The organism is Halorubrum sp. GN12_10-3_MGM, from assembly GCF_005435235.1.
Classification (GTDB): domain Archaea; phylum Halobacteriota; class Halobacteria; order Halobacteriales; family Haloferacaceae; genus Halorubrum; species Halorubrum ezzemoulense.
Genome location: NZ_SGUB01000011.1, coordinates 1 through 54,058, shown reverse-complemented (window position 1 = coordinate 54,058; position 54,058 = coordinate 1). Strand labels below are relative to the sequence as shown.

At 70.8% G+C, this 54,058-nt stretch carries 56 protein-coding genes and 1 tRNA gene; 30 read left to right on the top strand and 27 right to left on the bottom strand.

Annotated elements, in window-relative coordinates; all coding sequences use genetic code 11:
- The first annotated feature begins 42 nt into the window (after positions 1-42).
- The gene (locus tag EXE47_RS09950; protein ID WP_049930813.1) at positions 43-525 is read left to right on the top strand and encodes an Lrp/AsnC family transcriptional regulator; all 483 of its coding nucleotides are present in this window, start codon (positions 43-45) and stop codon (positions 523-525) included.
- Here EXE47_RS09950 and EXE47_RS09945 read toward each other — a convergent pair.
- The gene (locus EXE47_RS09945) at positions 522-1,538 is read right to left on the bottom strand and encodes an amidohydrolase family protein (RefSeq protein ID WP_089308603.1); all 1,017 of its coding nucleotides are present in this window, start codon (positions 1,536-1,538) and stop codon (positions 522-524) included. The genes EXE47_RS09950 and EXE47_RS09945 overlap by 4 nt on opposite strands.
- A 252-nt stretch (positions 1,539-1,790) precedes the next feature.
- Between EXE47_RS09945 and EXE47_RS09940 the strand changes: the two genes are divergently transcribed.
- Both EXE47_RS09940 and EXE47_RS09935 read left to right on the top strand, forming a co-directional pair.
- A complete protein-coding gene (locus EXE47_RS09940) occupies positions 1,791-3,278 on the top strand; it encodes a proton-conducting transporter membrane subunit (RefSeq protein ID WP_089308602.1) in 1,488 nt (495 codons plus the stop codon).
- Entirely contained in the window at positions 3,268-5,760 is a 2,493-nt protein-coding gene (locus EXE47_RS09935) for a DUF2309 domain-containing protein (RefSeq protein ID WP_089308601.1), read from the top strand. The genes EXE47_RS09940 and EXE47_RS09935 overlap by 11 nt, the downstream gene beginning before the upstream one ends.
- Before the next feature lie 186 nt (positions 5,761-5,946).
- On the opposite strand, the gene phoU is transcribed toward EXE47_RS09935, so the two are convergent.
- Positions 5,947-6,621: a phosphate signaling complex protein PhoU gene (phoU, locus tag EXE47_RS09930; protein ID WP_049930819.1), complete on the bottom strand. Its 675-nt coding sequence runs from the start codon at positions 6,619-6,621 to the stop codon at positions 5,947-5,949.
- A 253-nt stretch (positions 6,622-6,874) separates the two neighbouring features.
- On the opposite strand from phoU, the gene EXE47_RS19195 reads away from it, so the two are divergent.
- The 3 genes from EXE47_RS19195 to EXE47_RS09920 all read left to right on the top strand — a co-directional run bounded on the left by EXE47_RS19195 (position 6,875) and on the right by EXE47_RS09920 (position 9,191).
- Positions 6,875-7,009 (top strand): hypothetical protein, encoded by a 135-nt coding sequence (locus EXE47_RS19195; protein ID WP_254921774.1) that lies wholly within the window; start codon positions 6,875-6,877, stop codon positions 7,007-7,009.
- Between the two features lie 87 nt (positions 7,010-7,096).
- The gene (locus tag EXE47_RS09925; RefSeq protein ID WP_089308600.1) at positions 7,097-7,834 is read left to right on the top strand and encodes a carbonic anhydrase; all 738 of its coding nucleotides are present in this window, start codon (positions 7,097-7,099) and stop codon (positions 7,832-7,834) included.
- Between the two features lie 103 nt (positions 7,835-7,937).
- The gene (locus EXE47_RS09920; RefSeq protein ID WP_089308599.1) at positions 7,938-9,191 is read left to right on the top strand and encodes a PQQ-binding-like beta-propeller repeat protein; all 1,254 of its coding nucleotides are present in this window, start codon (positions 7,938-7,940) and stop codon (positions 9,189-9,191) included.
- A 170-nt stretch (positions 9,192-9,361) separates the two neighbouring features.
- Here the strand turns inward: EXE47_RS09920 and ndk are convergent, their stop codons facing one another.
- Genes ndk through rpl7ae form a run of 4 tightly spaced genes read right to left on the bottom strand, consistent with a single transcriptional unit; the run spans position 9,362 to position 10,629 of the window.
- Positions 9,362-9,841 (bottom strand): nucleoside-diphosphate kinase, encoded by a 480-nt coding sequence (gene ndk, locus EXE47_RS09915; protein WP_049930823.1) that lies wholly within the window; start codon positions 9,839-9,841, stop codon positions 9,362-9,364.
- Positions 9,838-10,032: a 50S ribosomal protein L24e gene (locus EXE47_RS09910; RefSeq protein WP_049930824.1), complete on the bottom strand. Its 195-nt coding sequence runs from the start codon at positions 10,030-10,032 to the stop codon at positions 9,838-9,840. Before EXE47_RS09910 ends, ndk begins: the two co-directional genes overlap by 4 nt.
- A gap of 3 nt (positions 10,033-10,035) precedes the next feature.
- A complete protein-coding gene (locus tag EXE47_RS09905) occupies positions 10,036-10,260 on the bottom strand; it encodes a 30S ribosomal protein S28e (RefSeq protein WP_004595321.1) in 225 nt (74 codons plus the stop codon).
- Positions 10,261-10,266: 6 nt separating this feature from the next.
- Complete coding sequence (rpl7ae, locus tag EXE47_RS09900) at positions 10,267-10,629, bottom strand: 50S ribosomal protein L7Ae (RefSeq protein ID WP_006112392.1); 363 nt, start codon at positions 10,627-10,629, stop codon at positions 10,267-10,269.
- Positions 10,630-10,905: 276 nt separating this feature from the next.
- On the opposite strand from rpl7ae, the gene EXE47_RS09895 reads away from it, so the two are divergent.
- Together EXE47_RS09895 and EXE47_RS09890 are read left to right on the top strand one after the other, a co-directional pair.
- Positions 10,906-12,327: a bifunctional UDP-sugar hydrolase/5'-nucleotidase gene (locus EXE47_RS09895; protein WP_089308598.1), complete on the top strand. Its 1,422-nt coding sequence runs from the start codon at positions 10,906-10,908 to the stop codon at positions 12,325-12,327.
- Between the two features lie 143 nt (positions 12,328-12,470).
- Positions 12,471-13,028, top strand: a complete 558-nt coding sequence (locus EXE47_RS09890; RefSeq protein ID WP_049930827.1) for a diadenylate cyclase — start codon at positions 12,471-12,473, stop codon at positions 13,026-13,028.
- Between the two features lie 67 nt (positions 13,029-13,095).
- Here the strand turns inward: EXE47_RS09890 and EXE47_RS09885 are convergent, their stop codons facing one another.
- Together EXE47_RS09885 and EXE47_RS09880 are read right to left on the bottom strand one after the other, a co-directional pair.
- Complete coding sequence (locus tag EXE47_RS09885) at positions 13,096-13,989, bottom strand: tetrahydrofolate dehydrogenase/cyclohydrolase catalytic domain-containing protein (RefSeq protein WP_089308597.1); 894 nt, start codon at positions 13,987-13,989, stop codon at positions 13,096-13,098.
- 93 nt (positions 13,990-14,082) lie between these two features.
- Positions 14,083-14,859, bottom strand: a complete 777-nt coding sequence (locus EXE47_RS09880) for an aldo/keto reductase (RefSeq protein ID WP_089308596.1) — start codon at positions 14,857-14,859, stop codon at positions 14,083-14,085.
- A gap of 402 nt (positions 14,860-15,261) precedes the next feature.
- Between EXE47_RS09880 and EXE47_RS18950 the strand changes: the two genes are divergently transcribed.
- Positions 15,262-15,549: a hypothetical protein gene (locus EXE47_RS18950; RefSeq protein ID WP_241988243.1), complete on the top strand. Its 288-nt coding sequence runs from the start codon at positions 15,262-15,264 to the stop codon at positions 15,547-15,549.
- 34 nt (positions 15,550-15,583) lie between these two features.
- Here EXE47_RS18950 and EXE47_RS09870 read toward each other — a convergent pair whose 3' ends face one another.
- From EXE47_RS09870 to EXE47_RS18705, 3 genes are all read right to left on the bottom strand, one after another.
- Positions 15,584-16,339 carry a hypothetical protein gene (locus tag EXE47_RS09870; protein ID WP_049930833.1) on the bottom strand — a complete coding sequence of 252 codons (756 nt, stop codon included), beginning with the start codon at positions 16,337-16,339 and terminating at the stop codon, positions 15,584-15,586.
- A 68-nt stretch (positions 16,340-16,407) separates the two neighbouring features.
- Positions 16,408-17,091: an HAD family hydrolase gene (locus EXE47_RS09865; RefSeq protein ID WP_049930835.1), complete on the bottom strand. Its 684-nt coding sequence runs from the start codon at positions 17,089-17,091 to the stop codon at positions 16,408-16,410.
- A gap of 57 nt (positions 17,092-17,148) precedes the next feature.
- Positions 17,149-17,289: a hypothetical protein gene (locus tag EXE47_RS18705; RefSeq protein ID WP_167373089.1), complete on the bottom strand. Its 141-nt coding sequence runs from the start codon at positions 17,287-17,289 to the stop codon at positions 17,149-17,151.
- 126 nt (positions 17,290-17,415) lie between these two features.
- Between EXE47_RS18705 and EXE47_RS09860 the strand changes: the two genes are divergently transcribed.
- A complete protein-coding gene (locus tag EXE47_RS09860; RefSeq protein WP_049930836.1) occupies positions 17,416-18,555 on the top strand; it encodes a CBS domain-containing protein in 1,140 nt (379 codons plus the stop codon).
- Positions 18,556-18,681: 126 nt separating this feature from the next.
- On the opposite strand, the gene radB is transcribed toward EXE47_RS09860, so the two are convergent.
- Positions 18,682-19,389 carry a DNA repair and recombination protein RadB gene (gene radB, locus EXE47_RS09855; protein ID WP_086219108.1) on the bottom strand — a complete coding sequence of 236 codons (708 nt, stop codon included), beginning with the start codon at positions 19,387-19,389 and terminating at the stop codon, positions 18,682-18,684.
- Positions 19,390-19,604: 215 nt separating this feature from the next.
- A complete protein-coding gene (locus EXE47_RS09850; protein WP_004595330.1) occupies positions 19,605-19,811 on the bottom strand; it encodes a cold-shock protein in 207 nt (68 codons plus the stop codon).
- Between the two features lie 207 nt (positions 19,812-20,018).
- Here EXE47_RS09850 and EXE47_RS09845 point away from each other — a divergent pair, with 207 nt between their 5' ends.
- The 4 genes from EXE47_RS09845 to EXE47_RS09830 all read left to right on the top strand — a co-directional run bounded on the left by EXE47_RS09845 (position 20,019) and on the right by EXE47_RS09830 (position 22,715).
- Entirely contained in the window at positions 20,019-20,714 is a 696-nt protein-coding gene (locus EXE47_RS09845; RefSeq protein WP_089308595.1) for an SCO family protein, read from the top strand.
- On the top strand, positions 20,711-21,256 hold the full coding sequence (locus EXE47_RS09840; RefSeq protein WP_007345106.1) for a TlpA disulfide reductase family protein: 546 nt from the start codon (positions 20,711-20,713) through the stop codon (positions 21,254-21,256). Before EXE47_RS09845 ends, EXE47_RS09840 begins: the two co-directional genes overlap by 4 nt.
- A gap of 16 nt (positions 21,257-21,272) precedes the next feature.
- A complete protein-coding gene (locus EXE47_RS09835; protein ID WP_089308594.1) occupies positions 21,273-21,938 on the top strand; it encodes a cytochrome c biogenesis protein CcdA in 666 nt (221 codons plus the stop codon).
- A 123-nt stretch (positions 21,939-22,061) separates the two neighbouring features.
- A complete protein-coding gene (locus EXE47_RS09830; RefSeq protein WP_049930842.1) occupies positions 22,062-22,715 on the top strand; it encodes an AIM24 family protein in 654 nt (217 codons plus the stop codon).
- A gap of 34 nt (positions 22,716-22,749) precedes the next feature.
- Here the strand turns inward: EXE47_RS09830 and EXE47_RS09825 are convergent, their stop codons facing one another.
- Positions 22,750-24,105, bottom strand: a complete 1,356-nt coding sequence (locus EXE47_RS09825) for a sodium-dependent transporter (protein WP_049930843.1) — start codon at positions 24,103-24,105, stop codon at positions 22,750-22,752.
- A 195-nt stretch (positions 24,106-24,300) separates the two neighbouring features.
- Between EXE47_RS09825 and EXE47_RS09820 the strand changes: the two genes are divergently transcribed.
- Positions 24,301-25,689: an NAD(P)/FAD-dependent oxidoreductase gene (locus tag EXE47_RS09820; protein ID WP_089308593.1), complete on the top strand. Its 1,389-nt coding sequence runs from the start codon at positions 24,301-24,303 to the stop codon at positions 25,687-25,689.
- A gap of 59 nt (positions 25,690-25,748) precedes the next feature.
- Here EXE47_RS09820 and EXE47_RS09815 read toward each other — a convergent pair whose 3' ends face one another.
- Positions 25,749-26,891: a Xaa-Pro peptidase family protein gene (locus EXE47_RS09815; RefSeq protein WP_089308592.1), complete on the bottom strand. Its 1,143-nt coding sequence runs from the start codon at positions 26,889-26,891 to the stop codon at positions 25,749-25,751.
- A gap of 233 nt (positions 26,892-27,124) precedes the next feature.
- On the opposite strand from EXE47_RS09815, the gene EXE47_RS09810 reads away from it, so the two are divergent.
- The 9 genes from EXE47_RS09810 to EXE47_RS09770 all read left to right on the top strand — a co-directional run bounded on the left by EXE47_RS09810 (position 27,125) and on the right by EXE47_RS09770 (position 34,798).
- Positions 27,125-27,199 (top strand) — tRNA-Val (locus tag EXE47_RS09810).
- Positions 27,200-27,732: 533 nt separating this feature from the next.
- Positions 27,733-28,479 (top strand): AAA family ATPase, encoded by a 747-nt coding sequence (locus tag EXE47_RS09805; RefSeq protein ID WP_049930848.1) that lies wholly within the window; start codon positions 27,733-27,735, stop codon positions 28,477-28,479.
- A gap of 105 nt (positions 28,480-28,584) precedes the next feature.
- Entirely contained in the window at positions 28,585-28,869 is a 285-nt protein-coding gene (locus tag EXE47_RS09800; protein WP_049930850.1) for a translation initiation factor eIF-1A, read from the top strand.
- A gap of 295 nt (positions 28,870-29,164) precedes the next feature.
- On the top strand, positions 29,165-29,506 hold the full coding sequence (gene trxA, locus EXE47_RS09795; protein WP_049930851.1) for a thioredoxin: 342 nt from the start codon (positions 29,165-29,167) through the stop codon (positions 29,504-29,506).
- An 85-nt stretch (positions 29,507-29,591) separates the two neighbouring features.
- Positions 29,592-30,734: an aminotransferase class V-fold PLP-dependent enzyme gene (locus tag EXE47_RS09790; RefSeq protein ID WP_137708254.1), complete on the top strand. Its 1,143-nt coding sequence runs from the start codon at positions 29,592-29,594 to the stop codon at positions 30,732-30,734.
- Between the two features lie 105 nt (positions 30,735-30,839).
- Entirely contained in the window at positions 30,840-31,397 is a 558-nt protein-coding gene (locus tag EXE47_RS09785) for a class I SAM-dependent methyltransferase (protein WP_089308591.1), read from the top strand.
- Positions 31,398-31,494: 97 nt separating this feature from the next.
- The gene (locus tag EXE47_RS09780) at positions 31,495-32,595 is read left to right on the top strand and encodes a DoxX family protein (RefSeq protein ID WP_089308590.1); all 1,101 of its coding nucleotides are present in this window, start codon (positions 31,495-31,497) and stop codon (positions 32,593-32,595) included.
- Between the two features lie 101 nt (positions 32,596-32,696).
- Entirely contained in the window at positions 32,697-33,983 is a 1,287-nt protein-coding gene (locus EXE47_RS09775; RefSeq protein WP_089308589.1) for a glucose-6-phosphate isomerase, read from the top strand.
- An 80-nt stretch (positions 33,984-34,063) separates the two neighbouring features.
- A complete protein-coding gene (locus EXE47_RS09770) occupies positions 34,064-34,798 on the top strand; it encodes a CPBP family intramembrane glutamic endopeptidase (protein WP_089308588.1) in 735 nt (244 codons plus the stop codon).
- 11 nt (positions 34,799-34,809) lie between these two features.
- Here the strand turns inward: EXE47_RS09770 and EXE47_RS09765 are convergent, their stop codons facing one another.
- Positions 34,810-36,105: a DNA double-strand break repair nuclease NurA gene (locus EXE47_RS09765; RefSeq protein WP_089308587.1), complete on the bottom strand. Its 1,296-nt coding sequence runs from the start codon at positions 36,103-36,105 to the stop codon at positions 34,810-34,812.
- Positions 36,106-36,443: 338 nt separating this feature from the next.
- On the opposite strand from EXE47_RS09765, the gene EXE47_RS09760 reads away from it, so the two are divergent.
- Positions 36,444-38,351, top strand: a complete 1,908-nt coding sequence (locus EXE47_RS09760; protein WP_049930862.1) for a methyl-accepting chemotaxis protein — start codon at positions 36,444-36,446, stop codon at positions 38,349-38,351.
- A 44-nt stretch (positions 38,352-38,395) separates the two neighbouring features.
- Here EXE47_RS09760 and EXE47_RS09755 read toward each other — a convergent pair whose 3' ends face one another.
- From EXE47_RS09755 to EXE47_RS09745, 3 genes are all read right to left on the bottom strand, one after another.
- A complete protein-coding gene (locus EXE47_RS09755; RefSeq protein WP_086219681.1) occupies positions 38,396-38,824 on the bottom strand; it encodes a hypothetical protein in 429 nt (142 codons plus the stop codon).
- A gap of 1 nt (position 38,825) precedes the next feature.
- On the bottom strand, positions 38,826-39,326 hold the full coding sequence (locus EXE47_RS09750) for a DUF2240 family protein (RefSeq protein WP_199237886.1): 501 nt from the start codon (positions 39,324-39,326) through the stop codon (positions 38,826-38,828).
- 67 nt (positions 39,327-39,393) lie between these two features.
- Positions 39,394-40,851, bottom strand: a complete 1,458-nt coding sequence (locus tag EXE47_RS09745; RefSeq protein ID WP_089308586.1) for a Na+/H+ antiporter NhaC family protein — start codon at positions 40,849-40,851, stop codon at positions 39,394-39,396.
- Positions 40,852-41,044: 193 nt separating this feature from the next.
- Here EXE47_RS09745 and EXE47_RS09740 point away from each other — a divergent pair, with 193 nt between their 5' ends.
- Entirely contained in the window at positions 41,045-42,028 is a 984-nt protein-coding gene (locus tag EXE47_RS09740) for a GTPase (protein ID WP_049930867.1), read from the top strand.
- A gap of 52 nt (positions 42,029-42,080) precedes the next feature.
- Here EXE47_RS09740 and EXE47_RS09735 read toward each other — a convergent pair whose 3' ends face one another.
- The 3 genes from EXE47_RS09735 to EXE47_RS09725 all read right to left on the bottom strand — a co-directional run bounded on the left by EXE47_RS09735 (position 42,081) and on the right by EXE47_RS09725 (position 46,398).
- Entirely contained in the window at positions 42,081-42,824 is a 744-nt protein-coding gene (locus EXE47_RS09735) for an SIMPL domain-containing protein (RefSeq protein ID WP_086215369.1), read from the bottom strand.
- A gap of 60 nt (positions 42,825-42,884) precedes the next feature.
- Complete coding sequence (locus EXE47_RS09730; RefSeq protein WP_049930869.1) at positions 42,885-44,969, bottom strand: formate/nitrite transporter family protein; 2,085 nt, start codon at positions 44,967-44,969, stop codon at positions 42,885-42,887.
- A gap of 154 nt (positions 44,970-45,123) precedes the next feature.
- Positions 45,124-46,398, bottom strand: coding sequence for a TIGR00341 family protein (locus EXE47_RS09725; RefSeq protein WP_049931052.1), 1,275 nt, complete (start codon positions 46,396-46,398; stop codon positions 45,124-45,126).
- A 125-nt stretch (positions 46,399-46,523) separates the two neighbouring features.
- On the opposite strand from EXE47_RS09725, the gene EXE47_RS09720 reads away from it, so the two are divergent.
- The 3 genes from EXE47_RS09720 (at position 46,524) to EXE47_RS09710 (ending at position 50,233) form a co-directional block, all read left to right on the top strand.
- Positions 46,524-46,772, top strand: a complete 249-nt coding sequence (locus tag EXE47_RS09720) for a hypothetical protein (protein WP_049930871.1) — start codon at positions 46,524-46,526, stop codon at positions 46,770-46,772.
- A 153-nt stretch (positions 46,773-46,925) separates the two neighbouring features.
- Entirely contained in the window at positions 46,926-47,807 is an 882-nt protein-coding gene (locus EXE47_RS09715; RefSeq protein WP_049930873.1) for a homoserine kinase, read from the top strand.
- Between the two features lie 188 nt (positions 47,808-47,995).
- The gene (locus tag EXE47_RS09710; protein ID WP_089308585.1) at positions 47,996-50,233 is read left to right on the top strand and encodes an AAA family ATPase; all 2,238 of its coding nucleotides are present in this window, start codon (positions 47,996-47,998) and stop codon (positions 50,231-50,233) included.
- A 36-nt stretch (positions 50,234-50,269) separates the two neighbouring features.
- On the opposite strand, the gene EXE47_RS09705 is transcribed toward EXE47_RS09710, so the two are convergent.
- From EXE47_RS09705 to lwrS, 4 genes are all read right to left on the bottom strand, one after another.
- Positions 50,270-50,815 (bottom strand): CopG family ribbon-helix-helix protein, encoded by a 546-nt coding sequence (locus EXE47_RS09705; protein ID WP_049930877.1) that lies wholly within the window; start codon positions 50,813-50,815, stop codon positions 50,270-50,272.
- A 25-nt stretch (positions 50,816-50,840) separates the two neighbouring features.
- Positions 50,841-51,197 (bottom strand): helix-turn-helix transcriptional regulator, encoded by a 357-nt coding sequence (locus EXE47_RS09700; RefSeq protein WP_049930878.1) that lies wholly within the window; start codon positions 51,195-51,197, stop codon positions 50,841-50,843.
- 34 nt (positions 51,198-51,231) lie between these two features.
- Complete coding sequence (locus EXE47_RS09695; protein WP_089308584.1) at positions 51,232-51,885, bottom strand: HAD family hydrolase; 654 nt, start codon at positions 51,883-51,885, stop codon at positions 51,232-51,234.
- Positions 51,886-51,992: 107 nt separating this feature from the next.
- On the bottom strand, positions 51,993-52,376 hold the full coding sequence (lwrS, locus tag EXE47_RS09690) for an LWR-salt protein (protein WP_089308583.1): 384 nt from the start codon (positions 52,374-52,376) through the stop codon (positions 51,993-51,995).
- A gap of 62 nt (positions 52,377-52,438) precedes the next feature.
- Here lwrS and uppS point away from each other — a divergent pair, with 62 nt between their 5' ends.
- Entirely contained in the window at positions 52,439-53,434 is a 996-nt protein-coding gene (uppS, locus tag EXE47_RS09685; RefSeq protein ID WP_049931053.1) for a polyprenyl diphosphate synthase, read from the top strand.
- Here uppS and EXE47_RS09680 read toward each other — a convergent pair.
- On the bottom strand, positions 53,431-54,058 hold a 628-nt coding region (locus EXE47_RS09680; RefSeq protein ID WP_137703721.1), incomplete at its 5' end, for a DUF2891 family protein. The two genes, uppS and EXE47_RS09680, sit on opposite strands and share 4 nt — an antisense overlap.

Sequence of the window (54,058 nt, the reverse complement as noted above, 5' to 3'; positions counted from 1 at the left end):
CCCCACCAACGTATAAAACCGACACGCGCGTACCGGCGAGACATGGACAACGGCGCGATAGACGACGTCGACAGGGCGATCCTGTACGCGCTCCAGGCGGACGCGCGGAACACGTCGTCCGGGGACATCGCGGAGCGGGCCGGTACCTCGGACAGCACCGTCCGCAAGCGCATCCAGCGGTTGGAGTCCGAGGGCGTAATCAAGGGGTACAGCGCCAGCGTCGACTACCAGCGGTCGGGGTATCCGCTCCGGATGCTGCTCTACTGTACCGCGTCGATACCGGAGCGCGGCGAACTCATCCCCGACATCCTCGCGATCGACGGAGTCGTGTCGGTCCAGGAGCTCGTCACCGGCGAGCAGAACCTCCTCGTCACCGTCGTCGGCGAGTCGGACAGCGACATCACGCCCGTGGCGCAGGCGCTCCTCGACATGGGCGTCACCGTCGCCGACGAGGTCCTCGTGCGGACCCACGAGACGACCCCGTTCGGGCGGTTCGACGCCGGGCGGGACGGGGCGGAGGACTAACCGACGACGCGCTCGACGTCGAGCCCGGTCGCCCGCCGGACGACCGCACGGACCGGGTCCTCCGAGCCGGACAGGTTGTCGGAGTCGCCGTCGAGGACGAGGAGGGCCGCCCGCCGCCCGGGCTCGATCGCCCCGCAGTCGAGGTCGGCGATTTCGGCGCCCGCGGCGGTCGCCATTCGCAACACCTCCCGGTCGGTCACGTCGAACCGCTTCGCCGCCGTCGCCATCTCGCGGAACATTGACGGCTGGTTCAGCATGGCGTTGTCGGTGCCGAGCGCGACGGTGGTGTGGTCGAGCAGCTCCCGTATCGGCGGCGTCCCGACATCGAGGACCGCGTTCGCGCGCGGACAGACGGCGATCGGGACCGACTGGTCCGCGACGCGCTCCAAGTGGTCCGGCTCGGCGTGGACCATGTGAACGAGCAGGTCCGGGTCGTAGTCGAGCGCCGGGTGGATGTCGGTCGCGTCCGGCTCGCCCGCGTGGATCGCGAACGGGCGACCGCGATCCTCGCAGGCGGCGCGCTCCGCGGCGAACTCGTCGTCGTTCGCGCCGGAGGCCCCGTAGCCGTCGGCGACGTCGAGGACCGACGGGTCGCCGCTCCCGAAGATGAACGGGTCGACGCCCGTCTCCGCCGCCGCCTCGCGGAGCGCGCGCGCGCCGGCGGGCCCCGACTCGCGGAAGTCGAGCGCGGAGACCGTGCCGGTCCGACGCATGAACCGGAGCGTCCGCCGCATCGCCGACACCAGTTCGTCGCGGTCGGCGGCCGCCAGCCGCCGGTGCTTCAGGCTGTCCGGCGGCGCGACCGCCTCGTCGAGCGACAGGCCGACCGCGGCCTCCTTCGCGACGGAGTCTCCGAGGTGGGTGTGCGCGTTGACGAACGCCGGCAGCACGATGTCCGTCGAGTCGGTGTCCGTCTCCTCGACGGCGTCGATCCGCCCGTCTTCGACGACGACGCGTCCGCGGACGGGCTCGAACGACTCCCCGACCAGGACGGTCCCTGCGAGTTCTCGCATACCGGTCCTCCGGACTCCGAGCCGATATGGTTTCCTGAGTCGCGACGCCGAACGGGCTCACTTGCGACCGCGGACTCGCCAGGCCCTCCCCCATGAGAGGATAATCATAATGTTCTATAATGCTGTTATTGCGAACGAATTGTGAATACAAACAGCTTTAATAGACGTTATGTTCTCAAAGTGGGTAGACAACGACCGGGTTGCGACTCGACCCGACGGCGGGTCGAGACCGGTCGCGTGGTCGCTCGAACGATGTCAGGACCCACCTCGAAGACGACGGTCGGAGCGCTCCGGAAGACGACGGACTCGTCGTTCGTCTCCGCTGTACTGACGTGGCTCGCGTGGTCGCTGTTCGCCGCGAGCGTCGCCGTCCTCGTCGCCCGACTCCGACTCGGCGCCTCGTGGGAGGTGCCCGGCGCGGTCGCCGTCGACGGACTGACCGTCCTGCTGTGGACCGTCGTCACGTTCTTCAGCGGGATCGTCCACAGCTACTCCCGGCGCTACATGGCCGGGAGCGCCCACGAGACCGACTTCTTCCTCGGGATCTTCTCGTTCACGCTCGCCGTGATGGCGCTCGTCGCGGCCGACCACCTCACGCTGTTCTGGCTGTGCTGGCTGGCGATGGGGCTCTTGATGGCCCGGCTCATCGGGACCGTCGACGGCTGGCCGCAGGCCCGCGCGGCCGCGAGCGTCGCCCGGCGGCACTTCCTCGCGAGCAGCGCGCTCCTCGGCGTCGCCCTATTGACGCTGTGGCGGGCGACCGAGGCGACGACGATCTCGGGTATCGCCGCGAGCGCGGACGGGCTCGGCGGCCCCACGCTGCTCGTCGCCGGGGGCGCGCTCGTCCTCGCGGCGATGATCCAGTCCGCCCTCGTCCCGTTCCACGGGTGGCTGCTCTCCTCGATGACCGCTCCCACGCCCGCGTCGGCGCTGATGCACGCCGGCTTCGTCAACGCCGGCGGCATCCTCCTGACCCGCTTCGCGCCCGTCGTGACGGCCGAAACCGGGCTCATGCTCGCCCTCGTGGTCGCGGGCGCCGCGAGCGCCCTCGGCGGGAAGCTGCTCAAGACCGTCCGGTCGGACGTCAAGGGCGAACTAGGCTGCTCGACCGTCGGGCAGATGGGCTTTATGATCGTCCAGACCGGGCTCGGCTTCTTCGCCGCCGCCGTGACGCACCTCGTGTTACACGGGTTCTACAAGGCGTACCACTTCCTGAGCGCGGGCGACGAGGTCGAGCGCACGGCCCCGACGGAGACCGAGTCGGAACTCGGGGGAACGGGCGTCGCGGGTGCGGCCGTCGTGTTGCTGACCGGGCTCGCCGGCGGCGCGACGTTCGCGGTCCTGACGGGGAAGGGAACGAGCCTCGACAGCGGGCTGCTGCTCGCCGGGTTCGTCACGCTCACGACGCTCCACGCGGCCCGGAGCGCCGTCCGGCAGACCGGTCTGTCGACGGCGGCCCGCTACGGCGCCGTCCCGCTGGTGGCGCTCCCGGCCATCGCCGTGTACGCGCTCGCGTACGAGGCCGTCTCGGGGCTGCTCGCCGGGCTCCCCGTCGTCTCGGCGCCGACCGAACTGACAGCGCTCCACGCGCTCGTCGGCGTCGCCTTCCTCGCGGCGTACGTCGCGATCGAGACCGGCGTCTACGAACGGAGCGAGCGCCTCTACGTCGCCCTGCTGAACGCGGGGCAGCCCGCCCCGGAAACCGTCCTGACCGCCACGGAGGAATACGATGAACGCTGAATCCACCACCGAAGACGACGCAGACGCCATCGGAGACGCTATCGAGACGGCCGCGACCGCCGTCGGGTCGGTCTGGCCGGTCCACTCGTTCGTGACCGCGAACCCCCTCGCCGGCTTCGAGGACCGGCCGTTCGACGAGGCCGTGAGCCGGGCGGCGGACCTTCTCGGCGGCCGCGGCTACCCGCGGGCGGCGACGTTCCGGACGGCCCTCGACGAGGGGCGGATCGACGCCGACCTGCTCGACGAGACCCTGACCGACCGCGGCTACGAGGCCGGTCCCGAAGCCCTGCTGGACCGGCTGGAATCCGCCGAGGGGACGGACGAACCGAGCGACGCCGGCGCCGCGACGCGCCCGGATTCCGACGCCGAGCGCGTCGACCGCGTGTTGACGAAGTGGCTGTCGGCCTTCCTCGACGAGGGGCGGGCCGAGTGGTCGATGCCGAACCGCGAGGCGGGGTTCTACGACGCGTTCCGGTCGGTCGCCCAGCACGACGACGAGATCCCCGATCGGGGGCTCGCAGCCGACCTCCCGGCGTCGCCGACGGCGGCCGTCGAGTCCGCGCTGGAGCCGTATCCCGACGACCGGTGGCAATCGATCTTCGAGGCGCAGTTCGCCGCGCTCCCCGGGTGGACCGGGCTGCTCAAGCGCCGCGCCGACGACGACGGCGCGTGGCAGTCCGCGTACCCGATCACGCTGACCGGGTACCTCGCGGCCCGGCTCGCGCTGGCGGACGCCTTCGGTATCGACCTCGCCCCGCCGGCCGAGTCCGACGGTCCGGTCGTCGACGCGGAGGACGAGATCGCGGCAGCGTTCCTGAGCGCGTGGGAGGCGACGTACCGCGACGCGCTCGTCGAGCGGGTCGCGGCCGAGAGCGAGGCCCGCTACGGCGAGCGCGGGGCCCGCGCGGACGGCGGCGCGTCCGGACGCCCGGACGCCCAGCTGGTCTTCTGTATCGACACGCGCTCGGAGGTGATCCGTCGGCACGTCGAGGCGACAGGGGACTACGAGACGCACGGCTACGCCGGCTTCTTCGGCGTCCCGATGGAGTACCAGGGGTACGACGACGACGTGTCGATCGACGCCTGTCCCCCGATCCTCGACCCGCAGCACCGCGTCGCCGAGGTCCCGACGGACGACGGCGCGCGGGCGAGCCGCGACCGCTGGGCGCGCGCTCGCGAGGCCGCGGGCGAGGCGATCGAGACGCTCCGCTCGAACCCCGCGACCGCCTTCAGCTTCGTTGAGGGCGCCGGCAGCGGCTACGGGCTCGCGCTCGCGGCGCGCACGCTCCTTCCCGCCCGGGTGTACGACCTGCTCTCGACGACCGACGACGCGGTTCCGGGCGATCACGAGTTCTGCGAACCGGGCGTCCACCGGCGGGACGGCGCTCCCGGAGCGCTTCCGACCGGTCTGACTCGCGACGAGAAGGTCGAGTACGCCGCGACCGCGTTCGAGCTGATGGGGTGGGAGGAGTTCGGTCGCCTCGTCGTCTTCACGGGCCACGCGGCCGAGACGGCGAACAACCCCCACGACTCCAGCCTGGACTGCGGTGCCTGCGCCGGCAACCCCGGCGGCCCGAGCGCCCGCGTCCTCGCGGCGATCTGCAACGACCCCGAAGTGAAGACGGGACTGCGCGAGCGCGGCCACGACGTGCCCGACGACACCGTTTTCCTCGCCGCCGAACACAACACGACGACCGACGAGGTCGAGCTGTACGACGGGGACGTACCGGACTCGCACGCGGCGGACCTCGAACGGCTGCGCGCGGACCTCGACGCCGCCCGCGAGGCGGCAGCCGCCGAGCGGGTCGGACCGGCGGGCGAGGCCGACTCGGCCGGACCCGGGGGCGCGGCGGGCGTGCGCGAGGCGGAACGGCGGGCCGCAGACTGGGCCGAGACGCGCCCCGAGTGGGGGTTGGCCGGAAACGCCGGCTTCGTCGTCGGGCCCCGGCCGCTGACGAGCGACCTCGACCTCGACGGGCGCGCCTTCCTCCACTCGTACGACTGGGCGACCGACCCCGACGGAACGGCGTTGGAGGCGATACTGACGGGCCCGATGGTCGTCACCCAGTGGATCAACGCGCAGTACTACTTCTCGACGGTCGACAACGCCGCGTACGGCAGCGGGTCGAAGGTGACCCACAACCCGGTCGGCAACGTCGGCGTCTATCAGGGCAACGGCGGGGACCTGATGACCGGCCTTCCGCTCCAGTCGCTCATGGCCGACGCCGACACGGCGTACCACCAGCCGCTGCGGCTCTCGACGGTCCTCCACGCGCCCGTCGACCGCGTCACCGATATCCTCGCCGACAACGAGGCGGTGGCCGGACTGCTGGACAACGACTGGCTCTCGCTGACGGTCGTCGACCCGACGCGGGACCACCGCGCGTTCCGCTACGAAGAGGACTTAGAATGGACGCCGGCGCCCGCGGCGGCCGAAGCGCGCCCCGGAACGGCGACGACGCCGGCCGTCGCCGACGACTGAGATCGGTTCGCCACGGAACCCGGCGAGCGGAGCAAGCGCGGCCGCTCACGCGACGGCGCCGAGAGCCACGCCTGTTTCGTCTCGATCCGGAAGGACACAGCACGGGGAGAGCGTCCCGCTCGGCGACGCGTTCTCAGCGGGCGGGCGACGGTACGTGGTGGGCGTCCCCGGACCGAGTGATCTCGGTCAGTACAGCAGTTCGTCGTCGTTCTCGATCATGTACAGCGACCGGGCGGCGATGTTGACCGCGTGGTCGCCGACCCGTTCGAGGTCGCGGATCGTGAGGAGCAGCCGCGAGACGTTCTGCATGGTACCCTCCACGTCCTCGTCTTCGCGGAGCTCGTCGCGCTCGATGAGGTCGCGGACGACGAGGTCGCTCGCGGCCTCGCAGGCGGCGTCGACTTCGTCGTCCGACTCGGCGACGGCGTAGCAGCGCTCTGCGTCCGACTCCGCGTACGCGTCCATCGCCTCGTCCAGCATCGCCAGCGTGTCGTCGCCGATGCGCTGGACGTCGACGTCGGGGAACACCTCGCGGTCGGCCCGCTTGGCGTACTCGCCGAGGTTCGTCGCCAGGTCTGCGATCCGTTCGAGGTCGGTGATGATCTTGAACGAGGCCGCGATGAACCGCAGGTCCCCGGCCACCGGCTGCTGGAGCGCGATGAGGTCCGTACACTGTCCCTCCAGTTCGAGGTAGAGGTCGTTGATCTCGGCGTCGCCGGCGATCACCTCTTCGCCCAACTCCTCGTCCTGCTGTTCGAGCGCGTCGAGCCCCATCCGCAGGCGCTCGGCGACGACCTCGCTCATGTAGAGGACGTCGTCGCGGAGGTCTTCGAGCTTCGTCTGGTACTGTTCGCGTGGCATCTTGGCAGATCCGCCACGCCCGACGCACAAAAACACGTCGGCGGCCGGTTCCCGAACGCGGCAGCCGGGCGGTCGACGAATGACCGAGCGGAGCGACGAGGGAGCGGCCGCGACGACACCGACGCGTCGGCAGCGGTCACGACCCCGCGTGACTCGGACGGTACCGGACGGGTTCGGCCGGTGACGGACTGGTTCGACCGGTAGCGGAGCCTCGGTCGAAGCGTTCAAACCCCGCGGCGACGACGGCTCGGATATGCAGAGCTTGGAAGACTTCGTCGTCGACGAGAACGAGGAGGCGCTCGCGCCCGCGGTGGTGCTCGCGACGATCGCGCTCCTCGCGGTGTTCGTCGTCGGAATCCTGGTCTCCGCGGTCGGGCTCGTCGCCTGACCCGTCCCGGCCGTTCGGGCAGGAGGACTCCGTCAGAAGCACCCCCGCGCCACGGCGTTTTTTGTGCCCGCGGCCGGGCGGGACGGTATGGACCGCCGGATACTCGCCGACCTCCTCGGCCGCAACGACGACCACGTCGCCGCTCTCACTCCCGACGTTTTCGACAGCCACCGCGACGGCCAGCGCCCCGGCGTGGTCTCCGTCTGCTGTTCCGACTCGCGCGTGTCACAGGAGGGGATGTTCGCCGTCGACGAGCCGGGGTTCCTCTTCACCTCCGGCGCCATCGGCAACAGCGTGAGCGCGCTCGTTGACGGCGAGCGCGTCCTCGACGGGAGCGTGGCGTACCCGCTCCGGCACACCCACACCGAGGTCCTCGCCGTGGTCGGCCACACCGGGTGCGGCGCGGTCGGCGCCGCGCTCGCGGCGGCGCGCACCGGCGAGTTCCCGGCCGAACCGGGCGTCCGCGCCGCCGTCGAGGCGCTGCTGCCGATCGTCGAGGCCGGGCTCGACGACCCGGCCGTCGTCGGCGAGGGTGACGGCGAGGCGGTCGATGGCACGACCGACGAGGACGCCGAGAGCGATGCCGGTGTCTCGGTCCGCGACCGGCTCGTCGAGTACAACGTTCACGAGCAGGTCGCGTTCGCCCGCGGCAGCGACGAGGCGGCCGACGCGACCGTGTACGGCTTCGTGTACGATCTCCACGGCGTCTACGGCGACCGTGACGGCGTCGCCTACCTCGTCAACGCCGACGGCGAGCGCGACCCGGCGGCGCTGCGCGACCTCGTCGGCGCGTCGCACGACGACCACGTGGTGACACTCCTGTAGCGCGAGGGGCTCCAAGCCGCCGAGATCGGGAGGCACCGGGACGCCAAGGGCGAGGGGATCGCATCCGACAACCGTTTTACGGCGACGCCCGAATGGGGTTCAAATGGACCGACGCGTCCTGTTCGCGACGCTGATCCTGCTGGCCGGCGGCGCGACCGGGGTGGGCGTGGCGCTGTTCGCGTTCGTCGGCGTCGACGACGCCACCACCGAGACGACGATCGTCTGGGAGTCCGGGCCGGCGCCCGGCGACGACGGCAGCGGCGCGGCGGTCGCGACCGTCGACGGCGAGCCGCTCCTCTTCCGCCCCGCGGCCGAGGACGGGTCGCGGGTCGTCCGCGCGACGGCCGTCGGGACCGACGAGACGCCTTGGTCGGTCCCGGTCTCCGGCCCGGACGCGGAGCGCGGCGGCGGGGACGCCGGCGACACGAACGGCTCCGACGGCGACGGCCCGGTCGGCGTCAGCGGGCTCACCGCGGGCACCCTCGCCGGCGACCCGGTCGTCGCGCTCACGACGGCGCCGGGGGAGCTCGTCGTCCTCGACGCCGCCGACGGGACGGAGCGGTTCGCGGTCGACCTCGGCGGTCCGAGCGGGGTCCGCCCCGCGATCGGCGACCTCACCGGCGACGGAAGTCGGGAGGTGGCCGCGGTCACGACCGACGGGGGCGTTCGGGTCGTCGACGCCGCGGGCGACTCGGTCGCCGAGGCCTCGCTGGCGGGCGAGATCAGCCGCCGACCGCTCATCGTCGAACCGGACGCTGAGGCCGACGAGCGGGGCGGACTCGCGGTGCTGACGACCGCGGGCGCCCCCGCGACGGTCCACATGCTCGACGCGAGCGGCGGGACGCGATGGACGACCGAGCCGACCGTGAATCCGCTGAGCTGGAACGCGGCGGACAGCCGGGACGGGCCAGTACTCGCGCTCGGCGGCGCCAACGGGAACATCGAGACGCTGGAGACGAGCGACGGCTCGGACCGGTACGAGGTCGGCCTTCAGGATCTCCCGGTCGCGATCGGCGATGCGGACCCCGGACGGGTGTACGTCGGCGGCTCCGGGAGCGTCTGGGCCGTCGACCTCCTCGACGGCGAGGTCGTCTGGAAACAGCAGTACGGTGCCTCGACCCGGATCAACGAGCCGCGCATGGGCGACGTCGACGGCGACGGCGAACTCGCGCCCGTGGTGGTCAACCGCGACGGCGAGGCCCTCGCGATGACCCAACAGGGCGAGGTGACCGCCCGGGGCGGTCCCGCCGAGGTCGTCGCGTACGGCGGTCCCCTGTTCGCCGACGTCACCGGCGACGGCGGTGACGAGGTGATCGTCGTCGCGGACGACGGGACCGCGATCGCGGTCGACACGTGATTCCGGGAGCGGCGCTCGGCGGCAGTTTATGCCGGCAAGGCAGAGCAAAACCAACCGACTGCGCCGCACTCAGCGCGAATATTCACCGGAAACGCGGTGTGTCGCGTGAGCGGTAGCTCTGTGCGGGATCGGACAGCGGAGAAACGGTAGACGCTCCGCGAGCAGTCGCGTCAGTGAGATTCGTCCTCGTACACCCACGCGGCGGTGTCGAGGTCGTAGTCGACGAGCTCCTCGTCGTCGAAGAACAGGTCGATCTCGCGCTCGTTCGCGCCCTCGTCCTCGTGGTCCGACGCGTGGATCACGTTGTGGCCGAGGTCTAAGCCGAAGTCGCCGCGGATCGTGCCCGGGGCGGACTCGGCGGGGTCGGTCTCGCCGACCATCGCGCGGACCTGCCGGGTCGCGTCCGCGCCCTCCCACACCATCGCGAAGACGGGGCCGGAGGTAATGAACTCGACGAGGCCGTCGAAGAACGGCTTGTCCTCGTGTTCACCGTAATGGTTCTTCGCGAGATCCTCGTCGAGCTGGACGAACTTCCCGGCGACGAGCTTGAGCCCGCGCTCCTCGAAGCGGGAGACGATCTCGCCGATGAGACCGCGCTGGACGCCGTCGGGCTTCACCATCACGAAGGTGCGCTCGTCGTGGTGGCTCACTGCTCGTCGCCTCCGGCCCGGTGACCCTCCTCGGTCCACTCGACGTCGCGCGCCTCGCGGCCGAGGAAGTAGTTCTTCTCCGCCTTCGAGTCGACGAAGTGGAGGATCTGTCCGTCCTTCTTCACGTACATCGTGCCCGTGCCGGGCTCGATCTCCTCACCGCTGTAATCGCAGGTGCGTGTCTCGACCATTGGTTATCGGCCTCCGATGGAGTCGGCGTCGCGCTGGGTCTCCCGCAGCTGGAGCACGTCGCCCAGACGGACGGGACCCAGGACGTTCCGGGTGATGATCCGGCCCTGGTTCGATCCCTCCTGGATGCGGCACTTGACCTGCATGGCCTCGCCGTGCATCCCGGTCTTGCCGACGACCTCGATGACCTCCGCGGTCGTCGAGTCGCCGGTGCCCTCTTCTGCGCTCATGGGAGGTTATCGGAGCTCCGCGACCTTCTCGCCGATGTCCTCGACATCGTCGTCGGCGTCGCCGGCGTCGACGACGGCGGCGGCGGCCGAGCCGACCTCGAGGCCGGCGGCTTGGCCGACCTCGTCCTGCGTGTCGACGAAGGCGACGGGGATCCCCTTCTCCTCGGCGAGCTCGGGGAGGTGCATCACGATCTCCTCGGGGGAGACGTCCTCGGCGACGATGACGAGGTCCGCGTTGCCGCGCTCGACGGCCTTGGTGGTCTCGTTGGTTCCTTTCTTCACGGTACCGGTGTCTCGGGCGACCTCGAGCGCTTCGAGGGATCGCTCCGCGAGGTCCGCCGGGGTGTCGTAGTCTACGTAAACGGGCATATGTTGTTCACCTATCCTCCGTGCGGGCTCGCGTGCCCGTCCCGTGGTCGGTCCCTAACGGAACGGCACATCATCAACCCCACAGAGGCTGTGCCCCGTGGTAGTCAGGACATCCATAAAAGCGCTTTCAATGTCTCGCGCGTGTGCGAGCGGGAGTCACGGGGCGAGATCGCGGGCAGGACCGGCCGTACCGCGGTCGCCGTCGCACCGCCCGCGGCGGACCCGGCGACACTCCGCGCTTTTTATGCGTCGCTCGCCCCTCAGTCGACTCGACGAATGGTCCGCCTCGTTCACTACTCCGACATCGAGAACGTCTTCGACGCCCCCGAGCGAGCGGCGCGCCTCGCCGGCCGGATCCGAGCGCTCTCGGGCCCCGACGCCGCGGTCGTCGGCACCGGCGACACGACCGCGCCGGGCGTCCTCTCGCTGGTCGCGACGGGCAGGCAGGTCCTCGACTTCTACGAGGTGACTGACACCGCCCTCGACACGTTCGGCAACCACGAGTTCGACTACGGTCCCGACCCGCTCCGCGGCCTCGTCGCCGACTCGCCCGCGACGTTCGTCTCCGCGAACGTCCGCGGCGAGGCCGGCGAGCCGTTCGGCCGCGACGAGGGCGTCGTCCCGTGGGCAACCCGCGAGGTCGACGGCGAGACGGTCGGGTTCGTCGGCGTCACCGACCCCGCGACGGACTCGCTTAACCCCATGGCCGCCGACCTCTCGTTCGACGACCCCGTCTCGGCCGCGCGCGACGCGCTGGCCGAGATGCGCGCCGCGGTCGCCGAGCGCGAGAGAGGCGGAGGCGGCGACGAGGGCCTCAATCACGTCGTCGTCCTCTCGCACCTCGGCGCGGGCGACGACGACCTCGCCCGCGAGCTCGACGTCGACGCGGTCGCCGGCGGCCACGTCCACAGCCGTCGGAACGAGGTCGTCGACGATACCCTGCTCGTCCGACCCGGCGTCAACGGCGAGGCGGTGGCCGAGATCGACCTCGATTCCGAGCCGCCGGCCGCGACGCTCCACGAGCCCGACGGGGCCGACCCCGCGCCGGGGCTCGCCGACGCGCTCGCCGAGCGGATGGCCGCGGCCGACCTCGACGAGACCGTCGACACCGTCGACCGACCGATCGAGCGGTCCGGCGACGTGGTCCACGGCGGGGAGTGCCGCGTCGGCAACTTCGTCGCGGACGCGTTCCGGTGGGTCCACGACGCCGACGTGGGGCTGTCGAACGCGGGCGGGCTCCGCCAGGGCGACCCGTGGACGGGCGACGTGACGAAGGCCGACCTGATCAGCCTGATCCCGTTCGAGGAGCCGGTGGCGCTCGCGTCGGTCACCGGCGCGGAGCTCAGCGACGTGTTCCGCGAGATGGCCGCCCCCGACGTGGACTTCGGCGAGGACGACTGGTGGCACGGCCACGTCTCGAACGCCCGGGTCGTCTGGGACGACGACGCCGAACTGGTCTTAGAAGCCACCGTCGGGGGCGAGCCCATCGACCCGGACGCGCGCTACACGGTCGCCGTCTCGGAGTACCTGCTCCACTCCGAACACGAGTACCCGACGCTCGGCCAGCGTCATCGGGTCGACGAGGCGGACATCCAGTACGAGGTGTTGGCCGCTTACGCCCGCGAACACGGGATCGCCCCCGAAATTGAGGGACGGATCGAGATCCGGAACCGGGCCCCCGCGGCGGACGACGACTGAACGAGCGGCGACGGGCGGGCGGTCGGGATGCGAGTGTCGGATCGCGTCTCGAAGCGGCGAGTCCGGCGTCACGGCCCCGGTAGGTTCGGTCGGGTCACCGAGAGAGAGTTTAACACTGTTTGTTTCGTGTGTACATATAGCACATGGACGCGCTTGACGAGGTGCTCGGGAAGTACGCGACGAGCCAGAAGCTGATGGATCACATCAGGTACACCGCCGAATCGCTGAGCATGGAATTCGACGGCTGGGGCGAACAGTACGTGAGCGGTCCCAGTCTCTACGTCCTCATCGTCGCCGAGGTGAACTTCGCCGACTACACCGACCCCCTCGGCGACAACGAGTGGCCGGTCGACCGGTGCCGCGTTGTCACGGAGTCGCGTGATACGTTCACGAAGGTCGCCCGGGACGTGGCGTTCAGTCGAGACGGGGCCGTCATCGTGACCGGCGACGGTACCGTTCAGCGACAGATGGTGCGGGTCCGGAACCCCTCTCGCGGCGAGATCGAAGACGTCGACGGCCTCGAGTTCCCCGGCTGGATGGGGACCAAACACATGAGCGCCTTGGAGACGTCGCTCCGCGACGACGTCCTCTGGGGAATCACGCTCAGCGAGGAGGACGGACGCGTTACGACGTTCCTGAACGGTACGTACCAGGACTACCCTCGCGACGAGATCGGGGGGCGGTGGCGACCCGAGACGTAGGCAGACGCCCCACCGAGCGACGACCGCGAGGTTTCGGCGGGACCGCGCGCGTCCGTCGCCGCCCCGGCTACTCGAGGTCGACCTCGACGTCGCGCTGGAGTCCGGCCGCCTTCACCGTGTTGTACAGCAACATCGCGCGCGTCATCGGCCCGACGCCGCCGGGGACCGGCGTGATAGCGCCCGCGACTTCTTCCGCCGACTCGTAGTCCACGTCGCCCACCAGCTCGTACCCCTTCTCGGTGTCGGCGTCGACGCGGTTGATCCCCACGTCGATCACGGTCACGCCCTCTTTGAGGCTTGAGCCGTCGACGAACTCGGGGATGCCGGCGGCCGCGACGACGATGTCCGCGTCGGCCAGTTCCCCCTCTAGGTCTTCGGTTCGGGAGTGGCAGACGGTCGTCGTCGCGTTGCCGGTCGGGGACTTCTGTATCAGCAGGTTCGCCATCGGCTTGCCGACGATGTCGGAGCGGCCGACGACGACCGCGTCCGCGCCCTCCGTCTCCACGTCGTAGGCGGCGAGCAGCTTCTGGACGCCGTGGGGGGTACAGGGCTTGAACCGGGCGTCGCCCGCGACGAGGCGGCCGACGTTCTCCGGGTGGAAGCCGTCAACGTCCTTCTCGGGGGCGATCCGCCGGAGGACGGTCCGCTTGTCCACGTGGTCCGGGAGCGGGAGCTGGACCAATATCCCGTGAACGTCGTCGCGGTCGTTGAGGTCGTCGATCGTCTCGTACAGCCGCTCGGCGGGCGCGTCCGCGTCGATCTCGACATGGAAGCTCTCGATGCCCACCTCCTCGCAGTCGCGCTGTTTCATCGAGACGTACGTCTCGCTGGCGGGGTCGTCGCTCATCAGCACCGTGGCGAGGCCCGGCTCGACCCCGGAGTCGGACAGCCGCGACACCTCGTCGGCGACCGCGTCTCGCACGTCCGCCGCGACCGCCTCCCCGTCGATGATCTCCGTCATGAGCGATTCTCGTCGTCCCCGCGGTAAAAGTGAACCGGGATCATGCGTATCGAGTCTCCCATAACTCTCAGGTTATACGCATATGTGGATCAACTACTCCGGGAACAGCTCTTCCTCGCGCTCGACGGCGTCGATCGCGGCGACCTCCGCGTCGGTCAGTTCGAGGTCGGCCGCCGCGAGGTTGGCGCGGAGGTGGGCCTCGCTCGACGCCTTCGGGATCGTCACCACCGGCTCCTTCGCGGCCGCCCACGCGATCGCGACCGCCTCGGGCGTCGCGTCGTGCGCCTCGGCGACCGCGGCGACGGCGTCGATCTCGCGCACCCGACCGCCAGCGAGCGGCGAGTAGGCGACGACCGGATACCCGTGTTCGCGGGCGTGACCGAGTAGCTCGGGTCGGAGGAACAGCGGGTGGAGTTCGGTCTGGTGGGCCGCGGGCGGCCGTCCGAGAACCTCGATCGCGCGGTCGAGGTCCGCGACCTCGAAGTTCGAGACGCCGACGTTCCGCACGAGTCCGTCGTCGCCCACGCGGTCGATGGCGGGCAGCGTCGTCTCGGGGTCGTAGTCGCCGCGAGGGCGGTGAACGTACAGCAGGTCTATCGCGTCGACGCCGAGCCGGTCCGCGCTCTCGCGGGCCGCGGGCGCGACCGCGCCGGCCGCGAGGTCGTCTGTCCAGAGCTTCGTCGCGACGGTCACGTCGCCGCGGTCGAGGTCGCCGTCGGCCAGCCCGGCGGCGAGCCCGTCGCCCACGACCGCCTCGTTGTCGTAGATCCGAGCGGTGTCGAGGTGGCGGTAGCCGACGGAGAGCGCCGTCGCGACCGCACCCGGATCGTCGATCCCCATCGTTCCGAGACCGACCGGCGGGAGGTCCATGTCGCGACGTGCGCGGGACGGGAACTAAAGGCTCTCGCCGTGTGAGCTGGACGGCGGGGCCGCGCTCGCGGCCGTGAGTTGACGCCAGCAGTTACGAGCCCGGCCCTCGTACGGACGCCCATGTTTCCCTTCCCCTTACACAGTCGTCGACCCGCCCTCCAGCGCTCGCGCGGCGCGTCGGTGGTCGGCGCCGACGCCGCATGAGCCGGACCGGCGCGTGGTCGCTCCCGACGGCCGCGGGACGCGTCGCGGTCGCCCCGGGCCCTCGCGAACGGCCGAGCGCCTTCCGTCGGTCGCGACGTTTCGGGGTCGGCGGTCGCCGCCGCTATCGCCGCGCTCGGGACGCTACTGGAGTGGGTCGGCAGCGGCGGGACTGGTGGCGGGATCGCCGCGTTCGGGCTCGTGACCGGGTTCGCCGGGGTTTGCGTCTCGGCTGTCCGGAACGCGCGGACGGAGATACCGCTGCGAGATGTCCGGCGCGCCGAGTTCAGGGACGGCGACGTGGTCGTCGTTCACGAGGACGAAGACGGCGACGCGGTCGAGACGGCCTTCCGACCGCGGTCGCCCGCGGCCCGGAACGACGCGGCGCTCGCGCTCCGCCTTCGCGGCGTCGACCTGCGCGGTGCCGACGACGCCGACAGCGTCTCTCGGACCGTCGTCGACGCGCCCGAGACGGAACTCGTCGCGTGAACCGTGACGGCTCGTCCCGTTGTCCTATCGGGGTTCACCGCGTCATCGACACCGACCGCTCGACGACCTCGTACCCCTGCGCGGCGAGCGCCTCGGCGTAGTACCGCTCGGCGACCCGCCCCTGCGGGAGCCGCCGGAGGCCGAACCGGCGCGTCGGTCGCAGTTCGAGGTCGACGACGGTCCCGCCGTCGGTCGTCTCGCGGACCGTCGCCGCGTACGAGGCCCACGGCCGACCGTCCGCCGTCCCCTCTATCTCGACCGTCGCGACCGGCGGGTGGTCGGAATCGCTCTCGCCGACCGCGGCGTCGTCGACCGCGTCCCTCCCGCTCACGTCGACGGAGAGGTCGAGCTCGACCGACTTGAGGCCGAGGAGGTACGAGAACTCGTAGGTCGCGTCCGTCCCGGGCGCGCTTCTGTCGGTAGCGGCGTCGGTCGACGCTGCCGTGTCGGCGGCGCTCCGGACCTCGTCGGCGACGCCCCACTGGAACGCGAGGTTCGGCGGTCTCGCCGACCCGAACCGCCGGACGACCGCTCCGGGCGACGCGTCCGTCCGGAGGCGAGTCGAGCCGCGCCGTCGAAACACGGGCACGCGGAGCGCGACGACGATGACGGCGCCGACCGCCACGCCGGGCCAGAACGAGATGGCGACGACCGCCGCGAGAAACGCGACGACGACGAGCAGCGCGAGGGTCCAGCCGACGGCGCGCTCCGCCCGGCGGTAGCGAGCGACGACGGACCGCACGTCCGATGCGTCTGTGTCGAGGGGCTGACTCGCGGAGGGCGAGGGCATCGCTCGCGCTTCGGGGACCGATCACATGTCCGTTTTGATCGCGCGGCCGTCGCGAGTCACACGCCGAATCAGATCCCGCCGTCGGCGTCGGGCGGCGCTCGCCCGCAGATGCTCACGAGGTCGTGGAGGTCGTCGATCTCGTAGGTCGGGTGGCAGTCCAGTTCGGTCGACCGGCGGTGAGGGCGGCGGAGGAACGCGGAGTCAATTCCCGCGTTGTCGGCCGCGCGCACGTCCGACTCGTTGTCGCCGACGAACAGCGCCGTCTCGGCGCCGAGGTCCTCGAGGGCGCGCTCGATGTAGTACGGCGAGGGCTTCTTCCGCGAGAGGCTGGCCACCGAGGGGTCGCGGCCGTACGCGACCTCGAAGTGGTCCGCGAGCCCGAAGTGGTCCAAGAGCGCGTCGACGGTCGCCTGCTGGTTCGAGGAGACGACGCCGAGGGAGGCGTCCAGCGCGCGGACGACGTCCACGTCGTCGTACGGCGTCTTCTGTCCCTCCCGGGCGGCGTCGATCTGCGCCGCCGACGCGACCTCGTCTCTGACCCGCCAGAACTCCGCCGGGTCGACGCCGTAGCGCTCGCAGATGTCGGCCAGGGTGGCGGGGTCGACCCCGACGGCGACGTCGTCGACGTGGGCGAGGTCCGGGTCCTCGACGCCGAGGCTCACGAAGGCGTCCCAGGCGGCCTCGCGGAGCGTGTCGAACGGCGTCCGCCCGACCAACACCCCGTCGTTGTCGAAGACGACGGCGTCGTACACGCATCGCCGTGGGTGGGTAACGGGCAAAAAGGTTTCACACGTCGGCCGGTCGGTGCCTCAGACGCCGAAGAGCCGGAGGAAGAGCCCGGCGAGCAGCGCCAGCGCACCGACGATCACGCCGACGAAGGGGATCGGTACCGGGAGCGGGATCACGATCAGCGCGACGCCGACGGCGATCAGCGCGGTCGAGAACCTCACGGGATCGCTTCGCCGTCGACGCTCAAATACCTTCAGGCGGATTGCGCGCGGCCGACGACCGCCCCCGGCGAGCGCGATAACTCCCGCACTTTCAATACCCGTCCCGTCGAACTCTCAGAACGGACCATGAACATCTCTGATATCGCAGTGCCGGAATACGTCGAGGTCGACGTCGACGAGCGTCTCGCCAAGGTCCGTTCTATCTTCGAGCGAGAGAACCCGAAGGGGATCGTCGTCGTCGAGGACGGCGAGTACGCCGGGGTCGTCGGGGAGAAACAGCTCATGCGCTCGCGCATGGAGGACGACACGAAGGTGTCGGCGGTGATGAAGCCGGCGCCCTCCGTCGACCGTCACGAGGACGTCCGCGAGACCGCCCGGCTCCTCGTCGAGGGCGACGTGAAGATCGCGCCCGTCTACGAGGGCGAGAAGCTCTTCGGTATCGTCACGGTCGACCAGATCCTCGAGGCCGTCCTCGACAGCCTCGACGCGATCACCGTCGGCCAGATCGCCACCGAGGACGTGATCGGCATCGGTGAGACTGAGAGCGTCGGGCGCGCCATCAACCGCCTCCGCGAGAACGGCGTCTCCCGACTGCCGGTCCTCGGCGACGACGGCGACCTCGTCGGCGTCGTCACCACGAACGACATCGTGGAGTTCGTCGTCCGCGACCAAGAGCGACAGGGCAGCGGCGACCGCGCGGGCGACATCGACCGGATGCTCGACATCCCCGTCTACGACATCATGTCGAGCCCCGTCGTCACCGCGCGGAACGCCGAGACCGCCCAGGCGGTCGTCGAGCGCATGTTCGACAACGACGTCTCCGGGCTCGTCGTCACGCCCGAGGGCGTCGACACCGTCGCCGGGATGGTGACGAAGACCGACGTGCTGCGCGCGCTCACGTTCACCGAACAGGATTCGATGGACGTCCAGATCACCAACGTCGACCTGTTGGAGGGGACCTCCCGCGAACACATCGTTGAGTCCATCGAGCAGGTCGCCGACAAGTACGCGGACATGCACGTCATCCACGCGCACGTCCGACTCCACGCGCACAAGGAGAAGCTCCGCGGCACGCCCCTGATCCAGTGTCAGATCCGCCTCCGCACCAACGAGGGTCAGGTCGGCGGCTCCGGCGAGGGGTACGGCGCCGAACACGCCTTCCACGTCGCGCTCGACAAGCTGGAGCGGAACGTCTTGGAGATCAAGGGCGTCAACGCTGACGAAGAATACCGCGGCCAGCTCCTCCGGAAGCTCGGCGACCTCTAAGTCGGTAGCGACCCGCGACGGCGGACGCGCGCTTCGCGTCGCCGTCGACAGACCCCGACCGCACCGCCGGGACGGGACCGTCTCCGGCGTGCGTTTCCGTCGCTGCGTCTCATTCTTCCCCGCCGATCACGCGTCCGAGCCCTCGGCGAGTCCGTCGCCGACGATCCGGAAGGTCGCGGTGTCGCCGGCCGGCTTCGACCGGTGCTTCTCGAGGGTGGCACGGCGGTTCCCACCGCGGTACCGGTCGACGCGCAGGATGGCCCCGGTCCAGTGGTTGAGGGTGTTCCCGCCGAGCGCGCGGTCGCGGTCGCCGTCCGGGTCGGTGAACACCTGGTTCGTGATGATCACAGCGATGTCGTGACGGCGGGCTAACGAGAGGAGGTGCGTCACCTGCTTCGCGACCTTCCGAAGCGACTCGCCGCCCTCGGTGTCACCGGCGCGCTCCAGCCGGTAGAAGCCCGTCGCGGAGTCCAACACGATCAGCTCGACCTCCTCGGCGAGCTCCTCGGCGTCGCGCACCGCCTCGCGCTGGTCGTCGAAGTCGTACGCCTCGGAGATCACGAGCCGCGAGGCGATCGAATCGACCGTCTCGTCGGTGTCCGGGTCGTCGGCGCGGCCCGCGGCCAGCTGCTCGAACCGATCGATCGAGAGCCCCTCGGTGTCGACGTAGAGGGCGCGGTCGCCGCCGGCCGCGACCTCCACCGCGGCCGCGAGCGCGAGGTTCGTCTTCCCGGCGGCCGGCGGCCCGTACACCTGCGTGACGACGCCGCGCTCGAAGCCGCCGCCCAACAGCTCGTCGACCGGGCGACAGCCGGTCGGGATCGGATCGCTCACTGTGAAGTGATCCGCCCGCGCTCGTATTTAAACGGTCGATCGCGTCGCCGTCGGGAGAGCGCCGTCCAACGTCGAAATGAGTCACTCCCCGTCGGAGAGAGCCGGCGCTCGTCGGGGTGTGATAAGTGTGAGAGAAACGGAGATAGGCGCCATTCGCGTCGAACGACGGCCGAAATCCGGTAGTGCGTGCGGACGCGCCGTCCGCTACGTGGGGGTTAGTTGCGGACGAGGTTCGTCGCGCGGGGTCCCTTGGGGGACGATTCGATGTCGAATTCCACTTCCTGACCCTCCTCGAGGTCCGGGCCGCCGACGTCTTCCATGTGGAAGAACACGTCTTCGTCGTCGTCGAGGTCGCCGTCGTCAGTCGAGATGAAACCGTAGCCGCCAGTGTCGTTGAAGAAATCAACCTTACCGTTTGCCATTGCGAATAAACGTACAGCCCGTTTGGGGATAACCCTTGCGAGGGCCACGGTACCACGGAGGTTCCGGACGTTCGTCTATCGGGGATGTTCCGTGTACGGCCGTCTCTCAGGGACGTCTCGCCGGTCTGCGGCGGTCGCGGTAGTGTTCACCGCGCGCAACCAGCCGCGGGGTTCATTTACGAGCGACTACGTAGTTCGGGCAACGACATGGAGCGCCGCCACTTCCTCCGATCGCTCGCCGCCACCGGAACCGCCGCCGGCGCGACCGCCACGGCCGGCTGCGCCGGCGTCCTCGGCGACTCCGGCGACGACGGGACGATCCTCGGCCCGCCGGAACAGAATCGCGGCGAGCCGGTCCACCCGATCCACGGCGACGAGATGCCCGAGTTCACCGTTCCCGACCCGATCGCGGGCGAGGAGATATCGACGACGCAGTTCGAGGGCGAACGCGCGTTCCTGTGGACGTCCTTCTACACCAACTGCCCCGACGGCGTCTGTCCCGCGCTCATCCTCCGGCTGCGGCGCGCGCAGGAGGTCGCCGCCGAAGAGGGGTTCGGCGACGAGGCCGCGTTCCTCCCGCTCACCTTCGACCCGGAGCGCGACACGGCGGACGTGCTCCGCGAGTACGCCGGGCAGCGCGGCGTCGACCTCGACGCCGGGAACTGGCACTTCCTCCGCCCGGAGAGCTACGAGGCGGGCGTGGAGCTGATGGACGAGAACTTCGGACTCAAGATCGAGAAGACGGACGGCGAGCAGTACGAGAACCTAGAGTACGCGTTCCCGCACTACGGGCTCATCCTGCTGGTCAACAAGCGGGGTATCGTCGAGCGGGCGTACCCGCGCGGGCCGGCCACCGACGTCGAACGGATCGTCGACGACTTCCGACGGGTGGTCACGGCGTGAGGCGACGGCACCTCCTGGCGGGGCTCGCGAGCGTCGGCGTCCTCGGCGGCGCGGGGGCCGTCGCGACCGGCGGGGTACCGGACGCGCTCGGTGGCAGCGACGCGCCCGAACTCGTCGAGCCGATAACGCTCGACACGGTCGACGCGCCGGGGAGCCGCGATGGCGAGGTGACGCTGCCCGCCCCGGACCGACCGACGTTCGTCGACTTCTTCGGGACGTGGTGTCCGCCCTGCGCCGAGCAGATGCCGGCCCTCGCGGAGGCGCACGATCGGATCGGCGACGAGGTGCTGTTCGTGTCGGTGACGACGGAGCCCGTCGGTGAGGCGGTCAGCGAGGAGACGGTGGCCGACTGGTGGCGGGAGAACGACGGCGACTGGCTCGTCGCCGCCGACGTCTCCGCCGAACTCGCGGCGCGACTCAACGTCGGAAGCTACCCGAGCGCGCGCGCCGTCGACGCCTCCGGGCGCGTCCGCTGGGCCACGTCCGGGACCCACACCACCGAGGAGTTCATCGAGGGTATACGGCAGGCGCTCGACGGATGACGGGGCGACCCGACTCATGACCGACGTCTCGCTTGCGACAAACGTCCCGCTGGCCGTGACCGCGGGTGTGACAACGTTCTTCTCGCCGTGCGCGTACCCGCTCCTGCCGGGATACGTGGGCTTCTACGTGAACTCCGTCGACGCCGACTCCGCGTCCGTCGTCGGGGCGGGGGCTCGAGGGATCGCGGCCGCGGTCGGCGTGTTAGCGACGTTCGCGCTGCTCGCGGGCGCGACCGTCCGGATCGGCTACTCGACGCTGTCGAACATCACGGTGTTCGAGACGCTCGTCGGCGGGCTGCTGATCGCCTTCGGACTGCTCGTGGTCTCCGGGCGCGCGCCGTCGATATCCGTGCCGCTGCCGGAGCGGCGGTCGAGCGTGTTTGGGTTCGGCGTCTTCGGCGCGGGGTACGCGCTGGCCGGCGCCGGCTGTGTGGCCCCGGTGTTTCTCAGCGTCGTCGCCCGGGCGATCGCGCTCCCGTCCGAGACGGCGGTACTCCTCCTCGGCGTCTACGCCGGCACCGTCGCCGTCCTGATGGCCGCGACGACCGTCGCGACGGGCGTCGGTCTCGTCAGCAACGCCAACCGGGTGATGAACCACGCGGGACTGCTGAAGCGGATCGCGGGCGCCGTGATGATCGTCGCGGGGACCGGCCAGCTGTACCTCTCGCTGGTCGTGTACTGAGGCCGGACTCGTCTCCCGAACACGGACGGGCCGCGTCTCGCTCCCCGAAACGGGTCCCGTAGATTCTTAATCGATACAGCGGAACTTCCGTACAGCCGAACCGATCGGTTCGGTCCCCGTACTATGAACCTAGACGAGTTCACCGCCGCGAACGCACCGACCGACAGCGCGGAACCGTTCCAGCGCGAGAACAGCTACACCCTAGACGTCGACGTCGACGGCACCGTCATGGCGAAGGCCGGCTCGATGGTGGCGTTCACGGGCGACGTGTCCTTCACCGGGAAGGCCTCCGCGGAGGGCGGTATCACCGGGTTCCTCAAGGAGGCCGCTACGAGCGAAGGAACGCCGATCATGGCCGTCGAGGGGCAGGGCCACGTTTACTTCGCCGACGACGGCAAGAAGGTCCAAGTCGTCGAGCTCGACGCCGGCGAGTCGATCACGGTCAACGGCGAGGACGTGCTCGCCTTCGAGGAGTCGCTCTCCTACGAGATCAACACGATCGACAGCCTCGCCGGCGCGCTCGCCGGGGGCTTCAGCAACGTCTACCTCGAGGGGCCGGGCTACGTCGCGATCACCACCCACGGCGACCCGATCGTCCTCGAACCGCCGGTGTCGACCGACCCGAGCGCGACCGTCGCGTGGAGCGGCACGTCGCCGGACGTGGAGGTCAACCGCAGCCTCTCGGACATGATCGGCCAGGAGTCGGGCGAGCGCTACCAGATGCGCTTCGGCGGCGAGGGGTTCGTCGTGGTCCAGCCGCGCGAGGAACACGTCTGAGGCGGCGACGGGAAGTCAGCCCGGTAGCCCGGGGCTATCGCGCCGCCAGCCAGCCGGCGAAGTCGCCGGTGAGGAAGCCGACGTAGTCGACGACGCCGAGGTACAGCACGACGACCACGACGATCAGGATCGGGACCCGGACCGCCCAGATCCAGACTGCGTCGAGGCCGGCGCCGTCAGCGATCCCCTTTCTGAGCTCCTCGCGGCCGACGTCCGGGATCACCCAGCCGACGAACAGCGCGAGCAGAAGCGAGCCGAGGACGAGCAGGATCCCGTCCGCGAGCCCGTCGTACAGGCCGAGGAAGATCGAGTCGATCGTGACCGGGACGCCGAGCAGGAAGACGGCGGCTCCGAGCGCGGCCGACGCGGGCACCCGGGCGACGCCGACCTCGTCGATGAGGTAGGAGACGAGCACCTCGAGGATACTGATCGCGGAGGAGAGCGCGGCGATCCCGACCATGCCGAAGAAGACGACGCCGAGGATCCGGCCGCCGGGAATGCCCGCGAACGCGGCGGTGAGGCTCACAAAGATCGTCCGCGGGCCGCCGGCGCCCGGTTCGATCCCGATCGAAAAGAGGACGGGGAAGACGACGAAGCCGACGAGGACGGCGACGAGCGTGTCCAGCGCCGCAATGATCCCGGCGTCGGCCGCGAGGTTCCGGTCCTCGCCGAGGTAGGAGGCGTACGTTATCATCACGCCCATCCCGAGCGACAGCGTGAAGAACGCCTGTCCGGCGGCGGCGGGGAGGATCTCAGTCCAGTTCGCGGCGATTGTGGCGAAGTCGGGCGAGAGGTAGTAGGCGTACGCCGCGCTCGCGCCGTCGAGGGTGAACCCGTACGCGGCCAGTCCGACGAGCAGGACGAGTATGGCCGGCACCATCACCTTCACGCTCAGTTCGATCCCCCGCCTGACGCCGGCGGCGATGATCCCGACGACGAGCAGCATGAACATGGCGTGGAAGAGGAGGGTGTCGAGCCCGGTCGAGACCGACTCGTACAGCGCGTCCGCGGCCGCCGGGTCGGCGACGGTGAACCCCTCTGTGATCCCGATGAGCGTGTAGCGCAGGAACCACCCCGCGACGACGCTGTAGTACGAGAGGATGATGAAGCCGGTGACGACGAACAGCCAGCCGGCGGACGACCAGACGCCGCTGCCCAGTTCCCGAAGCGCCCCGACTGGGTTCCGGTCGGTGCGGCGCCCGATGACGAACTCCACGAGGATCGCCGGGAACCCGATCAGCGCGACGAACGCGAGGTAGGTGATCAGAAACGACGATCCGCCGTACTGGCCGGTGATGAACGGGAACCGCCAGATGTTCCCTAGCCCGACCGCGCTCCCGACCGCGGCGAGGATGAACCCCGCCCGCGTCGCCCACGTCTCGCGTGCCATTGGTGTGCTGGATGAAATCCCTCTCCCCGATAAAAACGTGTCTCTCTGGGCCGCTTACTGCTGATAATCGAACATGATCAATCGGTCACCGGCCCGGAAACGAACGTTCGCCGCCGTGCGTCCGTCGACACGTCGGCCGGTCGGACCCGCATCGGGGACCGTGAATTTAATAGCCGGACAGGGACCTCACGAGGTATGGAACGCGTAGATGTCGCGATCGTGGGCGGCGGGCCGGCCGGGTCGTCCGCGGCGCACGCGGCCGCGACCGGCGGGGCGGACGCCTTGGTCGTCGAGAAAGGGGTCCCCCGGGCCGACCGCGACGGCCTCGGTCCCGACTCGACCGACGCGGCCGGGATCTTGGACTACTGGGTGGACATCATGGGGATCCACCCCGACGAGTTCGACGACGGAGTAATTCAACGCGAGCTGAACCGCGCCGAGTTCCGGGGGCCCGACGAGTCGGCGACGCTCACTTCCACCGGCATCGACTCCTCGTACGACAAGTTCGGCTACACCTTCCAGCGGGCGCGGTTCGACGACTGGCTCCGCGACCGAGCCGAGGAGGCCGGGGCCGAGTACCGCGTCGGGACCTCCGTTCGCGGCGTCGACACTGACCTCTCGGTGGGCCCCGCCGACGGCGACCCGCGCCACACGCTCGAAATCGCGGACGGCGGCACCGTCGGCGCCGACTTCGTCGTTCTCACCGACGGCCCGCAGCGGACGGTGACGAACCGCGTCCTCGACGAGTACCTGCCCGCGGACGCGCAGGCCTCCGAGCGCTTGGCCTCCCGGACCGCCAACCACATCGCGTATCAGGAGTATCGGCGCGTTCCCGAAGACGTGTTCGAGGAGGTCGAGGACGCGCTCGTCTTCTGGTGGGGCGTGATGCCGGGCGAGACCGCGTACCCGTGGATCTTCCCGAACGCGGACCGCGTCTGCCGGGTCGGGCTGACGATGCCGATCGGCCTCGACATGGACGAGATCGACGCCTCGGAGTACGCCCTCCTCCGCGAGGACGACGAGTCGATCCCGCAGGGCGGCGAGTACATCCGCCGACTCTTGGAGTGGCAGTACGGCGAGGAGTACGACATCGAGGAGGAGTTCCCGCTCGTCGAGGACGCGGGCAAGCGGGGCGGGACGGAGACGTACCCGATCTCGTCTACCCGGCCGATCGACTCACCCGTGGAGGCCGGCATCGCGGTCGCGGGCGGCGCGATGGGGACCACGTCGGCGTTCCACGAGGGCGGCGATCACGTCGCGGTCCGAACCGGCGCGATCGCGGGCGAACTCGCCGCCGAGGGCGACTTGGCCTCGTATAACCGCCGCTGGAAGGAAGCGATCGGCGACGAGGTCGTCCGCAACGTGACGATGGCCGACATGGTCGCGGAGTACGAGCCCGCCGACTGGGACCGCGTCATCGGCGCGGCCGACGCGATGCTCGCCGCCGAGACCGGCGACGACCTCCTCTCGCAGCCGTACCGCTCCGGGTGGGAGTCGCTCAAGCTGCTGGCCGGTTACAAGTGGAACAAGCGCCGGGTGAAGAAGGGGTACGTCGGCATCGACGAGAGCGAGTACGTGTACTGACCCGCGGACGCCGTCGACCGCGTCGCCGGCAGCGCTGCCCCCCGACGAGACCGGTCCCGCTACCGGATCACGGGCGCCGCCAGCTCCACCGGCTCCGCGTCGATCCCCGCCACGTCAACCGGTTCGGTCTCGTGGGTCGGCCACCGACCGGTCTTCGTGAGCCGCTCCGTCAGGTCCGGCGCGACGAGGTGCGTGTCCTCGCTTTTCGTTCCTCGGACCGTCGGATTCCACGCGTAGCCCATCGGCCACCGGACGGGCTCGTCGCCGTCGGGCGTCGCTATCCACTCTCGGCCCGCGAACCCGGCCGCGCCGCCCTGGTGGTGCTTCTCCCATTCGTCGGCGAAGCCGACCGCGTCGTACGCCTCTCGGATCGCCTCGAACACGTCGCCGGCGGCGTCGGGGGCGTCCGCGGACGCGGCGTCACCGTCTCCTCCGACGAGCGTCCCGGCCGCCGCGGCCTCGGTGGCTCGGATCGCGGTGGCCTCGACGCGCGCCGCGGCGCGGTGTCGCTCCTCGAACCAGTCCGGCGCGTCGAAGGCCACCGTCCGCGTCATCGAGGCGTAGAGCCCCGCCCGCTCCGCGGTGACCGAGACGAGCGCGTAGTCGCCGAGCGCGGCGTCGCTCGGGGTGTAGTGGCGGAACGCCTGCGCTCGCTCCGCGCCGCCGACGAGGACGACCGGCGTGTCCACGTCGCGGGAGGCGAGCGAGATGTCAATGCCGGCCGCGACCTCGTACTCCGGGTCGTCGGGTTCGAGGTTCCGGCAGACGGTCTCGACGGCGGCCGCGACCTCCCGACCCAGCTCGCGGTACCGCTCGACGTCGTCGTCGGTGAGGGGTTGTCGGAGCCGGCTCCCGTCGACCGCCTCGAAGCCGGGCACGTCGAAGTCCGCGGCGGCGGGCGCGGGCGACCGCTCGGCGACCGCCGCGGCGAGTGAGTCGGCGTACCACGGGAACGATTCGACCGCGAACGCGTCCGGAAGCTCCTCGTCGGCGAGCCGGTCCGCCTCGATGTCGTCGGCGATTACGCGGAGTTCGCCGTCGTAGCCAGCGGCCGCGACGCCCGTCGCCGCGTCGGCGTCCACGACGTTGTCGCCGCCGGTGAGCCACGCGAACCCGTTCGGCCGCGCGAACCAGACCGCTTCGAGTCCGCGCTCGGCGAGGTAGGCGTCCAGCCTGTCCGTGCGGGCGGCAAGGTCGACCATACGGACGGACTGTCGCCGAACGGGTAAAACCGGTCGGAAGCCGTCTGCGCGCGGACGCCGTGCGACCGCTCCGTACCCGCCGTCCGGTCGACACCGACCGACGACCCGCCTGGGCCGCGACCGTCGCCGCGCTGTCTCCCGATCGAGCCGCCGGGCCGGCCCCGCGGGCGGTTCGAAACGAAAGGTTCAATTACGTCCCACGGAAACGACGAGACGCGTCAGTAAGCCCCTTCGGGTTGGTAGTCTAGTCCGGTTATGACACCTCCTTGACATGGAGGAGGCCGGCGGTTCAAATCCGCCCCAACCCACTTTCTTGCGGCCGATACCACTCGACGGCGGGAGTCCCGGATGTAATCACCGGACGATATAGCGACGAGTTCAGCGGAGGCAGTGCGTTATTCTGTCTAACTGAACACTGAACGAGTCATCAGACTGTGATCGCAAACCCGTCGTTCGGAGAGATTTTCTGAGCAGAGATTCTTCCCTCCGAGCATAAGTTTCCGATCCGAGGCCACCTCCGAATTCGGCTCCCGATTTGCGCTACAACTCCCGGTTGTAATCGTCGCGGTCGTGGCGGTAACCGGATTGTCACTGTACCTCTCTGTGACTATGGCCGCGGCTTCCGGCCTCCTCGTCGGAACCATCGTCGCCTTGCTCGTCGCTGCTCTCGCAACGATACTCGATTAATTCCATCGGCTATCGGTGGACGGCCCGGGACGGACGCTTGATCCGGCGGTACGTCGAGGGGTCCTGATCCGCCGCGAGCCGGGGGACCTCACCGCGTCGGTCGGGGGTGGCTAATGAGAAGTTTCTTTTACCTCACCCCGGAGAATAGCGGTAGATGAGTGACCGAGGCGGTCGACCGTCGGACCGAACCGAATCCCCCGCTTCGAGCGGTGAAACGGCGGGTTCCTTCGATCCGGCGTCGCCGACCTCGTCCGCCCCGGTCGCCGACGACGGCGCGTCGACCGGGCGACTGGTCGTCGTCTGCGGGCTGCCCGGCGTCGGCAAGACGACCGTCGCCGAGCGGATCGCCGACCACGTCGACGGGCGGATCCGGCGGACCGACGTGATACGCAAGCAGCTGTTCGACGACCCGGAGTACACCGACGCGGAGACCGAGGCGGTCTACGCCGAACTGCTCGCGCGCGCTCGGGACGACGTCGACGACGGGGGCGCCGTCGTCCTCGACGCGACGTTCGCGGATGCCCGGTTCCGGGCGGACGCCCAGGAGACGGCCGCCGAGGCCGCGGCCGAGTTCGACCTCGTCGAGGTCGCCTGCGACGAGGCGGTCGTCGAGCGCCGGATCGAGCGCCGAGACGGGATCAGCGACGCCGACTTCGAGATCCACCTCCACTTCAAGGAGCTGTTCGACGAGGTGGCGTCGGAGCACGTCGTCGTCGACAACTCCGGGACCGAGGCTGAGACGTTCGCGCAGGTCGACGCGGCGTTCGGCGAGCGGGCGACCGACGGTGACGCGGCCGGGTACGACGCGACCGACGGCGACGCGACCGGCGAAGGTACGGCCGTCGAAGGTTCGACCGTTGACGGAGACGATCGGTCGACCACGCTCACCGACGCGGAGTGAGTTCGGTCCGGCGCTCCGGGGCGCCGTCGTCGTGCGAACGGATCGCGTGACGGGCGCACACACGCGTCTCCAATCACTTATACGGGCGAGCGCACAACGGAAGGTATGAGCGAAGAATCCGGGCGGAAGAACCTCCGCATGCCCAACGACGACGAAGTGTTCGCTGTAGTGACAGAACACCTCGGCGGCAACCACGTCCAACTGCGCTGCGCCGACGGCGAGGAACGACTCGGCCGGATCCCCGGCCGCATGAAGTACCGCACGTGGATCAACGAGGGCGACGTGGTCCTCGCCGAGCCGTGGGACTGGCAGGACGAGAAGGCGAACGTCGAGTGGCGGTACGATGACGAGGACGCCGACCAGCTCCGCCGCGAAGGCCACATCCAGTAGCGACGCCCGACTCGTCGGGCGAGCGGACCGCCCCGGACGCGCAGTCGTGTTGTCACCGATCGATGCTCTCGCCGCTCTTCTCGATTACGCCGCGACCCGGCAGCGGGTCGTCTCGGTCCCCGAACCGGCCAGCGGAAAGATACGGTCAGTACGGCGACGGCCACCGATTCCGCCGGAATCGGGACCGATCGAGAGCGGCCGGGGCGGCCGAGTCGCTCCGGCTCATCCTCCGTAGTGTGTAGTATTGTGGTCTATATCCAAAACCGTTATCAGTCCCGGGCGTGTACCCGGTGGTATGAGTTCGACAGAAGCCGCTCCCGCAGAACCGATCCAGCTGGACGACGCCGACGCGTTCGACGACCGAGTCGCCGAGAACGATGTCGTTCTCGTCGACTTCTACGCCGACTGGTGCGGTCCGTGCCGGATGATGGAGCCCGCCGTCGAGGCGGTCGCGAGCGACACCGACGCGGCGGTGCTGAAGGTCGACGTCGACGTCCACCAGGCCCTGGCCGGCGAGTACGGCGTCCAGGGGATCCCGACGCTGCTCGTGTTCGCCGACGGTGAGCCGGTCGAGCGTATGGTCGGCGCGCAGAGCGAGCAGGCGCTGACCGACGCGGTCGGCGAACACACCGCCTGAATCGGTCCGACAGGCGTCACACACTGAACACCCGAGACGCGGGACCGCGCCGGCCATCGCGGCCCGAGTCGCCGAAACCGACACCATGAGAACGATCCAACTCGACGACGACGGTATGACCCCGAGAGAGCTCCGCGCGGACGTCCCGGCCCTCGGCGACGCGGCGTACTTCAACTTCGGCGCGCACGGGCCGAGCCCGGAGTACGTCGTCGAGGCGGCCGAGTCCTTCATCGAGGAGCACGAGTACGGCTCCGCGACCACCGACCCGTACGGCCACGCGTTCGAGACGTACGACCGCGTTCGCGAGCGGATCGCGGCGTTCGTCGGCGCCGACCCCGAGGAGGTCGCGCTGACGGAGAGCACGACCGACGGGATCACCCGCGTCGCCGGCGCGATCGACTGGGAACCGGGCGACGTGGTCGTCCGGACCGATCTCGAACACCCGGCAGGCGTCCTCCCGTGGAAGCGCCTCGAACGCGAGGGCGTCGAAGTCCGCGTCCTCGAAACGGAGGCGGGCCGCGTCGACCGCGACGAGTACGCAGCGGCGGTCGCGGACGCCCGGCTCGTCTGTTTCAGCGCGATCACGTGGACCCACGGCACCCGCCTCCCCGTCGCCGACCTCGTTGCGGTCGCGAACGACGCGGGCGCGTTCACCCTCGTCGACGCGGTTCAGTCGCCCGGGCAGGGCGCGATGGACGTGAGCGAGTGGGGCGCCGACGCGGTCGCCGCGGCCGGCCACAAGTGGACGCTCGGCCCGTGGGGCGCCGGATTCCTCTACGTGGACCGCGACGCCGCGGCCGATCTCGCGCCCCACGCGGTCGGCTACCGCGGCGTCGAGGACCCGACCGGCGACGAGATCGAGTTCAAGCCGGCCGCAGGGCGCTTCGAGGTCGGGACGACGACGGCGGCGGCGCACGTCGGCCTCGTCGAGGCGCTCGACGCCATCGAGGCGGTCGGCCTCGACGCGATCGAGGCGCGGATCGAGGCGCTCACCGACCGGCTCAAGGACGGCGTCCCCGAGGATCGACTCCTCAGCCCGCGGGCGTTCGAGTCCGGGCTCGTGACGATCGACGTCGACGACCCGGAGGCGACCGTCGAGCGACTCGGCGAGCGGGACATCGTCGTCCGGTCGCTCCCGCACCCGGACGGGATCCGGGTGTCGGTCCACGCCGTCTCGACGGAGGCGGAGGTCGACCGGCTCCTCGACGCGCTGGAACCCGAGTGGTGACCGGCGGGACGGGTCGCCGTCCCGTTCCACGTCGCGGGGTCGCGTCGGCTCAGTCGCACGCGCCTCGACCGGACGCGTTTTAGTACTCGACGCGCAATACCGCCCATGGGATTCCACACGTTCGACGCCGAGCAGGCGTCGCAACTCGAGCGCCCGAGCCGCTACCGATGGGTCTCCGCGGAGGAGCTTATCGGCCCGCTGGTCGAGGTCGGCGCCGCGGTCGTCGCCGACCTCGGCAGCGGTACCGGCTTCTACACCGACGCCGTCGCCGAACACGCCGAGACCGTCTACGGCGTCGACGTCCAGTCGGAGATGCACGAGTACTACCGCGACAAGGGGCTCCCGGAGAACGTCGACCTCGTCGCGAGCGACGTCTCGGACCTCCCCCTCGCCGACGGCGAACTCGACGGGGCGTGCTCGACGATGACGTACCACGAGTTCGCGAGTCCGGACGCGATCGGCGAGCTCGCCCGCGTCCTCCGCTCCGACGGGCGGCTCGTCGTGTTCGACTGGTCGGCCGACGGCGACGGCGACCACGGGCCGCCGGTCGACGAGCGCTTCGCTGCGCGCGACGCGCGCGAAACGCTCGTCGACGCCGGGTTCGAGATCGAGCGCGCCGAGACGCGGACCGAAACGTTCGGCGTCGTCGCGCGGGCACCCTAAACGACCGTCCCGTATCTGTCCGAAACCGCCGCCACACCGTCGCATTCGAACGTTCGTGAAGAAATACCGTTAGGTGTATCCAGCCCGTACGAGGGGTATGTCCGTCCGTCACCGATCGGTAGCCGTCGCCGCGCTCGCCATGTTCGCGACGCTCGCCGCGCGACCGGCCGCGGCCCACGTCGACTACGTCACCGAGGACTCCGGCGACCCGCTCGACGCTGTGGCGTTCGTCATCGAGGTGCTCTCGGACCCGTTCAACGCGGCGCTGTTCGCGGGGTCCGGAGCGCTCGGGCTCGTCGGCATCGCGGCGTACCTCTGGGTGCGACCGACGATCGTCGACATCGTCGTCCTCCGCGAAAAGCTCGCCGGGTACGCCGACCTCGTCCCGTGGATGCTCCGCCTCGCCGTCGGGCTCCCGCTCGTCGGCGCCGGCTTCGAGGGGTATCTCTTCGCGCCGACGCTCGCGTTCGACACCGGGGCGAGCCCGCTCTTCCGGGTGCTGTTCATCGGGCTCGGGTTCTTCACCCTCTTCGGGCTGGCGACGCGGATCACCGCGACGGTCGGCCTGCTGACGTACGCGTGGGTGTTCCTCGCGGTCGACCCCCTCGTCTTCCTCGCCGTGGAGTACGTCCCGGTGTTCCTCGCGCTGCTGATCCTCGGCGGCGGCCGCCCGAGCGCCGACGACATGCTGCTGGCGGTCGCGAGCACGCCGGGCTCGTACTACGGCCGGGTCGACCCCGTCCAGTACCTCAAGTCGTTCCTCGACGAGTCGACGGCCCCGCTGCGGCGCTACGTCCCGACGGTGCTCCGGGTCGGGATGGGCGTCTCGTTCGTCTACCTCGGCCTCATTCAGAAGCTCGCCGACCCCGCGAGCGCGCTCCAGGTTGTCGAGAAGTACGACCTCACGGCGGTGGTCCCGGTCGACCCGGGGCTGTGGGTCGTCGGCGCGGGGGTGACCGAGGTCGCCGTGGGGCTCGCGCTGATCGCGGGTTTCTTCACCCGCGGCGCGGCCGCGCTCTCGTTCGTCCTGTTCACGACGACCCTGTTCGGGCTCCCGGACGACCCCGTCCTCGCGCACGTGGCGCTGTTCGGGATGGCGTCGGCGGTGTTCACGCTCGGCTCCGGCCCGCTCGCGTTCGACTACTGGTTCGGTCGGCCGGCGCTCGACGGCGACGACTCGGCGGTCGCGGCGGACTGACCGCGACGGGTGCTCGTCCGTGACGGGCCACGACCGCGGGCGGGCGCCGCGACCGCGACCCCCCGCCGGCTTTTAAGTTACTCTCGCGCGGTGAGGGAGGTATGCGAGTGGACCTCGGCAACGCCCTGGCGACGACGCCCGGGCTCACGACGGCAACGCTGGACCGACTCGACGACCGCGTCGCGGCCGCGCACGAGCGGATCGCGGCCGGGATGGCCGACGACGAGTTCGGGTACGCCGCCCTGACGCTCCCCGAGACCGCGGACCCGGACGCGATCTACGCCGCGGTCGAGGGGTTCGACCGCCCCGAGGCGGTGCTGACGGTCGGGATCGGTGGCAGCGCGCTCGGCGCGGCGACGCTGTCGAACGCCCTCGACAGCGACGTGGACGCGTACGTCCTCGACAACGTCGACCCCGACGAGACGCGGCGCCGCCTCGCCGACCTCCCGCTCGACAACACCGTCGTCAACGTGGTGTCGAAGTCGGGGACGACCGCGGAGACGCTCGCGAACTTCCTCGTCGTCCGCGAGGCGATGGCCGACGCGGGCGTCGACTGGACCGAGCGCACCCTCGTCACGACGGGCGAGTCGGGGAACCTCCGCCGGCTGGCCGACCGCCACGACCTTCCGTCGCTCCCGGTGCCCGACGGCGTCCCCGGGCGCTTCTCGGCGCTGTCGACGGTCGGGCTCGCCGTCGCCGCGCTCCAGGGCCACGACGTCGAGGCCGTCCTCGCAGGGGGCCGCGACGGGATGGACGCGCTCGCCGGGTCGCTGTACGACTCGCCCGCGTACGCCTACGGGGCGGCGACGTACGCGCTCGCGGAGCGGGGCGCGCTCACCAACGCCGTGATGCCGTACGCCGAGTCGCTGGAGACGTTCGCGGAGTGGTTCGCCCAACTGTGGGCCGAGAGCCTCGGGAAGGACGGGCTGGGGCAGACCCCGGCGCGCGCGCTCGGGGCGACCGATCAACACTCCCAGCTCCAGCTGTACCGCGCCGGGCCACCCGACAAGCTGGTGACGCTCGTCCGGCCGACAGAGCGCGCCGACGCGCCGATCCCCGAGACGGACCTCGACGGGCTCGCGTACCTCGGCGGCTCGTCGCTCGGCGGCCTGCTCGACGCCGAGTTCGAGGCGACTGAGGCGAGCCTCGCGGCCGCCGACGTCCCCAACGTGCGGGTCGAGATCGACCGCGTCGACGAACGCGCGCTCGGCGAACTCCTGTTCGGGATGGAGGCCGCTTGCGTGCTGTACGGCGAGCTCGCGAGCGTCTCGACGTTCACCCAGCCCGCCGTCGAATGGGGCAAGAAGGCGGCCCGCGGGCTGCTCGGCGGCGGCGACTTCGAGGAGGCCGAGGCGGTCGCGGAGAAGCGCGAGCTGCGAATAGACTGATCTGCTCTGCGAGTGGGGACGTCGTCGGCGCCGATCCCCTTCCGGTGCGTCTAAAGCCCTTGCGAGTCGTGTTCACTGTAATGAGCGACGACCCCTTGGCCTCGGCGGTCGGCCAGCGCGTGTTCCGCGTCGCGAGCGCCCTGTTCGCGATCGTGTTCGCGCTCCTCGTCGCGAGCGCGATCACCGCGCCGGGCGCGGAGCTGGCCGCCTCCCTCGGGCTGGTGTCGGAGGGCACGACCGGCTACCAGCTCCTTCAGACGCTGCTCCAGTTCGTCGGGTTCGCGATCGCGGTCGCCGGCTACCTCGCGATCACCGACCAGTGGACGCTCGCCCGGATCTCCCGCCCTGACGCCCGCGAAGCGGCGATCATCGTCGGCGGGGGTATCGCCCTCTTCGCGTTCCAGTACGGCGCGCTGTTCGCGCTCGATCAGGTCGGCCTCTCGACCGGGCAGAATCAGGCGGTCGTCCCCGCCGGCGACCCCGTCCCGTACTACCTCGCGATGATCGCGGTGTCGCTCGCGGTGGTCGGCCCGGTCGAGGAGCTGCTGTTCCGCGGCGTCGTCCAAGGCACCGTCCGCCGCGCGTTCGACGCGGTCCCCGCGGTGCTCATCGCGAGCCTCGCGTTCGGGCTGATCCACCTCCCCTCGGTCTCGGGGACGCCGGTCGAGCAGTGGGCGTACGTCGGTATCGTGGTCGTGTTGGGGTCCGTCCTCGGCGCGTTCTACGAGTGGACGGACAACGTGGTGGTGCCGGGGCTGGTCCACGGCATCTACAACGCGGTCACCTACGCGGTGCTGCTCGCGCAGGCCCTCTGAGGGGCACCGGTTCAGTACGTCTCTTTCCCCCACCGCAGGTCGTCGTAGGTCGCCTGCTGGTCGCTGCCGAGCCGCTCCTCGAACTTCCGGCGGAGCGCCGCCTTCTCGCTGGCTGAGATGCGCGCCAGCGCGTCCGCCTTCGCGACCGGCTCCGGCGGGCCGCGGGTCGCCGCCACCTCGGCGACCACCTGCCGGGTGAGCCGTTCGCGGGTCCCCGCGTCGCGGGTGAACGCGTACGGCGCCTCCAGCTTGTAGGTCACGTCGGTCCGCGGGTCGTAGACGACCATGAACGTGGGCTCGTACAGCTCGGGGTCGAGCTCGCGGTCGACACCGAGCGCGTCGCCGTCGGCGGCCATCGGCGCGTCCGCGCCGCCGCGGCTGCGGAACCACGTGGTGAACGTGAGGTCGTCGTGGAGCCGCGCGCCGCGCTCTGCGCCCCGGTCGTCGTCGGTGAACTCTCCGTCGCCGGCGGCCCCGTACGGCTCGCGGCGCTCCAACAGCCGGGTGAACAGCGCGGTGTCGTCGGGCCACGGCGACTCGACGCCGGCGCGCGAGAGCGCGCGGACGGCGGTGCCGCTCGCGGGGTTCTTCACGAAGCCGGCCAGCGGCACGTCGCGCTCGACGAACCGCTCGACGAGGCGGACGTACTTCTCGATCACCGCGCGCGGCTTCGCCTCGCGGGCGAGCGCGCCGAGCTCCGGGTCGCGGTCGGCCCACGTGAACAGCTCCTTCGGGTAGATGGGACCGTCGAGGACGAGCAGGTCCTCCACCCGGTCGGCATGGTCGAGCGCGTGGGTCCCCTCCGCGAGGTATAAGGCGAGCGCGTGGACGACCCGCTCCGCGTAGCGGTTCACCCGCGGGACGTGGAGGACGCGCTGCTTGGTGTGGCCCTCGTCGCGGCGCGTCCACTCGCTGTCGAAGCCGGCGGTCGAGTCGCCGGCGTGGACGGTGGCCACGATGGTGCGGTCGCGGTGGAGGTCGAGGTCGGTCGGCGAGCTCGCCATCGCCGCGTGGGCGACGTCGACGACGAGGCCGTTCTTGAACGTCGTCGGGTTGATCGTCCCCGAGTCGAGCCCGTGGACCGCCTCGAACGGGCGCTCGGCGAGCGCCACGTCGTCGATGGCGGCCCGATGGCGCTCGTGGTCGCCGAGCGCCGCGAGCACGACCCGGCCGTCGCGGCGTAGTTCGGGGAGCCACTCCCGCCAGACGCGCTCGGCGAGGTCGTCGTGGTCCGTCGCGTCCACGTCGCCGCCGATGCCGTACGCGAGCCGGGCGATGTTCTCGACGTGGATCGGATCGAGCGTCACGACCGTACGGCGGGCCGGACCAATATAAAAGGCGTCGGCCGCGCGGTCGACGACCTGGGCGCCCGGCGTGAGTTCGCTCAGCGGGGGTTCACTCGGCGGGAGTTCGCTCAGTGAAACCGGTTCCGTCCGGTGAAGTTCGTGTCACTCAATGAGGTCATTCCGCCCGCCGAGACGAACGTGTTCGATCATCGCCGAACAATCGGCAACGTCGTGGGGTAAATTGTGTCAGCGCGATATCACTCAGCGGCTTAATTACCAGCGTCTCAGGACCTGAGAGACGGTATCAGCGATAATATCTGGAGGCGACGTGTTTTTATACCGTGCGACAATCGTCGCCCATGGCAGAGACTGCGACCGGCGTGGACGCGGGGGGATCGGGCGGGCTGGCGGAGAGCGTGCGGGACGTGATCCGCTACATCCCGGACGGCACCTCGATGCCGGAGGAGATGTGGAGCCCGCGGCATCGGAACATCCTGATTTCGATCGCGGTCCAGGTGCCGCTGCTGATCGGGCTCGGCCTCTACAACGGGACGGAGTCGTTCACCGGCGCGCAGATTCCGGCGACGCCGCTGTGGATGCTCGGCGGGTTCGTCGCCGTCATCCTCGGCACCGGCGCGCTGGCAAGCTGGTCGCGGCTCGGCCGCCGCCAGCGGACGGTGCTCTCCGCGTTCAGCCTCATGACCGTCTCGATGGCGATGGTCAAGCTGTCGGGCGGCTACATCGAGGCGCACTTCAGCTTCTTCGTGTTTATCGGGGTGCTCGCGCTGTACGAGGACTGGCTCCCGTTCGCCGTCGGCGTCGTGTACGTGGCGGTCGGCCACGGCGCGTTCAGCCTCATCGATTCGAGTCTCGTCTACAACCACACCGCGGCGATACAGAACCCGATCGTCTGGGGCGGCATTCACGCGGTCTTCGTCCTCGCGCTGGCCAGCGCGCTGATGGTCAACTGGTACTCGATCGAGAAGTCGCGCGAGGCGGCGCGCGAGCAGCTGGAACTGGCGGAGCGGAAGCAGGCGGAGATCCAGGACGTCGAGGCGGCGAAGGCGGAGGTCGAGGAGCGCCGGGAGGAGGTCGAGCGGCTGAACAGCCACCTCGAGACGAAGGCGGACGACTACAGCGCCGCGATGGGCCGGGCGGCAGACGGCGACCTCACGGTCCGGCTCGACGCGGAGAGCGAGAGCGAGGCGATGGCGCAGATCGGCGCGGCGTTCAACGAGATGATGGAGGACATCGACGCGGCGATGGGCGAGGTGCGGTCGTTCGCGCAGGACGTGTCGACCGCGAGCGCGGACACGGTCGACGGCGTCGAGACCGCGTCCGACCGGAGCGAGGCCGTCAGCCGGTCGGTCACGGAGATCGCCGAGGGCGCCGACGAGCAGCGCGAGATGCTGCGGCAGGTGTCCGACGAGATGAACGACCTCTCGGCGACGATCGAGGAGGTCGCCTCCTCGACCGAGACGGTCGTCTCGGTCGCCGAGCAGACCGCCGACATCGCCGACGAGGGCGAGGAGACCGCCGAGGCGGCGATCGGCCGCGTCGAGGAGTCGCGCGAGGCGCTCGACTCGGCCGCGGGGACCGTCCAGCAGCTCGACGACCGGATGGAGGACATCGGCGAGATCGTCGACCTCATCGGCGACATCGCCGAGCAGACGAACCTGCTCGCCTTGAACGCGAACATCGAGGCCGCCCGCGCGGGTGGCAGCGGCGGCGGGAGCGACGGGTTCGCGGTCGTCGCCGACGAGGTGAAGCAGCTCGCGGAGGAGACGCAGGACGCCGCCACCGAGATCGAGGAGCTCATCGGCGCCACGCAGTCGCAGACCGAGGGGACCGTCGAGGCGGTCCGGAGCGCCGAGGAGAACATCGCCGCCGGGGCCGACGCCGTCGAGGACGCCGCGGACGCGTTCGCGCGGGTGTCGGAGAACGCCGCGGAGACCGACGAGGGGATCCGCGAGATCAGCCGGGCCACCGACGATCAGGCGGCCAGCACTGAGGAGACCGTCTCGATGGCCGAGGAGGTCGCGGAGATCAGCGGGTCGACCGCCGACGAGGCCGACGCGGTCGCCGAGGCCGCTGACGAGCAGCTAACCGCGATGAGCGAGGCGACGACGGCGGCCGGGTCGCTCGCGGAGCAGGCGGAGCGGCTCGGCTCGCTCGTCCGGGACTTCGACGTCTCCGGCGGCGGGACCGGTCCCGCGTCGGGCCCCGGCCCGAGCGCGGCGGTCGGCGACGGCGGCCAGCGCGAGTAGACGCGCGGCGACGAGACGTTTTTCCGCGGTTCGGCGCTGCCCGGCTATCTATCGTCCGACTCGCTCCGAACAGCTTCGAGGACCGCCAGCGCGCGCTTCACTCCCGCGCCGTCCTCCACGAACACAAGCGTCCGGGGCGGGCGGACCGCCTTCGGCCGGACGCGGAGGTCGACCTCCCTCGCCGCGTCCGCGACCGCGTCCGGGGCCGCGACCGCTTCGATCCGCGCGCGGTCCGGCTGGACGTACACCTCGGCGACGGTCGGGTCGGGGTCGGTCTCCGCGGACGCGTCCCCGTCTGGCGAGCCGTCGCGCTCGCGGACGATCCGGTACGCCAGCGCGCCGTCGGCGGTCGGCTCGACGTCGGGGTCGGCGTCGGCGACGGTCAGCCCGCGGAGCCGGCTCTCGTTCCCCGTCACCTCGGAGGCGAGGAGCTGAGCGATCCGGACGCCGTCCGCGAGTCGGTCCGTCACCATCTCACGCCGCCCCCGAGTCGTCGGCGTCGGTCAGATCGCCTCCCGCGTCGCCCGCCTCGGCGGCGAGCTCCTCGCGCACGTCGACCGCGAGGCGGTCGACCGCGACGCCCTGCTCGCGGGCGTAGAGGACCGCGGCGGCCTCGATGGTGACCGCCAGCGCCCGCTGACGCTCGTTGATCGCGGCGACGGCGCGCTGCTTCTCGACGCCCGCGGCGACGACGGCGTCGAGCGCGCTCTCGAAGGTGGACTGCTCGCGGAGGACCGACTCGTCCGGGGTGAACCCCTCCGGGACGGTCACCTCGGCCGGGTCGAACTGCGGGACCAGATCGCCGTCCTCGGACGCCAGCAGGCCGCGGCCGAGCGCGACGTCGACGAGCCGCTTCGCCTGGTCGGGCGAGAACCACTCGCGCTCCAGCGACAGCACGACGACGAACTCCCCCTGCCCGAGCCGGTCCTGTGCCCGAGCCTTGAACGGGGCGGCGACGGCGACCTCCAGACTCATGTGAGACGAACGGCCCGGCGGGCGCGTAAACGTGTCGAACCCGGGGGCGACCGGACGATCCCGGGACTCAGTCGTCGCCGGGGGCGGCGGTCTCCGCCGGGTCGGCGTCGGCCGAGGTCGGATCCGCGTCGATCGTGAGGCCAGTCCCGGCCATAACGAACAGCACAAACGGCGAGAGGAACGCGAACAGGTAGTACGGCGCGTACTCGATGGTCGGGACGCCCGTGGCGCTCGCCATGAAGACGGCGCCCGCGTGCCACGGCATCAGGGCGCCGGTCGGCGTCCCGGCCGCTTCGACCGCGCGCGAGAGCTGGTCGGTGTCGAGGCCGAGTTCGTCGTAGGTGTTCCGGAGCGTGACGCCCGGCAGGACGATGCTCATGTACTGTTGGGCCGTGAGGGCGTTGATGAAGATCGCGGAGACACCAGTTCCGGCGACGAGCGCGCCCGGACTCCGCACGGACGAGGTGAACGCGTGGGCGATCACCGCGAGGACGCCAGTGCGCTCCAAGATGCCGCCGAGTGACAGCGCGGCGACGACGACCGTGATCGTCCACGCGGAGCCGGTGAGTCCCCCGGTCGCGAGGAGTTCGTTCACGGTCGTAGAGGCCGACTCCGGCGAGGTCCCGTACATGAATATCTCCCAGGCGGCGACGAATCCGGTCCCTTGGAGGAGGATCGTCGTGAGCGCGCCGGCGAACACGCCCGCGACGAGTGTCGGCAGCGCGGCGTACCCCCGCAGCGCCAGCCCGAAGGTGACGACGAGCGGGACGAAGGCGACGGCGGTGACCGCGTACGTCTCGGTGAGACCACCCTGGATCGCCGCGATCTCGCCGGCGGGAATGTCGCCGCTCGTGCGGAGGCCGAGCGCGGCGAAGCCGAGGACCGCGAGACCGAAGGCGATCGCGGTGCCGGTCCGCATCCGTCGGATGTGCCCGTACAGGTCGGTGTTGGTGACGCCGGCGGCGAGGTTCGTGGTGTCGGAGAGCGGCGACTGCTTGTCGCCGGCGTACGCGCCCGAGAGGACCGCGCCGACCGTCATCGGTGCGGGGACGCCGAGCCCCGCGCCGATACCCACGAAGGCGACGCCGAGCGTCCCGACGGTGGTCCACGAGGAACCGATGGCGAACGCGACGATCGCGGCGAGGACCGCTGCCGCGGGGAGGAACGTCGTCGGGGACAAGATCTCCAGGCCGTAGTACATCATGCTGGGGATCGTGCCGGCGCTGACCCACGTCGCGATCAGCCCGTAGATGGTGAAGATGATGAGGAGCGCCTGGAGCCCCATGACGAGGCCGTTCGCGATCCCGTCGAACAGCGCGTCCCAGTCGTAGCCGAGCCACAGGCCGAACGCGCCGACGAAGGCGATGCTCCACAACAGCGGCGGGTGCGGGTCGAGGCCGAGGACGGCCGAGCCGATTCCGAGGAACGCCACGACGGCGAGGACCGGGACCAGCGCCGCCGCGAGACTCGGGCGGCGGTCTGGATCCAGGTCGTCGTACGCCGTCGGGGTGAACGAGCGTGCCATGCCCGATTGTATTCCTTTGAAGCATAAGTATGGCTCGAAATATGCGTGTGATAGATAGCGATAGATCTTGCCGCTTACGGTGAGCGGCTTCGGCAGGCCCCGCGGCACCCGCCGCGTCCGCCCGTGTGCCGCCGTGTCGCGGCGGTCCGCGAACGGACGCTCTTATACGCGTCGGCGGCGAAGCCGGGGTAACATGATATTCGAGGGCCTCCCGACGACTCCGCGCTCCGAGGAGCTCGTCGACAAGGCGTTCTCGCGGGCGGCGCGGGCCGGGCGCGCGAAGCGCGGCCACGAGGCGCAGGAGTCGATGCTACGGACCGCCGGCAACGTGCTCTCGGACAACTTGGAGAACGTCGTCACCTCGTGGCCCGACTTCGGCTTCGACGTCGACCCGTTCTACTACGAGCTCGCGGACGCACTCGTCGACGTCGACCGCCTCCGCCAGGCGCTCTCGCAGGTGATGTGGGCGAGCCGCCAGATCGAGGACCTCCGCGACGAGTACACGACGAAGGTCCGGAACTCCGACGTGGACACCGCGCGGAAACACCGGAAGCAGGCGTTCGCCCGCATGGCGGACATCATGGACCAGATCGAAGACGACCTGCGCTACATCGGCGACTCCCGGGACCAGCTGAAGGTCCTGCCGGACGTGGACCCGGACGAGCCGGCCGTCGTCGTCGCCGGCTACCCGAACGTCGGCAAGTCGTCGTTCGTCAACCGGGTCACCCGCGCGTCGAACCAGATCGCGGAGTACCCGTTCACCACGAAGGGCGTCCAGATCGGCCACTTCGAGCGCGACCACATCCGCTACCAGATCGTCGACACGCCCGGACTCTTAGACCGGCCGGCGGACGAGCGCAACGACATCGAGCGGCAGGCGGTGAGCGCCCTCGAACACCTCGCGGACGCCGTGATCTTCGTCATCGACCCCTCCGGCGACTGCGGCTACCCGCTCGAGGTCCAGCTCGAACTCCGCGAGGAGGCCCGCGAGCTGTTCGGCGCGGCCGTGCCGCTGCTCACGGTGGCGAACAAACACGACCGCTTCGAGGGCGTCAAGGCGGAATCAGTCGACGCGACGATGAGCGTCACGGAAGACGAGAACGTCGAGGATGTCCTCGACATGGCCGTCGACGCGGTCGGCTACGAGCCCGACCTCCCCACCCGCGACGGGGAGTAGTCGGTCGACGCGCTTGACGGTCGCGAACCGCGAAAAAAGGCTCCTCGCGGCGCTACGCCGGCGCCGCCTCGTACACGACGTTCACCGAGACGCTCACGCTCACGTCGCCGCTCTCGACGGCGGTCGCGGCCCCGGCGTCGCCGCCCGCGGCCGACTCGTACGTCTGGGCGACGTACGGCCGCGACTGCGACCGCCCGGTCGACACCTCGTAGACCCCCGAGACCTCGAGCCCGCTCGCGTCGGCGAGCGCGGCGGCGTCGGCGTCGGCGTTCGACATTGCCTGTGCGATCGCCTCCTCGCGGACCTCCCGCTCGGTCTCCTCGCTCAGCCCGAACTCGATCCGCTGGACCTCGTCCGCGCCGGCGTCGATCGCGACGTCGATCACCTCGCCGACCGCGTCGACGTCGTCGAGTTCGATCGCGTACTGGTGGACGCCCTGGTACCGCGTCCGGTTCGGGTCGTCGCGGGTCTCGTAGCTCTCTTGTACGTCGTACCGCTCCGTCCGGATCGCGTCGTCGCTGAGGCCCCACTCGGTCAGCGCCGCCCGGAGATCCTCCTCGCCCGCGGCCAGTTCGTCGCGCACAGCCGCGGCGTCCGACCCGGTCGCGGTGACCGCGACGCGGAGGGTGGCGCGGTCGGGCGCCGAGGTCGCCTCGCCCGTCGCCGTCACTTCGATGTTCCGTTCCAGTTGCGCCTCGTCGCCGTCCGTCGGGGTCGCGGTGCCCGCGAACCCCGCACAGCCGGCCAACGCGACGAGGGCCGCGATGCCAACGATCGCTGTCAGTCGCCTGTTCATACGCGCTTAGTCGGTCCGAAAGCACGTATAAACCGCAGATAACGCAAAGAGTCGTTTTCGTCACCGTCCGTCGTCGCCGTCGCGCTCGCCGGCCGCGTCCTCGGTGATCTCCTCGTCCGCGTCGTCGTGGTCCGCGATGAACGCGTCGTCGCTCGCGCCTCCGGAGTCGCCCGCGTCCGCGTCGTCGGAGTCGCCGTCGCCCTGCGAGCTGGTACCCTCGATACCGCCGTCACCGCGGTCCGCGGCGGACTGCACGTCCGTCCCTTCGGAGCGGTTCGACTCGCGCTCGACGCCGCCGGTCACGGTTGCGGCGCGGCGGCCGGAGCCGAACAGCCGCTCGCGCAGCGACCGGCTGCTGGGCCGCTCTGTGAGGAGCACCGAGGCGTCGACCTCGTGGATGACGTCGAGGTGGAGCGAGTTGGAGACGAGCCGCGAGAGCAGCCCCTTCTCCGTGGCCCCGATGATGACCAGCGTCTTTCCGGCGGCCGCCCGACAGATGCCGTCCTCCACGTCGCCGCCGTCGTCGACGACGAGCTCCGCGTCGTCGAGGTCGTGTTCCGCCGCCCAGTTCGCGAGGAACGCCTCGCCCCGTCCCCTGTTTCCGGGCCCGTCCACCACGTGAAGCAGCGTCACCTCGGCCCCGGTGGCGTCGGCGAGCACCTTCGCCACCTCCGCGCTGAGGTCGGAGTCGGGGCCGCCGGAGGTGGGGATGAGGATCCGCGAGGTGTCGAGATCGCGCTCGTTGAGGATGAGGAAGTCGCAGGGAAGCTGGTTGGTGAGCTCGTCGATCGGCCGCTCGGCGCGGGCGGCGCTCCAGAGCTGGTCGTCGCCCCACCCCATCAGCACCGCGTCCGGCCGGGTCCGCCGCGCCATGTTGAACACCTCCTCGAACGAGCGGTGCGAGACGACCGTGGAGGTCGACACCTCCACGTCGTAGTCGGCCGCGGTCGACCGGAGGTTCGCCATCCCCTCGCCGGAGACGTCCGCGATGCGCCGCCCGGCGTCCCCGGTGGACAGCGACATGCGCTCGGGCGCCTGAACGACGTGGACGATGTGGACGACGCCGTCGTCGTGGTCGCTCGCGAGCCGCGCCGCCAGGTCGACGATCGGGCCGTCGGTCCGGGGGTTCGTGATCGGTACCATGACCCGGTACCCCTCGCCCGCGAACAGCGTCGCCTCGGTGGCATCCAATATCGGGACGTACGAGCGTCCGGCCGCGCGGCCGAACACCCACTCGGGGACCGTGAGGCGGCGGCTCACGCCCTCGAAGCGCGCCTCTTCGAGGCGCTCCTCGCTGGTCTGGAAGTAGTTGACGAGCGTGACGAGGACGACCCCGCCGATGGTGTTCCCGAGCAGGACCGGGAGGACGAAGCCGACGAGCCCGGAGAAGAGGCTGATCTCCGCGCCGTACAGCGGGATGCCGTGCTGGAAGAACAGGTACAGCACCTCGGTGAAGGAGACGACCACGTGGAACAGGTCGCCGAGCGGGATCGCGAGGAACGCGAGGTAGACGACGAGCATCCGGCTGACGGAGTCGGTGGAGGCGAAGCCGACCCAGACGACGCCGGCGACGACGAGCCCCGCCATCGCGGCCTTGAAGAACAGCGGCACGAACGGGACGCCGAATCCCCCCTCGGAGATGTACCGCGCCGCGTCGACGGTGTCGCCCGTGAAGACGCCGCCGTACGAGAGGACGGCCGCGCCGATCCCGCCGCCGACGAAGTTGCCCGCGAGGACGATCGTCCAGTGCCGGAGGAGCGTGGGGAGGCTCGCGAGCCGCTCCAAGGTCAGGGCCACCGGCGGCAGGGTGTTCTCGGTGTACAGCTGGTACCCGCCGATGATGATGTAGATGAACCCGAGCGGGTAGAGGAGGACGCTCAGTATCGGGTGAGAGTCGGTCGCCGCGGTCAGCGACGCGTACAGCATGAACGTGATCGTGATAGCCAGCCCGGCGGCGAGCCCGCTGAAGAAGAGTTCGCGGCTCCCGGAGGTCACCTCCTCGTCCGCGGCCGCGATGATCCGCTGGAACACCTCGTCGGAGGAGAACCGGTCCCGGACGGCCTCGCCGACCGCGGGCGCGCCGCTCCGGGACCGCTCGACGACCTCTCGCATGGAATCGTCGTCGGATTGCGTGGGATCCGTCACTGGCCGAGCCCACGGAGGCCCGGTAAAAAGCCCTTGCTCTTCCGATCACGCGGACGCGAACCGGCGGACCGCAGCGACGGGCGAAACGAGACGAGTTCAGGGGCGGTCGGGCGAAACGAGACGGACTTAGGGCGGTCGGGAGAACGAGACGGACTCAGGCGCGCTCGACGGTCACCGAGCGGACCTCGACCTCCACCTCGCCGCCGACGACCGACTCGATCCGGTCGTCGAGCGCGGGCGCGAGCCCCTCGACGGTGCCGCCGGGGGGCGTGCCGACCCGGATCACGACCCGGTCGGTCTCGAGCGGCGGGACGGTTCCCGTCCGCTCGACGGTCAGATCGAGGAGTTCGAACTCCGCGTCCAGCGCGGTCAACTCGTCGCTCGCGGCGGCGCGGATGTCGGCCTCGGTGGTCGAGGCGACGTACGACTCGTAGGTGACGCCGCCGAGGAACACCGACAGCAGCGCGATGGCGACCGCGAGGACGGCGGCGCGCTTGAGGAACGCGGCGCGTGCCTCGTCCTCCCGGAACCACCGCTGCGGGCGGTACCCCTCGTACCATAGCATCACGAGCGCCGAGAGGTTGATCGAGAGGACGTTCACCGCGACGATGACGCCCGCCCCGATCACGAGCCGCGGGATCCGGAAGGCGATTCCGATGCCGACCGCGGCCGCGGGCGGGATGAGCGCCACCGCGATCATCACGCCGACGAGCGTCGCGGAGACGCCGGTCATCAGCGAGACGATGCCCGCGATCCCGGCCCCGACCGCGACGACCAACACGAGGACGTTCGGCGCGAGTCGCTCCGACACCTCCGCGAGTTCGAGCGGGTCCAGCCCGGGCGGAACCAAGGCGAGCGAGCGCAGCGCGAACGCGAACGCCGTCGCCGCGATAACTGCGACCGCGACGCCGATCACCTGCATCCGCACTCCCCGCCGGAACAGTGCCTCGTCGTCGACGACGGTGCCGATCGCCGCCGACATCGCCGGCCCAATGAGCGGCGCGATCACCATCGAGCCGACCACGGTGGCGGGCGAGTCGAGCAGCAGCCCCGCCGTGGCGATCACCGACGAGATGACGGTCATCAGCACGTACGTGCCGAGCCCCGAGGCGAGGTCGTCCGCCTTCGCCTGGAGCTCCTCCCGCGAGATGCGGTCGCCGCTCCGCTCGGCGTCCGCCTCGTACTCTTCTTCGAGCGCCTCGAACCGGCGCGAGATGACCGTTTCGGCCGCGACGATCACGGTGTACGTGCTCTCGTCGATCCCCGCCTCCCGGAGTCGGTCGAGGACCGGCTCGACGGCGGCGGTCGGCAGCGGGAACGTCGCGACCGCGGTGTACTCCCGGCCGCTCGTCTCGTCGGTGACGACGTAGTCGACCCCCTCGTCGTCGAGCGCGCGGACGACAGCGGCCCGCTTGCCCGCCGGAATCATGACCTGAACGAGTCGCACGATCGGCGGTCGCGCCGACAGCCCTTATAAGATCGGCACGCAGCGGCCCGCCCGGGCCACGAGAAACGGAACTTTAATGCGCGAATCGCTCGCACCTCCGGACAAGAATGATCTCGCCGCTGGTCATCGACACGTTCCTGCTCGACTACCACCTCGGGCACGTCCTACTGTTCGGGCTCGTCGTCTCGCTTCTGGGTGTCGCGCCGCTGAAGTCCCAGAAGGCCCTCGCGTCGATCATGGCCGTGTTCGGAGTCATCTTCCTGATGGCCCCGTACACGACGATGCCGCCGACGTTCATCCTCCTCGGCATCCCGCTCGTCCTCGTCGGCACACTGCTGTGGACGATGGCGCGCTGAGAACCGCGTCAACTGACCGTCGAGCGGCGCGCGCGGCCGAACTCTCTTCCTCTCAGCTCTCTCGACCCCCTAGACGGACTCGGTCGGCTCCCCCGCGGTTTCGACTTCTGTTCGATCCCGCTCCTTTTTGCCCCACCGGGGACACTCCCCGCCATGGTAACGGTACGGGCCCCCGCGACGAGCGCGAACTTAGGGAGCGGCTTCGACGTGTTCGGGGCGGCCCTCTCGCGGCCGGCCGACGTCGTCACCGTCGAGAAGGCGGCCGAGACGACGATCGAGGTCACCGGCGTCGGCGCGCAGTACATTCCGGAAGACCCCGACAAGAACACGGTCGGCGCCGTCGTCGAGGCCCTCGACGCCCCCGCGCGCATCCACATCGACAAGGGGGTGCGCCCGGCGTCGGGGCTCGGCTCCTCCGCCGCGAGCGCCGCGGGCGCGGCCGTGGCGCTCAACCGACTGTACGACAGGGGCCGCTCCCGGGAGGAGCTGGTCCCGATCGCCGCCGAGGGCGAGGCGGTGGTCTCCGGGGTCGCGCACGCGGACAACGTGGCGCCCTCGATCCTCGGCGGCTTCACCGTGACGACCGCCCAGGGCACGCACTCGGTCGACGCCGCGGTCCCCCTGGTCGTCTGTCTCCCCGACGTGGCGGTCTCGACCCGCGACGCACGCCGGGTCGTCCCCGAGACCGCCTCGATGGAGGACCTCGTGGAGACGGTCGGCAACGCGGCGACGCTCGCGGTCGGGATGTGTCGCTCCGACCCGGCCCTCGTCGGCCTCGGCATGACCGATCCGGTGGTCACGCCCGAGCGCGCGCGCCTGATCACCGGCTACGACGACGTGCGCGAACGCGCCTTCGACGCCGGCGCGACGGGCGTCACCGTCAGCGGCGCCGGTCCGGCGGTGATCGCGGCCTGCCGCGAGCGCGACCGCCGGGCCGTCGCGGCCGAGATGCTCGACGCCTTCGCCGGCGCCGGGATCGAGGCGCGCGCCTACCAGACCCGCATCGGCCGCGGTACGACCGTGCTGGACGAGTGAGCCCGGGCGGCCGTCCCGCTCGCAGCGGATCACGCGGTCGGCGCGTGGTCCGGCCGATAAGTCGACGGTGACGAGCCGCCGTCGATCGCGCCCTCTCGTCCGGCCCATCCCTCCCAACGGACACGCCGGACTGCGCGGCTCCGCCGCGACCGGACAAGCGTAAAGAGCCGCCGGCGAGAACTAGTGGTATGAACGACACCGCAGGGCTCCGGCTCACGGTGCGTGCCGCCGAGAAGCGGGACGCGGGCCGGGGCATCGCCAGGCTCCCCGAGTCGGCCCGCAAGCGGCTCGCCCTCCTCAGCGGCGACACGGTCGAGGTGCGCGGCGAGCGCACCGCCGTCGCGAAGGTGTGGCCGGGCGGTCCCGACGCCGCCGAGGGCTCCGTCCTCATCGACGCCGACACCCGTGCGAACGCCGGCGTGAAGGTCGGCGATACTGTCACGATCGCGGCCGTCGACGTCGCCGACGCCGACCGCGTGACGCTGGCCGCGCCCGGGCGGCTCGCCGAGGTGGACGTGAGCCGCGAGGTGGTCGAGCGGGCGCTCTCCCGCGAGCTCCGCGACCGCCCCGTCACCGAGGGCGAGGCCGTCCACGTCGAGCGACTGGGCGGGCTCCGGTTCGTGGTCGCTCGGACCGACCCGGCGGGCACCGTCCGCATCACGGCCTCGACGGACGTCTCCGTCGAGTACAAGGACGGCGCCGGGTCCGCCGGAGACCACGCCGACGCGTCGGCCGCGCCGGGGAGCGACCGCGCCAGCGGGCCGGCGAATCCGGGGACCGAGACGCCCGGCGACGACGGCCGTCCGAAGGGCGGGTCGCCGCCCGAGGAACACACCGCAGGCGCGACCTACGAGGACATCGGCGGATTGGACGAGGAGCTGGAGCTGGTCCGGGAGACCATCGAGCTCCCGCTCTCCGAGCCGGAGGTGTTCACCCGGCTCGGCGTCGACCCGCCGAAGGGGGTCCTCCTCCACGGCCCGCCGGGGACGGGGAAGACGCTCATCGCCCGCGCCGTCGCCAACGAGGTCGACGCGACGTTCATCACCGTCGACGGCCCGGAGATCATGTCGAAGTACAAGGGCGAGTCGGAGGAGCGGCTCCGGGAGGTGTTCGAGCGCGCGAGCGACGACGCCCCCGCGATCGTTTTCTTCGACGAGATCGACTCGATCGCGGGCAAGCGCGACGACGGCGGCGACGTGGAGAACCGCGTCGTCGGCCAGCTGCTCTCGCTGATGGACGGGCTCGACGCCCGTGGCGACGTGATCGTCATCGGCGCGACGAACCGCGTCGACACCATCGACCCCGCCCTCCGGCGCGGCGGGCGCTTCGACCGCGAGATCGAGATCGGCGTGCCCGGCGAGTCGGGGCGGCGGCAGATCCTCGACGTCCACACGCGCCGGATGCCGCTCGCGGACGACGTGGACTTGGACCGGATCGCGGGCCGGACGCACGGGTTCGTCGGCGCCGACATCGAGGGGCTATCGCAGGAGGCGGCGATGACCGCGCTCCGTCGCGCCCGGGAGTCGGACTCACGGGCGCTGAACGACGTGACCGTCACGAAGGCGGACTTCGAGGCGGCGCACGCCAACGTCGAGCCGAGCGCGATGCGCGAGTACGTCGCCGAGCAGCCGACCACCGACTTCGCGGACGTCGGCGGCCTCGACGACGCCAAGGGGGAGCTCGAACGCGCCGTGACGTGGCCGCTGTCGTACGGGCCGCTGTTCGACGCCGCCGGCGCCGACCCCCCGACCGGCGTCCTGCTGTACGGCCCGCCGGGCACCGGGAAGACGCTGCTCGCGCGCGCCATCGCCGGCGAGAGCGGCGTCAACTTCATCCAGGTCGCCGGGCCGGAGCTGCTCGACCGGTACGTCGGGGAGTCGGAGAAGGCGGTCCGCGAGCTGTTCGACCGCGCGCGGCAGGCGGCCCCCGCGATCGTCTTCTTCGACGAGATCGACGCGGTCGCGACCGACCGGGACGCGGCGGGCGGCGACGGCTCGGGCGTGAGCGAGCGCGTCGTCTCCCAGCTCCTGACGGAGCTCGACCGGGCCAGCGACAACCCGAACCTCGTCGTCCTCGCGGCCACCAACCGGCGGGACGCGCTCGACCCCGCGCTGCTCCGCCCCGGCCGGCTCGAGACGCACGTCGAGGTGCCGGAGCCGGACCGCGAGGCGCGCCGCAAGATCCTGGAGGTCCACACCCGCGGGAAGCCCCTCACGGACGAGGTCGACCTGGAGCGCGTCGCCGACGAGACGGAGGGGTTCTCCGGGGCCGAGATCGCCTCGCTGTCGCGGGCGGCGGCGATGCGCGCCATCGAGCGCGTCGCCGACGAGCACGGCGAGGCCGCAAACGACCACGCCGACGAGGTGGGTATCACCGGGGAAGACTTCGACGCGGCGCTCGAGTCCGTCCGGCCCGAGAGCGTCTGAGGGCGCCGAGGTCCCGCGGGCCGGTCCCGTCTCCGATCAGTCGTCTCCGCTCGACTCGGCGGCCGCGCCGTCCTCCGTCCCCTTCTCTTCCACCTCTCTGCCCTCCGTTCCCCCGTCGTCGGACTCGCCGTGATCGTGTCCGCCGTGCGCGCCGGCGTCTCCGAGCGCGCCGGGACCGAACTCGTCGACCGGGGTGACGCTGTAATCGACCGTGAGCGTGTCTTTCGTCGCGCGGACCTTGCCCACGAACGTCGATATCTCCGCGAGCTCGCCCTCCAACACGAACAGCTCCATGCAGTACTGCGAGCCCACGTGGCTGTGGAAGTTCGAGGCGACGATCCCCTCGTCCTCGTGGCGCAGGCGCATCATCCGCTCCTCGACGTTCGTCGTCTCGTAGTTGAAAAGCACCGTCACGACGGCCATGAGGTCGCGGTCCTCGAGCTTCGCGTCCTCGAACTCGCCGAGGAGGTTCCGGGAGGCCTCGCGGACGACCTCGCTGCGGCCGGTGTACCCGTGCTCGTCGGAGAAGTTGTCGATGCGCTCTAGCAGCTCCTCCGGCATGGACACGCTGACGACTGTCATATATTAAATCATACCGCGGAAGTTGTTAATCCTTGAGGTCCGGGCCGCCGCGTTCCGCTTCTCGCTCGGGCCGGTCGCCGCCTCCTCCGGTCCCCTCGCTGTCGCCGCCTGCGATCCGCTCGCCGAGCCACGCGTAGTGGTCGAGTAGGGCTGCCTCGCCCGCCTCGGTGAGCGCGTACACGTCCGCGATCCCCTCGGTGCGCCGGCGGAGGTGGCCGGCCTCGACGAGCGCGGAGAGCGTGCCGTAGAACGATCCCGGATCGATCCGCTCGTCGTAGTGCGATTCGAGCCGGCTCTTCAGCGACTGCGCGCGCAGCTCCCCGTGTTCGTACAGGAGCGCGCAGAGGTCGCGGCGGCGGCCGCTGTGGAACCACTTCGTCATGTGTCGCGAGTCGGCCCGCGGCGGCATAAATCGCTCACGACGCGTCGACAAGCTCGTCGAGCCGGCGCACGCGCCGGTCCCCGAGCACGCACCGCCCGCGCTCGTCGTGGCCGACGCGCTCGACGTGGACCGCGTCGAGGCCGGCGTTCCAGGCGGCCGCCACGTCGCTCTCGCCGTCGCCGACGTAGTAGCCGCGACCTCGGGTCGGATCGACGCCGAGGTCTCTCATCGCGGTCTCGATCGGGTCGGGGGACGGCTTCCACCCCGTCTCTTCGGTGCAGCAGACGACGGCGTCGAAGCGGTCGTCGAGGCCGACGCGGTCGAGGACTGGCTCGGCGAGGAACTCCTGACAGTGGGTGACGAGCCCCGTCGGCCCGCCGACCTCCTCGACGCGGTCGAGCAGCCGCGCGGCGTCGTCGTGGAGGTACGTCGCCTCCGCGCGGGCGACCGGATCCTCGACGGAGTGAAACGCGGGCCAGAACGCCTCGGGGTCGACCCCCATCCCGCGGAGCGTCTCCGCGCGAGACCCGCCGAGACCGCTCCAGAGGACCCGCGCCTCCCGGTCCGAGAACTCGCGGCCCAGCCGGCCGCCGACGCGGTCGAACACCGCTCGGGTGTACTCCCACTCGGCGTCGACGAGGGTCCCGTCGAGGTCGAACAGGTGGAAGTCGTAATCGGTGACGGCCATACGGTCCACCCGTACGCCGGGGGCGGGCAAGTGCGTTGCGGGTGCGCGGGATCCCTGCTCACACCGACCGGAGCCGTCCGGGCGGCCGGCTTCCCCCCCCCCTCGCGTCACTCCCGGACGTGGACCGACGAGCCGAGGTACTTGCGGAGGACCTCGTCGACCGAGTCGGCGTTGAAGCGGCCGAGGTCCGCGGCGATCGCGTCCGTCAGCGCGTCGCGGTACGCCTCGTCGGTGCGGAGTTCGCGGAAGTCGGCGGCGGCGACCTCGAGGCTCGCGGCGTCCGCCAGTCCGAGGCGCTCCGCGGCCAGCCGCCGGAACGACGGCTCGTCGCCGACCTCGCCGCGCCACAGCCGGTCGCGGAAGAACAGCCACCCGTCGGCACCGGGGTCGCTCGCGGGGAGTTCCATCGTCGTCTCGAACCGGCCCGGGTCGACGGCGGCGTCCGCGGGATCGAGTCGGACGGCGACGCGGAAGACGTAGGCGGCCTCCATGCGTCGACCGTCGCCGGACCGATTCATAAAGCTACATACCGTTCGGCGTCGTGGACCCCGTCATGTGGCAGCGTCTCCGCGGCCTCGCCGGGCGCGCGTACCGGCGGCACCTCCGCCGCGAGATCGACGACGTCCCCGACCACGTCGCCGTCATCCAGGACGGGAACCGTCGGTACGCCCGCGAGCAGGGCGACGACGCTCCCGAGGGACACCGCGCCGGCGCGGACACCACCGAACAGGTCCTCGACTGGTGCGCCGACCTCGGCGTCTCGGAGCTCACCCTCTACGCCTTCTCCACCGAGAACTTCGAGCGCCCGGACGAGGAGCTGGAACCCCTCTTCGACCTGCTCGAACGCAAGCTGCGCGAGTTCGCCGACGCCGACCGCGTCCACGATGAGGGCGTCCGCGTCCGCGCCATCGGCGACGTGGCCCGGCTCCCGCCGCGCGTCCGCGACGCGGTCGAGTACGCGGAGCGGCGCACCGCCGGCAACGACCGGTTCACGCTCAACGTCGCGCTGGCGTACGGCGGCCGGACCGAACTGCTCGACGCCGCGCGCGCCATCGCCCGCGACGTGGACGCGGGCGAGATGGCTCCCGGGGACGTCGACGTCGAGACCGTCGAGTCGCGCCTGTACGACCGCCCGATCCGCGACGTTGACCTGATCGTCCGCACCGGCGGCGACGAGCGCACCTCGAACTTCCTCCCGTGGCACGCCAACGGCAACGAGGCCGCCGTCTACTTCTGTGCCCCCTACTGGCCTGAGTTCTCCGAGGTCGACTTCCTGCGCGCGATCCGCACCTACGAGTCGCGCGAGGAATCGTGGCAGCGCGCACGGGCCGAGCGCGCGGTCGCATTGGTGCGCGCGCTCGCCGAGGTGGAGTTCGCCGAAGCCCGCGCCGCCGCCGCCAGGCTCCGCGAGCGGATCCCCCGGCTCGACGGCAGCGACCTCTCCGACGACGCGCTCGACATCGCCGACGGTGACTCAGCCGGCCCGGCCGACGGCGAGTCCGCCGGTCGGATCGACGGCGACGGGCCCGAGTCGACGGGAGCCGACTAGGCGGCGCCGGGCGCGACGCCGCCCTCGTTCCGCGTCAGCAGGTACAGCGCGAACGACGAGAGCCAGTGCGACCCCGCGTAGTCGTCGGTGAGCACGTCTGCGGCCCCGGCCTCCGCGTGGCGGCGCGCCGCGTCGTCGAGGGGCTCCCGGAGCCGGTCCGCGGCCGGGCCGTCCCGCCCGTCGAGCGCGTCGGCCAGTCCGGCGAGACACCACGCCCGGGAGACGTTGAGCCCGATCAGGTGTATCGCGGCGCCGTCGCCCTCGTCGGGCTCCACGTCGACCGGCGAACACAGCGCGTCGTGCGGCGGCGCGGCGAGGTCCGGGAGGAAGTCGTCGAGCCACGACGCGAACGGGTCCGGGTCGAGGACGCGGCGCATGAGGTCCGCCTCGGTCAGCGCGGGCGAGACGAAGTCCCAACCGACCGGCTCCGCGCCGACGACCGCGGCGGTGTCGTCCGCGTAGAGGCGGCGCGCCGCAGCCGCGGCCTCGCGTTCGAGGTCGGCGTCGCCGACGACCCGCGCGTAGTCGAGCACGCCGGCGAGCGCGAACGCGGTGTTGCCGTGCGTACCGACGCGGTGAGCGCGGTCGATCCCGAGGAACGACTCTCGGACCCCCTCCCGGACC

Excerpts from the sequence above, each read along its gene's own strand:
- EXE47_RS09895 (WP_089308598.1), top strand. The coding sequence starts at position 10,906 with ATGGTCCGCCTCGTTCACTACTCCGACATCGAGAACGTCTTCGACGCC.
- EXE47_RS09845 (WP_089308595.1), top strand. The coding sequence starts at position 20,019 with ATGGAGCGCCGCCACTTCCTCCGATCGCTCGCCGCCACCGGAACCGCC.
- EXE47_RS09825 (WP_049930843.1), bottom strand. The coding sequence starts at position 24,105 with ATGGCACGCGAGACGTGGGCGACGCGGGCGGGGTTCATCCTCGCCGCG.
- EXE47_RS19195 (WP_254921774.1), top strand. The coding sequence starts at position 6,875 with ATGCAGAGCTTGGAAGACTTCGTCGTCGACGAGAACGAGGAGGCGCTC.
- EXE47_RS09745 (WP_089308586.1), bottom strand. The coding sequence starts at position 40,851 with ATGGCACGCTCGTTCACCCCGACGGCGTACGACGACCTGGATCCAGAC.
- uppS (WP_049931053.1), top strand. The coding sequence starts at position 52,439 with ATGTGGCAGCGTCTCCGCGGCCTCGCCGGGCGCGCGTACCGGCGGCAC.
- EXE47_RS09815 (WP_089308592.1), bottom strand. The coding sequence starts at position 26,891 with ATGGTCGACCTTGCCGCCCGCACGGACAGGCTGGACGCCTACCTCGCC.
- EXE47_RS09780 (WP_089308590.1), top strand. The coding sequence starts at position 31,495 with ATGTCCGTCCGTCACCGATCGGTAGCCGTCGCCGCGCTCGCCATGTTC.
- rpl7ae (WP_006112392.1), bottom strand. The coding sequence starts at position 10,629 with ATGCCCGTTTACGTAGACTACGACACCCCGGCGGACCTCGCGGAGCGA.
- EXE47_RS09715 (WP_049930873.1), top strand. The coding sequence starts at position 46,926 with ATGGTAACGGTACGGGCCCCCGCGACGAGCGCGAACTTAGGGAGCGGC.
- EXE47_RS09835 (WP_089308594.1), top strand. The coding sequence starts at position 21,273 with ATGACCGACGTCTCGCTTGCGACAAACGTCCCGCTGGCCGTGACCGCG.
- trxA (WP_049930851.1), top strand. The coding sequence starts at position 29,165 with ATGAGTTCGACAGAAGCCGCTCCCGCAGAACCGATCCAGCTGGACGAC.
- EXE47_RS09720 (WP_049930871.1), top strand. The coding sequence starts at position 46,524 with ATGATCTCGCCGCTGGTCATCGACACGTTCCTGCTCGACTACCACCTC.
- EXE47_RS09905 (WP_004595321.1), bottom strand. The coding sequence starts at position 10,260 with ATGAGCGCAGAAGAGGGCACCGGCGACTCGACGACCGCGGAGGTCATC.
- EXE47_RS09830 (WP_049930842.1), top strand. The coding sequence starts at position 22,062 with ATGAACCTAGACGAGTTCACCGCCGCGAACGCACCGACCGACAGCGCG.
- EXE47_RS09950 (WP_049930813.1), top strand. The coding sequence starts at position 43 with ATGGACAACGGCGCGATAGACGACGTCGACAGGGCGATCCTGTACGCG.
- phoU (WP_049930819.1), bottom strand. The coding sequence starts at position 6,621 with ATGCCACGCGAACAGTACCAGACGAAGCTCGAAGACCTCCGCGACGAC.
- EXE47_RS09760 (WP_049930862.1), top strand. The coding sequence starts at position 36,444 with ATGGCAGAGACTGCGACCGGCGTGGACGCGGGGGGATCGGGCGGGCTG.
- EXE47_RS09790 (WP_137708254.1), top strand. The coding sequence starts at position 29,592 with ATGAGAACGATCCAACTCGACGACGACGGTATGACCCCGAGAGAGCTC.
- EXE47_RS09700 (WP_049930878.1), bottom strand. The coding sequence starts at position 51,197 with ATGACGAAGTGGTTCCACAGCGGCCGCCGCCGCGACCTCTGCGCGCTC.
- EXE47_RS09695 (WP_089308584.1), bottom strand. The coding sequence starts at position 51,885 with ATGGCCGTCACCGATTACGACTTCCACCTGTTCGACCTCGACGGGACC.
- EXE47_RS09910 (WP_049930824.1), bottom strand. The coding sequence starts at position 10,032 with ATGGTCGAGACACGCACCTGCGATTACAGCGGTGAGGAGATCGAGCCC.
- EXE47_RS09800 (WP_049930850.1), top strand. The coding sequence starts at position 28,585 with ATGAGCGAAGAATCCGGGCGGAAGAACCTCCGCATGCCCAACGACGAC.
- EXE47_RS09735 (WP_086215369.1), bottom strand. The coding sequence starts at position 42,824 with ATGAACAGGCGACTGACAGCGATCGTTGGCATCGCGGCCCTCGTCGCG.
- EXE47_RS09920 (WP_089308599.1), top strand. The coding sequence starts at position 7,938 with ATGGACCGACGCGTCCTGTTCGCGACGCTGATCCTGCTGGCCGGCGGC.
- EXE47_RS09890 (WP_049930827.1), top strand. The coding sequence starts at position 12,471 with ATGGACGCGCTTGACGAGGTGCTCGGGAAGTACGCGACGAGCCAGAAG.
- lwrS (WP_089308583.1), bottom strand. The coding sequence starts at position 52,376 with ATGGAGGCCGCCTACGTCTTCCGCGTCGCCGTCCGACTCGATCCCGCG.
- EXE47_RS09710 (WP_089308585.1), top strand. The coding sequence starts at position 47,996 with ATGAACGACACCGCAGGGCTCCGGCTCACGGTGCGTGCCGCCGAGAAG.
- EXE47_RS09820 (WP_089308593.1), top strand. The coding sequence starts at position 24,301 with ATGGAACGCGTAGATGTCGCGATCGTGGGCGGCGGGCCGGCCGGGTCG.
- EXE47_RS09935 (WP_089308601.1), top strand. The coding sequence starts at position 3,268 with ATGAACGCTGAATCCACCACCGAAGACGACGCAGACGCCATCGGAGAC.
- EXE47_RS09880 (WP_089308596.1), bottom strand. The coding sequence starts at position 14,859 with ATGGACCTCCCGCCGGTCGGTCTCGGAACGATGGGGATCGACGATCCG.
- EXE47_RS09785 (WP_089308591.1), top strand. The coding sequence starts at position 30,840 with ATGGGATTCCACACGTTCGACGCCGAGCAGGCGTCGCAACTCGAGCGC.
- EXE47_RS09945 (WP_089308603.1), bottom strand. The coding sequence starts at position 1,538 with ATGCGAGAACTCGCAGGGACCGTCCTGGTCGGGGAGTCGTTCGAGCCC.
- EXE47_RS09805 (WP_049930848.1), top strand. The coding sequence starts at position 27,733 with ATGAGTGACCGAGGCGGTCGACCGTCGGACCGAACCGAATCCCCCGCT.
- EXE47_RS09885 (WP_089308597.1), bottom strand. The coding sequence starts at position 13,989 with ATGACGGAGATCATCGACGGGGAGGCGGTCGCGGCGGACGTGCGAGAC.
- EXE47_RS09850 (WP_004595330.1), bottom strand. The coding sequence starts at position 19,811 with ATGGCAAACGGTAAGGTTGATTTCTTCAACGACACTGGCGGCTACGGT.
- EXE47_RS09770 (WP_089308588.1), top strand. The coding sequence starts at position 34,064 with ATGAGCGACGACCCCTTGGCCTCGGCGGTCGGCCAGCGCGTGTTCCGC.
- EXE47_RS09925 (WP_089308600.1), top strand. The coding sequence starts at position 7,097 with ATGGACCGCCGGATACTCGCCGACCTCCTCGGCCGCAACGACGACCAC.
- EXE47_RS09705 (WP_049930877.1), bottom strand. The coding sequence starts at position 50,815 with ATGACAGTCGTCAGCGTGTCCATGCCGGAGGAGCTGCTAGAGCGCATC.
- EXE47_RS09870 (WP_049930833.1), bottom strand. The coding sequence starts at position 16,339 with ATGCCCTCGCCCTCCGCGAGTCAGCCCCTCGACACAGACGCATCGGAC.
- EXE47_RS09860 (WP_049930836.1), top strand. The coding sequence starts at position 17,416 with ATGAACATCTCTGATATCGCAGTGCCGGAATACGTCGAGGTCGACGTC.
- EXE47_RS09775 (WP_089308589.1), top strand. The coding sequence starts at position 32,697 with ATGCGAGTGGACCTCGGCAACGCCCTGGCGACGACGCCCGGGCTCACG.
- EXE47_RS09740 (WP_049930867.1), top strand. The coding sequence starts at position 41,045 with ATGATATTCGAGGGCCTCCCGACGACTCCGCGCTCCGAGGAGCTCGTC.
- EXE47_RS09725 (WP_049931052.1), bottom strand. The coding sequence starts at position 46,398 with ATGATTCCGGCGGGCAAGCGGGCCGCTGTCGTCCGCGCGCTCGACGAC.
- EXE47_RS09755 (WP_086219681.1), bottom strand. The coding sequence starts at position 38,824 with ATGGTGACGGACCGACTCGCGGACGGCGTCCGGATCGCTCAGCTCCTC.
- EXE47_RS09940 (WP_089308602.1), top strand. The coding sequence starts at position 1,791 with ATGTCAGGACCCACCTCGAAGACGACGGTCGGAGCGCTCCGGAAGACG.
- EXE47_RS09750 (WP_199237886.1), bottom strand. The coding sequence starts at position 39,326 with ATGAGTCTGGAGGTCGCCGTCGCCGCCCCGTTCAAGGCTCGGGCACAG.